The sequence below is a fragment of the Glutamicibacter sp. 363 genome (assembly GCF_052379505.1).
GTDB lineage: Bacteria > Actinomycetota > Actinomycetes > Actinomycetales > Micrococcaceae > Glutamicibacter.
Genome location: NZ_JBQSYR010000001.1, coordinates 1 through 56,508 on the forward strand (window position 1 = coordinate 1; position 56,508 = coordinate 56,508).

At 59.3% G+C, this 56,508-nt stretch carries 52 protein-coding genes, 2 tRNA genes and 1 pseudogene (1 of these 55 only partly in view); 21 read left to right on the top strand and 34 right to left on the bottom strand.

From position 1 onward, the window contains the following. The 4 genes from ACT3UA_RS00005 to ACT3UA_RS00020 form a co-directional block, all read right to left on the bottom strand. Positions 1–265, bottom strand: a 265-nt coding sequence (locus ACT3UA_RS00005) for a hypothetical protein (RefSeq protein ID WP_444615303.1), incomplete at its 3' end; no start/stop codon positions are given. A 52-nt stretch (positions 266–317) separates the two neighbouring features. Further along, positions 318–1,286, bottom strand: a complete 969-nt coding sequence (locus ACT3UA_RS00010) for an epimerase (protein WP_096284939.1) — start codon at positions 1,284–1,286, stop codon at positions 318–320. A 124-nt stretch (positions 1,287–1,410) separates the two neighbouring features. After that, the gene (locus ACT3UA_RS00015) at positions 1,411–2,310 is read right to left on the bottom strand and encodes a VOC family protein (protein ID WP_096284941.1); all 900 of its coding nucleotides are present in this window, start codon (positions 2,308–2,310) and stop codon (positions 1,411–1,413) included. A 159-nt stretch (positions 2,311–2,469) separates the two neighbouring features. After that, positions 2,470–3,342 carry an SDR family NAD(P)-dependent oxidoreductase gene (locus ACT3UA_RS00020; protein WP_217990356.1) on the bottom strand — a complete coding sequence of 291 codons (873 nt, stop codon included), beginning with the start codon at positions 3,340–3,342 and terminating at the stop codon, positions 2,470–2,472. Positions 3,343–3,581: 239 nt separating this feature from the next. Between ACT3UA_RS00020 and ACT3UA_RS00025 the strand changes: the two genes are divergently transcribed. The 3 genes from ACT3UA_RS00025 (at position 3,582) to ACT3UA_RS00035 (ending at position 6,770) form a co-directional block, all read left to right on the top strand. After that, positions 3,582–4,091, top strand: a complete 510-nt coding sequence (locus ACT3UA_RS00025; RefSeq protein ID WP_176484123.1) for an Lrp/AsnC family transcriptional regulator — start codon at positions 3,582–3,584, stop codon at positions 4,089–4,091. A 226-nt stretch (positions 4,092–4,317) separates the two neighbouring features. Next, positions 4,318–5,385: a histidinol-phosphate transaminase gene (gene hisC, locus ACT3UA_RS00030; RefSeq protein ID WP_096284945.1), complete on the top strand. Its 1,068-nt coding sequence runs from the start codon at positions 4,318–4,320 to the stop codon at positions 5,383–5,385. Then, the gene (locus tag ACT3UA_RS00035; protein WP_105568996.1) at positions 5,382–6,770 is read left to right on the top strand and encodes an amino acid permease; all 1,389 of its coding nucleotides are present in this window, start codon (positions 5,382–5,384) and stop codon (positions 6,768–6,770) included. Before hisC ends, ACT3UA_RS00035 begins: the two co-directional genes overlap by 4 nt. Positions 6,771–6,845: 75 nt before the next feature. On the opposite strand, the gene ACT3UA_RS00040 is transcribed toward ACT3UA_RS00035, so the two are convergent. From ACT3UA_RS00040 to ACT3UA_RS00055, 4 genes are all read right to left on the bottom strand, one after another. Beyond that, on the bottom strand, positions 6,846–7,535 hold the full coding sequence (locus tag ACT3UA_RS00040; protein WP_096284949.1) for a DNA alkylation repair protein: 690 nt from the start codon (positions 7,533–7,535) through the stop codon (positions 6,846–6,848). Between the two features lie 76 nt (positions 7,536–7,611). After that, positions 7,612–8,076 (bottom strand): protein-tyrosine phosphatase family protein, encoded by a 465-nt coding sequence (locus ACT3UA_RS00045; RefSeq protein WP_096284951.1) that lies wholly within the window; start codon positions 8,074–8,076, stop codon positions 7,612–7,614. A gap of 12 nt (positions 8,077–8,088) precedes the next feature. Then, positions 8,089–8,715 (bottom strand): GyrI-like domain-containing protein, encoded by a 627-nt coding sequence (locus ACT3UA_RS00050; protein ID WP_096284953.1) that lies wholly within the window; start codon positions 8,713–8,715, stop codon positions 8,089–8,091. A 16-nt stretch (positions 8,716–8,731) separates the two neighbouring features. Continuing rightward, positions 8,732–9,826: a magnesium and cobalt transport protein CorA gene (locus ACT3UA_RS00055; protein WP_255248387.1), complete on the bottom strand. Its 1,095-nt coding sequence runs from the start codon at positions 9,824–9,826 to the stop codon at positions 8,732–8,734. A gap of 327 nt (positions 9,827–10,153) precedes the next feature. On the opposite strand from ACT3UA_RS00055, the gene ACT3UA_RS00060 reads away from it, so the two are divergent. After that, positions 10,154–11,512, top strand: coding sequence for a DUF4232 domain-containing protein (locus ACT3UA_RS00060; protein ID WP_176484124.1), 1,359 nt, complete (start codon positions 10,154–10,156; stop codon positions 11,510–11,512). A gap of 166 nt (positions 11,513–11,678) precedes the next feature. Next, positions 11,679–11,864 (top strand): helix-turn-helix domain-containing protein, encoded by a 186-nt coding sequence (locus tag ACT3UA_RS00065; RefSeq protein WP_444615338.1) that lies wholly within the window; start codon positions 11,679–11,681, stop codon positions 11,862–11,864. 102 nt (positions 11,865–11,966) lie between these two features. Here the strand turns inward: ACT3UA_RS00065 and ACT3UA_RS00070 are convergent, their stop codons facing one another. After that, positions 11,967–12,524: a TetR/AcrR family transcriptional regulator gene (locus ACT3UA_RS00070; protein WP_255248388.1), complete on the bottom strand. Its 558-nt coding sequence runs from the start codon at positions 12,522–12,524 to the stop codon at positions 11,967–11,969. A gap of 119 nt (positions 12,525–12,643) precedes the next feature. On the opposite strand from ACT3UA_RS00070, the gene ACT3UA_RS00075 reads away from it, so the two are divergent. Beyond that, a complete protein-coding gene (locus ACT3UA_RS00075) occupies positions 12,644–13,396 on the top strand; it encodes a hypothetical protein (protein WP_096284963.1) in 753 nt (250 codons plus the stop codon). 549 nt (positions 13,397–13,945) lie between these two features. Continuing rightward, positions 13,946–14,593 carry a DDE-type integrase/transposase/recombinase gene (locus ACT3UA_RS00080; protein ID WP_096284965.1) on the top strand — a complete coding sequence of 216 codons (648 nt, stop codon included), beginning with the start codon at positions 13,946–13,948 and terminating at the stop codon, positions 14,591–14,593. A gap of 97 nt (positions 14,594–14,690) precedes the next feature. Here ACT3UA_RS00080 and ACT3UA_RS00085 read toward each other — a convergent pair. From ACT3UA_RS00085 to ACT3UA_RS00145, 13 genes are all read right to left on the bottom strand, one after another. Beyond that, positions 14,691–14,763: transfer RNA gene (locus ACT3UA_RS00085), tRNA-Ala, on the bottom strand. Positions 14,764–15,138: 375 nt separating this feature from the next. Next, positions 15,139–15,597 carry a GatB/YqeY domain-containing protein gene (locus tag ACT3UA_RS00090; RefSeq protein ID WP_096284967.1) on the bottom strand — a complete coding sequence of 153 codons (459 nt, stop codon included), beginning with the start codon at positions 15,595–15,597 and terminating at the stop codon, positions 15,139–15,141. Between the two features lie 324 nt (positions 15,598–15,921). Then, positions 15,922–15,994: transfer RNA gene (locus tag ACT3UA_RS00095), tRNA-Ala, on the bottom strand. A gap of 82 nt (positions 15,995–16,076) precedes the next feature. Then, on the bottom strand, positions 16,077–16,445 hold the full coding sequence (gene rsfS, locus ACT3UA_RS00100) for a ribosome silencing factor (RefSeq protein WP_096284969.1): 369 nt from the start codon (positions 16,443–16,445) through the stop codon (positions 16,077–16,079). Between the two features lie 48 nt (positions 16,446–16,493). Then, positions 16,494–18,107: a hypothetical protein gene (locus ACT3UA_RS00105; RefSeq protein ID WP_096284971.1), complete on the bottom strand. Its 1,614-nt coding sequence runs from the start codon at positions 18,105–18,107 to the stop codon at positions 16,494–16,496. Positions 18,108–18,188: 81 nt separating this feature from the next. Further along, positions 18,189–18,794: a nicotinate-nucleotide adenylyltransferase gene (gene nadD / locus ACT3UA_RS00110; RefSeq protein ID WP_096284973.1), complete on the bottom strand. Its 606-nt coding sequence runs from the start codon at positions 18,792–18,794 to the stop codon at positions 18,189–18,191. Between the two features lie 2 nt (positions 18,795–18,796). Further along, a complete protein-coding gene (locus tag ACT3UA_RS00115) occupies positions 18,797–18,991 on the bottom strand; it encodes a hypothetical protein (protein ID WP_258133845.1) in 195 nt (64 codons plus the stop codon). A gap of 121 nt (positions 18,992–19,112) precedes the next feature. Beyond that, positions 19,113–20,408, bottom strand: coding sequence for a glutamate-5-semialdehyde dehydrogenase (locus ACT3UA_RS00120; protein WP_255248389.1), 1,296 nt, complete (start codon positions 20,406–20,408; stop codon positions 19,113–19,115). Between the two features lie 22 nt (positions 20,409–20,430). Beyond that, positions 20,431–21,576, bottom strand: a complete 1,146-nt coding sequence (gene proB, locus ACT3UA_RS00125; RefSeq protein ID WP_096284979.1) for a glutamate 5-kinase — start codon at positions 21,574–21,576, stop codon at positions 20,431–20,433. A 2-nt stretch (positions 21,577–21,578) separates the two neighbouring features. Further along, the gene (gene obgE, locus ACT3UA_RS00130; protein WP_096284981.1) at positions 21,579–23,162 is read right to left on the bottom strand and encodes a GTPase ObgE; all 1,584 of its coding nucleotides are present in this window, start codon (positions 23,160–23,162) and stop codon (positions 21,579–21,581) included. A 126-nt stretch (positions 23,163–23,288) separates the two neighbouring features. Beyond that, on the bottom strand, positions 23,289–23,543 hold the full coding sequence (gene rpmA / locus ACT3UA_RS00135) for a 50S ribosomal protein L27 (protein ID WP_096254657.1): 255 nt from the start codon (positions 23,541–23,543) through the stop codon (positions 23,289–23,291). Between the two features lie 49 nt (positions 23,544–23,592). Further along, the gene (gene rplU, locus ACT3UA_RS00140; RefSeq protein WP_096284983.1) at positions 23,593–23,901 is read right to left on the bottom strand and encodes a 50S ribosomal protein L21; all 309 of its coding nucleotides are present in this window, start codon (positions 23,899–23,901) and stop codon (positions 23,593–23,595) included. A gap of 230 nt (positions 23,902–24,131) precedes the next feature. After that, positions 24,132–27,173, bottom strand: a complete 3,042-nt coding sequence (locus ACT3UA_RS00145; RefSeq protein WP_096284987.1) for an Rne/Rng family ribonuclease — start codon at positions 27,171–27,173, stop codon at positions 24,132–24,134. A gap of 494 nt (positions 27,174–27,667) precedes the next feature. Between ACT3UA_RS00145 and ACT3UA_RS00150 the strand changes: the two genes are divergently transcribed. From ACT3UA_RS00150 to ACT3UA_RS00175, 6 genes are all read left to right on the top strand, one after another. Further along, positions 27,668–28,288: a vitamin K epoxide reductase family protein gene (locus ACT3UA_RS00150; RefSeq protein ID WP_096284989.1), complete on the top strand. Its 621-nt coding sequence runs from the start codon at positions 27,668–27,670 to the stop codon at positions 28,286–28,288. Continuing rightward, positions 28,281–28,661, top strand: coding sequence for a ribosomal maturation YjgA family protein (locus ACT3UA_RS00155; RefSeq protein ID WP_176484125.1), 381 nt, complete (start codon positions 28,281–28,283; stop codon positions 28,659–28,661). Before ACT3UA_RS00150 ends, ACT3UA_RS00155 begins: the two co-directional genes overlap by 8 nt. A 159-nt stretch (positions 28,662–28,820) precedes the next feature. Further along, entirely contained in the window at positions 28,821–29,405 is a 585-nt protein-coding gene (locus tag ACT3UA_RS00160; protein WP_096284993.1) for a GNAT family N-acetyltransferase, read from the top strand. 186 nt (positions 29,406–29,591) lie between these two features. Further along, a complete protein-coding gene (locus ACT3UA_RS00165; RefSeq protein ID WP_096284995.1) occupies positions 29,592–30,887 on the top strand; it encodes an AI-2E family transporter in 1,296 nt (431 codons plus the stop codon). A gap of 79 nt (positions 30,888–30,966) precedes the next feature. Next, positions 30,967–31,497, top strand: a complete 531-nt coding sequence (locus tag ACT3UA_RS00170) for a GNAT family N-acetyltransferase (RefSeq protein ID WP_217990357.1) — start codon at positions 30,967–30,969, stop codon at positions 31,495–31,497. Between the two features lie 223 nt (positions 31,498–31,720). Beyond that, positions 31,721–31,972, top strand: a complete 252-nt coding sequence (locus tag ACT3UA_RS00175; RefSeq protein ID WP_096285000.1) for a type II toxin-antitoxin system Phd/YefM family antitoxin — start codon at positions 31,721–31,723, stop codon at positions 31,970–31,972. A gap of 246 nt (positions 31,973–32,218) precedes the next feature. On the opposite strand, the gene ndk is transcribed toward ACT3UA_RS00175, so the two are convergent. The 5 genes from ndk to ACT3UA_RS00200 all read right to left on the bottom strand — a co-directional run bounded on the left by ndk (position 32,219) and on the right by ACT3UA_RS00200 (position 38,355). After that, on the bottom strand, positions 32,219–32,635 hold the full coding sequence (ndk, locus tag ACT3UA_RS00180; protein WP_096285002.1) for a nucleoside-diphosphate kinase: 417 nt from the start codon (positions 32,633–32,635) through the stop codon (positions 32,219–32,221). A gap of 37 nt (positions 32,636–32,672) precedes the next feature. Further along, complete coding sequence (locus ACT3UA_RS00185; RefSeq protein WP_096285004.1) at positions 32,673–33,107, bottom strand: DUF4233 domain-containing protein; 435 nt, start codon at positions 33,105–33,107, stop codon at positions 32,673–32,675. Next, the gene (locus ACT3UA_RS00190; RefSeq protein ID WP_096285006.1) at positions 33,107–34,462 is read right to left on the bottom strand and encodes a bifunctional folylpolyglutamate synthase/dihydrofolate synthase; all 1,356 of its coding nucleotides are present in this window, start codon (positions 34,460–34,462) and stop codon (positions 33,107–33,109) included. The genes ACT3UA_RS00185 and ACT3UA_RS00190 overlap by 1 nt, the downstream gene beginning before the upstream one ends. Beyond that, complete coding sequence (gene ileS, locus ACT3UA_RS00195) at positions 34,459–37,698, bottom strand: isoleucine--tRNA ligase (protein ID WP_096285301.1); 3,240 nt, start codon at positions 37,696–37,698, stop codon at positions 34,459–34,461. The genes ACT3UA_RS00190 and ileS overlap by 4 nt, the downstream gene beginning before the upstream one ends. A gap of 270 nt (positions 37,699–37,968) precedes the next feature. Further along, positions 37,969–38,355, bottom strand: coding sequence for a hypothetical protein (locus tag ACT3UA_RS00200; protein ID WP_096285008.1), 387 nt, complete (start codon positions 38,353–38,355; stop codon positions 37,969–37,971). A 335-nt stretch (positions 38,356–38,690) separates the two neighbouring features. On the opposite strand from ACT3UA_RS00200, the gene helR reads away from it, so the two are divergent. Next, the gene (helR, locus tag ACT3UA_RS00205; RefSeq protein WP_096285010.1) at positions 38,691–40,850 is read left to right on the top strand and encodes an RNA polymerase recycling motor ATPase HelR; all 2,160 of its coding nucleotides are present in this window, start codon (positions 38,691–38,693) and stop codon (positions 40,848–40,850) included. Positions 40,851–40,942: 92 nt separating this feature from the next. Further along, on the top strand, positions 40,943–42,187 hold the full coding sequence (locus tag ACT3UA_RS00210) for an exonuclease domain-containing protein (RefSeq protein WP_096285012.1): 1,245 nt from the start codon (positions 40,943–40,945) through the stop codon (positions 42,185–42,187). Positions 42,188–42,250: 63 nt separating this feature from the next. Here the strand turns inward: ACT3UA_RS00210 and ACT3UA_RS00215 are convergent, their stop codons facing one another. Beyond that, the gene (locus ACT3UA_RS00215) at positions 42,251–43,453 is read right to left on the bottom strand and encodes a glycerophosphodiester phosphodiesterase family protein (protein WP_096285014.1); all 1,203 of its coding nucleotides are present in this window, start codon (positions 43,451–43,453) and stop codon (positions 42,251–42,253) included. Between the two features lie 232 nt (positions 43,454–43,685). Between ACT3UA_RS00215 and ACT3UA_RS00220 the strand changes: the two genes are divergently transcribed. From ACT3UA_RS00220 to ACT3UA_RS00235, 4 genes are all read left to right on the top strand, one after another. Continuing rightward, entirely contained in the window at positions 43,686–44,966 is a 1,281-nt protein-coding gene (locus ACT3UA_RS00220) for a sensor histidine kinase (protein WP_096285016.1), read from the top strand. Next, positions 44,963–45,580, top strand: a complete 618-nt coding sequence (locus tag ACT3UA_RS00225; RefSeq protein WP_255248390.1) for a response regulator — start codon at positions 44,963–44,965, stop codon at positions 45,578–45,580. Before ACT3UA_RS00220 ends, ACT3UA_RS00225 begins: the two co-directional genes overlap by 4 nt. Positions 45,581–45,676: 96 nt before the next feature. Beyond that, positions 45,677–47,782 (top strand): MMPL family transporter, encoded by a 2,106-nt coding sequence (locus tag ACT3UA_RS00230; protein WP_096285020.1) that lies wholly within the window; start codon positions 45,677–45,679, stop codon positions 47,780–47,782. After that, positions 47,775–48,221 (top strand): DUF2871 domain-containing protein, encoded by a 447-nt coding sequence (locus ACT3UA_RS00235; RefSeq protein WP_096285022.1) that lies wholly within the window; start codon positions 47,775–47,777, stop codon positions 48,219–48,221. Before ACT3UA_RS00230 ends, ACT3UA_RS00235 begins: the two co-directional genes overlap by 8 nt. Before the next feature lie 70 nt (positions 48,222–48,291). On the opposite strand, the pseudogene ACT3UA_RS00240 reads toward ACT3UA_RS00235, so the two are convergent. The 3 genes and pseudogenes from ACT3UA_RS00240 to ACT3UA_RS00250 all read right to left on the bottom strand — a co-directional run bounded on the left by ACT3UA_RS00240 (position 48,292) and on the right by ACT3UA_RS00250 (position 52,084). Beyond that, a pseudogene (locus ACT3UA_RS00240) lies at positions 48,292–49,849 on the bottom strand (IS1634 family transposase). Between the two features lie 974 nt (positions 49,850–50,823). Then, complete coding sequence (locus ACT3UA_RS00245) at positions 50,824–51,498, bottom strand: hypothetical protein (protein WP_141393506.1); 675 nt, start codon at positions 51,496–51,498, stop codon at positions 50,824–50,826. 352 nt (positions 51,499–51,850) lie between these two features. After that, the gene (locus ACT3UA_RS00250; protein ID WP_096285032.1) at positions 51,851–52,084 is read right to left on the bottom strand and encodes a hypothetical protein; all 234 of its coding nucleotides are present in this window, start codon (positions 52,082–52,084) and stop codon (positions 51,851–51,853) included. 389 nt (positions 52,085–52,473) lie between these two features. On the opposite strand from ACT3UA_RS00250, the gene ACT3UA_RS00255 reads away from it, so the two are divergent. After that, complete coding sequence (locus tag ACT3UA_RS00255) at positions 52,474–53,538, top strand: PHP domain-containing protein (protein ID WP_176484128.1); 1,065 nt, start codon at positions 52,474–52,476, stop codon at positions 53,536–53,538. Next, entirely contained in the window at positions 53,451–53,810 is a 360-nt protein-coding gene (locus tag ACT3UA_RS00260) for a hypothetical protein (protein ID WP_176484129.1), read from the top strand. The genes ACT3UA_RS00255 and ACT3UA_RS00260 overlap by 88 nt, the downstream gene beginning before the upstream one ends. Before the next feature lie 134 nt (positions 53,811–53,944). Here ACT3UA_RS00260 and ACT3UA_RS00265 read toward each other — a convergent pair whose 3' ends face one another. The 3 genes in view from ACT3UA_RS00265 to ACT3UA_RS00275 are tightly spaced (at most 18 nt apart) and all read right to left on the bottom strand, a layout consistent with a single transcriptional unit that may run on beyond the window. Further along, on the bottom strand, positions 53,945–55,399 hold the full coding sequence (locus tag ACT3UA_RS00265; protein ID WP_096285038.1) for an FAD-dependent oxidoreductase: 1,455 nt from the start codon (positions 55,397–55,399) through the stop codon (positions 53,945–53,947). A gap of 18 nt (positions 55,400–55,417) precedes the next feature. Beyond that, entirely contained in the window at positions 55,418–56,197 is a 780-nt protein-coding gene (gene cobA / locus ACT3UA_RS00270) for a uroporphyrinogen-III C-methyltransferase (protein ID WP_096285040.1), read from the bottom strand. After that, a protein-coding gene (locus ACT3UA_RS00275) for an ABC transporter permease (protein ID WP_444615305.1) crosses the window boundary here: on the bottom strand, positions 56,190–56,508 show its 3' portion. 539 nt of this gene lie beyond the right edge of the window; the window shows 319 of its 858 coding nt (coding positions 540–858); the start codon falls outside the window, past its right edge — the gene reads right to left on this strand; the stop codon is at positions 56,190–56,192. Before ACT3UA_RS00275 ends, cobA begins: the two co-directional genes overlap by 8 nt.

The following is a 56,508-nucleotide window of genomic DNA, read 5'->3' on the forward strand; positions in this document are numbered from 1 at the left end:
CCACGATTGGCGCGCTGAGCTGCTTGAACTCGCATTGTATATAGCGCGCGTTGCGCATGGAGAGTTCACCGATATTCAGTTCAGAAAACAGGCAATCTTCCAGGCGAGCGTCGGTCAGGTCAAGCAGCTTCCGGTCATAGCCGGTGAAATGAAGCACCTCGACATACCCTCCGCCGAGCAGGTCCTCGACGGTTCCGGCTTCCAGTTCCGGAAGCCGGAATTCTCGTATGCGCGGAGCCATGCCGTTTGTTTTGAGACGAGCCATGCCTAGCTTCCTTTCAATTCTGCAAAAAACTTGCACCGGGGATCACCGGTGTTTATTTTGCGACGTCAGCCAGCGCGGGATGCAGTTCGGGCCACGTGAATTCGTAGCCGGAGCGTTCAAGCGTCTCGGGTAGTACCCACCGAGACTTCAACAGCATTTCCGGTTCAACCCGGAGCACGAACATCGCTGGTTCCAACATCCAACGATACGCCGGTAGTCCGAACCTGCGCCCGGCGACGCGTCGCAGGCTCGACATGAGTTCGGCGTTCGTCACCGGGTACGGAGCGCTTAAGTTCACCGGTCCGCGGATTTCTGGATGTTCAATCAGATGCCAGATCGCGCCCATGACATCATCAATGTGAATCCAACTGAACCGCTGTTGGCCCCGCGTCGGATGGAAACCGCTTTTCTCCGGCCCCGTGGGGTCCGGCCCGATCCCGCGGTACCTTCGGTGCACTGGCCACCACCCATCAATCTGCGGCCCGCCGACGCCCCATCTGGCAAGCCCAAGAAGTTTCTGGCTCGCCGGTCCATCGCCGAGCACAATCGCCATGCGCAGCGCCACCCGGCGGGTGGCTGAGAGCTCACCCGCGAAGAATTCACGTTCCCAGTTGCGTGCGACATCTACGGAGAACCCTTCACCGATTTCTCCGGTGCTTTCGGTGTTCGGCCGGTCCATCGCATGGCGGTAGATGGTCGCGGTCGAGGCATTCAGCCACAGCTTGGGCGGATGCTGGGCCGAAGCTACCGCCCTATGCAAAATCCGTGTCGTCGCAACCCGGGACCTGAGAATTTCGCTGCGCGCCGCATCGCTGTATCGGCAGCCCACGTTCTTTCCCGCCAGGTTGACCAGTAGCTGCGCGCCATCGACGGACTCGTCGACCGCAGCCTGGTCCGCCCAGCTGATGGGCCCACCGCGTCCGATGATGCTCAGCTCGTACCCGTGAGCCGAGAGCTCATGTAGCAGTCGCTCCCCGATGAATCCGGAGGCTCCGGCGATTACCGCCCGACGTTTTGCCACCCGTGTTCTCCATCCATCAAGTTTGGCTTGGACCGAAGCCCAGTGTCAGGATATCGCTGGTGTTGGCACCGTCCGCAATTCGTGTTCGGCAGCAACCAGCATGGGCTCGGCCCGAACCCAGTGCCTAGAAGTCCTCGATCACCAGTTTCTTCATATTCAGCATCTTTTCGAAGGCCCCGGGTCGAGCCATCAGATCGCCCATGTTCTTCGGAACCACCTGCCAGCTCACGCCGAACTTGTCCTGCAGCCAGCCGCACTGCTCGGCCTCCGGAACTGCGGATAGCGCCTCCCACAATCTGTCGATCTCAGCCTGATCTTCGCACTGGACTTCAATGGAGATTCCCGGACTGAAACTGAATGGTTGCGCGACGGCGGAATCCATGGCCGCGAAGCATTGCCCGTTCAGTGTGAAATCGCTGAACATCACCGCTCCGGGGACGGTCACCTCGGTTGGTTCCGGGTAGGGGAATCGACTGCCTACCTGCGAGTTCTCAAACAGTTCAACGTAGAAATCCACCGCAGGCACCGCCAGGTTCTGCGCGGCCCCGCCGAACATCAGCGAGGGGACAACAAATGATTCGCTTTGCCCGGCGTCTGACTGCATGAGCTGCCAGCTGATGCCATAGCGGTCCTGTACCCAGCCGTAGCGGGCGCTGAAGGGGTAGGTATCCAATCCCATCAGGACGCTGCCGCCGTCGACAAGCTGATCCCAGGTTTGATCGAGCGCCGCGCGCGCCGCATCGGCATCTCCAGAATAATTAGCCGGGTCAAAGCTGACTATGAATGAGATCGAAGGGTTTGGGGTGAAGTCATTTCCCGCGTTGATCAGGGTCAGGTGCGTTCCATTCAGCTCCACGGTGATCGTCAGCGGAGCACCAGCTAGTGGTTCTTGAAAGTCGAGCAGCCCTTCGGTGGGGTACCGGGATTCTACAAATGTGGAGGTGTTTGGGAATACACCTGCGTAGTACTGTCCTGCTTCTTCGGCGTTACCAGCGAACCAGAGATTCGGGATGAACTTTTGCATGGCGAGTCGCTCCTGGTGATCGGAAATCCCGTAGCAGTGACCACCAAGAAATCCTTGAGCCGCCTGAGGTCACATTCCGGGTTACCACGCTTACGCTACTCCGGGTAGGCGAAGAGGTAAACATTCAGATGGTGAATTCTGTGCCAACGGCAAACCGGACTAGGAAACCGGCTCATTGACAGGCGTTTGCTTCTCCCGTCCGGTGAAATCATCCATGGAGCCATAGATCTTCAGCACCCTATCGGCCACCAGGTCCCATGCACTGCGCGGAAGGACTCCGCGCAGCAGTTGGCCGAACTTGCTCGTCCAGGGCAGAAGCACCAGTGGCGTTCCGCGCAGCATCGCGGCCCATGCTTTGCCCGTCACGTACTCGGGATCCATGACTGGGGTGAACAGCATGCTTTTCGCCCCGGCGAACATTCCGGTTGAAACGTAGGTGGGACAGAATGTGGTGACCTTGATATCGGAATCGGTTTCCCGTTCCAGTTCCAGACGCAGCGAATCGCTCCAGCTCATGGCAGCTGCCTTGGAAGCGGCATACACGCTCATATTCGGATTTGAAACCAAGGCGGCTGCTGAGGCGATCGTGAGAATGCGTGCAGGACTGCCGCCTAGACCCATTTGCCCCAGGAGCGCATGGGTGAGATACATTGGCGCCAGTGCATTGACCGCCATGATGTCATTGATCTGTTCCGCACGATGACTGGCAAACGAAGTGCCGGTGACGACCCCGGCGTTGTTCACCAGCACGTCCACCGCGCCCGCGGCCAGCGACTGATCTGCCGCAGCAACGATCGCCGCTTGACTGCGCAAATCGACTACCTGGGTATCAATGATGCTTCCGGATTCCAGTTGCTCCAACTCCTGGGAGACGGCAGAAAGCATCTGGCTGGAGATATCCCATAGAATCACTCGCCGCGCACCTTCAAGGCAGGCCGTTCGTGCGAAGATCGCTCCCATGCCTTGCGCCGCCCCGGTAATCAAGACGGTCAGTCCCGCAACGGATTTCAGTGGCGTGCTTGTACTCATCATTTTCCCTCTCCCAGATAGGCCGATAAAGGCCAAGTCACCCTTAGCCTACAACGTGAGCCGCATTACATCGGGCTAGCTGGCCCCACTCCGACACCCCTTGCCCCAAGGGCAGCTGCCCGCCGGGAATATTCGGCCACGGATCTTCGCGCTACCCTTGAAGGGTGATCAGAAATATCGCCCTTAGACGCAACTTTTCTGGCAGCCATTCCGATGTTTGCACCCAGCAGAGGACCTAAGCAGTGCGTATTGACCGTCTCGACGCCGACCTCATCGAGCTTCTCACCGAGTTCCCCATGCTTCCGGTCATGGAATGCGCCCGTCGCCTCGGCGTGGCCAGGGGCACGGTAACCAGCCGCCTTGCCCGCCTGCACGAAGGCGGAGTAATCCGGGCCATCATCCCGCAAGTTCAGCCAGCTGGCTTCGACTACCAGCTGGTCGCGTTTTGCTCGGTGGAGATTATTCAGAAATACGGCCACGAGCCGGTGGCTACGGCCCTGGCCAATTCGATCCCGGAGATCGTAGACATGTATACGGTGACCGGAACCTCGGACTTGCAGTTGCGCATAGTCGCCCGCAACGCGGTGGACCTCCAAGCGATCTTCGATCGGATCAACCAAGTCCCCGGAGTCGCGCGCACCTCCTCCTCCTTGGCCTTGCGCGAACACTTCCAGGGCAGGACCTTGCCGCTCGTTAAGTCCTACGCAAAAAATTCTCCGCCAGAGGAAAAGACTATACAGATCGACCAGTGATCTTCGCCGCCGCAGTCCAAACGGTATGCAGCGTGCCTAGCCGTTTGCGCATCGATTGCGCCCTGTGATTGCCACCACCTACAGTTTTTTGTTGTGACTCGCTTCACCTCCCTTTGGGCCATAGTTGCCCAGGGAATGTCGACATCTTGAGTGCGACTCAAATTTTTGGGCAAACCGTACACCACCGGAATGTTCCAAGCGGTTCATGACTTTTAGAGAGGAATCAATGAACATCAATCAACGCCCCTCCCTTGCCGCAGTGCCGGCTTACCGCCAGGGAAAATCGGCGGCTCCGGGCGCTTCGAAGCTCTCGTCGAATGAATCGCCGCACGCTCCCCTGCCTTCGGTGGTGCAGAGCATCGCCGAGGGTCTGGAAAGCATTCACCGCTACCCGAATATGGCGGCACCGGAGCTGATCACGGCGTTGGCTGAGCAGTACGACTTGGACCCGGCAGAGATCAGCCTGGGCGCCGGTTCGGTTGAGGTCGCCTCCCAGCTCATTCATGCAGTCACCGGCGAAGACGACGAGGTCATGTTCGCCTGGCGCTCTTTTGAGGCGTACCCATCGCTGGTGCGCATTGCCGGCGCGGTTCCGGTCGAGATTCCGCTGGATGCCGAATTCAAGCATGACCTGCCAGCAATGCTGGACGCGATCACCGAGCGCACCCGGCTCATTTTCATCTGCAACCCGAACAATCCCACGGGTACCGTCGTTGCGGCGGACGCCTTGGAAGAGTTCGTCGCCTCCGTCCCCCGGAATATTCTGGTGGTCATCGACGAAGCCTACGTTCACTTTGACCGTTCCGATATCCGCGCCGACGGCCTTGCGCTATTTCGCAAGTACCCGCACGTCGCGGTCCTCCACACCTTTTCCAAGGCCTACGGCTTGGCCGGCCTGCGGATCGGCTATGCGGTCAGCCCCAAGCCCGTAGCGCAGAACCTGCGCAAGGTTGCGGTGCCTTTTGGCGTCACCGATCTGGCTCAGCGTGCAGCGGTGGCCTCCCTCGAAGCCGCCGACGAACTTGGCGTGCGCATCGACGAGGTCGTCGAACAGCGCGAGCGGATGCTTGAAGGCCTGCTGGCTGCCGGATACCCGGCGGTACCTTCCGAGGCGAATTTCGTCTGGGTAGCGGCGGCGGATCGCACCGCCGAGCTCGAAGCCCTGTTGCGCGAAGGCAATGTAGTGGTCCGCGCCTTCCCGGGCGAAGGCCTGCGCATCTCTTCAGGCAGCGTTCAGGACGTTGACCGCGTCTTGGCTGCCGTCACCAGCAAGGTACAGGTAGCTAGCGTATGAGCATGCAAACCAAGGTCCGCGCGGCGGATAACTCACCAAAACTCCATGCAGGGCTAAGCCAGCGCCAGATCTCGATGATGGGTCTGGGCGGAGCGATTGGCGCGGGGCTGTTCATAGGTTCCGGCCAGGCCATCTCCATTGCCGGCCCGGCCGTACTGCTCTCCTACCTCATCGCCGGCACCGTGGTCATCGTGATCATGTCGATGCTCGCCGAAATGGTCGCGGCCGATCCGTCCTCTGGCGCCTTCAGCACCTTCGCGCACAAGGCGATGGGCAGCAGCGCCGGAAGCACCGTCGGCTGGCTGTACTGGATCCAGCTGGTCGTGGTGATTGCCGCAGAAGCCACCGGCGCGGCGGCCATTGTCGCCGCCTGGTTCCCTGGCTTCCCGCAATGGACCTGGGTCTTGGGCTTCGTGGTGCTCTTCACCGGCGCGAATCTCTTGGGCGTGGGCAATTACGGCAAGTTCGAATTCTGGTTTGCCTTCATCAAGGTCGCGGCGATTATCGCCTTCCTGGCCGTCGGCGCGCTGGTCTTGTTCGGCCTCATCCCGACCGATGCGCCGGTTGGCCTGGCCAACCTCGCCTCGCATGGTGGTTTCGCGCCGGCCGGGCTCACCGGCATTGCAGCGGCCCTGCTGATCGTGATCTTCTCCTTCGGCGGCACCGAGGTTGTATCCATCGCCGCAGCCGAATCCGATGACCCGCAGGGCAACATCAAACGCACCATCAAATCGGTGATGATGCGAATCATGTTCTTCTACCTCGGTTCCATCATCGTGATCGTGGCGATCCTGCCATGGAATACCCCGTCCATCGTCGACGGTCCGTTCTCCGCGGTCTTGGGCGTGCTGAACGTCCCTGGCGTGGAATTGCTGATGAGCGCCGTCGTGGTGATCGCACTGCTCTCAGCCATGAACGCGAACATCTACGGTGCTTCGCGCATGCTGTACTCGCTCGGTACCCGCAAGATGGCCCCTCGTTCGGTGACTCACGTGACCGGAAAGGGAGTACCGGCCAAGGCGGTGCTCAGCTCGGTTGCTTTCTCATTCATTGCCGTCGGGTTGAACTGGATCTGGCCCGATGCAGTTATGCCGATCCTGTTGAATGTCGTTGGCTCGACAATCATCGTGATTTGGTGCTTCATCGCGGTGACGCAGTACATCCTGCGCCGCCGCGCCGAGCGCGAAGGCACGGAACTTCCGCTGAAGCTCTGGGGCTTCCCGTACCTGTCCTTGGCGACCATCGCCATGATGGTGCTTATCGTGTGCATCGCGATGACCGACGCGGTGGCCCGGACCCAGCTGCTGCTCACGCTCGGACTGACCGGTGCGCTGTGGCTGGTATCCAAGGTGCTGCGTCTGGGTGCCACCACGCACCAGCGCTAGAGCACAGCGCATAACGCGCAGAGGCCGGCGGAACCCAACAGGTTCCGCCGGCCTCTGCGCCATTAACGGCGGCAGCTAGTCTTTCTGGCGCTTGACCATCTCATTGATCCAGATGGGAGCGAAAGGCGAGGTGCAACCCGGCGACGTTGGATAATCCGCCAAGACCTGCAGCGTCTCCCCGATTTCCAAAGCCCGGGCACGCAGTCCTGCGTTTGAGATACCAATCTGCGCCAGCGTGTTATTCATGGCCCACTGGAGCCGTTCCGGGGCCTGCTTCATCTCGGCTTCGATCACATCGAGTAATTTGTCCAGGTCGAGGTTGTCCGGTGCCTTGATGACCTGATGCGCGGTGAGCTCCCAACCGGCACTGGCGATCACCGGGTCCGGATCCTGCATTAATCGCTGGCGCAGTTCTTCGAGGTGCTTGCTTTTCTTCACTACGTAGCTCAGGAACCAGCCCTGAACCTTCGGACGATCGCCTTCACGGATCCAATGTTCAAGGTCATCCAGCGAGAATGCACGCGGTTTGCAGATGAGAATGGCCACCAGTCGCGGCGTCGTTTGCCCGGTCTTCCATAGTTCGACGGCAAGCTCCTGGTTGCTCTTCAGCGCTTTGGCCAACGCTCGCAATTTGCCCAGGTTTACGCCGAAATCATCACCGCGCTTTTCGTTAACTGCACGCATCTTCGGGTTCTCCAAGGCAGCTAAGGCCTCTTGCACCTCTGCAACGGTGCTCGACGGGTTCAGTCCAATATCGGTGCTCATACCTTCATCTTCTCTCAAATTCTCTCGCGGTGCCCCTGCACCAGGCCAAGTCCTTCTGGCTTGGGGATCAGTGATGCTAGTCCATTTGCAGATCAGGCAAGACCGTGAGCAGCCAGCGTCGCTGCCCTGGCGTCTCGACTGCCTTTGGATGATAGTTATGCCTGACCCATTCCACCGCGTCGGAGGCCTGAACCCCACCGAGCACAGCCACTACGGCCAGTGCGGTTCCGGTTCTTCCCGCTCCCCCGCGACAAGCAATTTCCACGCGCTCCTTGGACGCTCTCCCATACGCTTGGCGTAACGCCTCCAAGGTGCCTGCAGTGGATGAAGGAATCGAGAAATCACGCCATTTCACCCACCGGTATTCACGGTCGGTGAATCGTGGATCTTTTCCCAGCAGATACACGCCAAAATCAGGTGGCGGCAGGACCTTGCTTTGTTGCAGGCTCGAACCGCGGATCAGGACCCCATCGGGAAGCCGCACCAGATGTTCTTGCTCGGTCCATATCTTTGGTTCGTCAGGTGAGCGTCCGCTCGTCATCGGCTGTACCCGCTATTCGATGATGGATCGTACCGGCTGGCGAAGGATTGTGCGCAGCTTGGCCGGTGCAACGCGGCGCGGGTCACTGAGGTAAATTTCGTGATGCTTGCCGGTCAGCTCCAGTCCCTGATCGGGGATGAATTGCCGATGCATCCGGTGCAGCGTTTGGGCTTCATCGTCATAGGCACCTATATGCAGGGTTTGCGCACACAGCCCCTCTGCGAATGCTTCAAGCCTCACCTTGTCCAGTGCAGCTGGAGGTTCCTTCTCGGCCAGTTGCTCACGGATGGTTTCAAACATGGTGCTGTCGATCCATTCGGGCTGCAGGATCATCATGGTCCAGTCCCATTGGGATTTGTCTCTGTGCTCGGTAAATGCCGACATGTCTTGCGCCCACCAGAGCCCTTCTAAGGGCATGACAACGTAGTCCCTGCCATGTTCACGTTTGCTCATGAACTTCAGCTTGTAGGCCACCGGATACAGCGCCTGCAGGGCTTGAGCATATTCGACCGAGGTGTTCGGGTCCCCGTGCCCGTCGATCATGAGATATTGCAGTTCGGGCACCTCGACTATGCCGAACACCTCATGTTTGGCCTTATAGCTTGGAAGAGTTTTCTTGAGATCTACTTTCGCGTCCATGAGAGTATCCGTTTCCTTAGAACCACCGGCGACGCCGGAACGTGATGTAGAGGAATGCCGCGAATCCAATCATCAAGACGACTGCCGCTGGGTAGCCAAACGCCCAGTGCAGTTCGGGCATTACGTCAAAGTTCATTCCGTAAATCGCTGCAATCAGGGTCGGCGCGAAAAGGATCGCTGCCCAGCCTGATATTTTTTTCATGTCCTCGTTTTGGCGTTGGGCCACAAGTGTCGAATTAACATTCAAAATCTGTGACAGCGCGTCCCGGTATTCCACCGTCTGGGCGTGTGCGCGGGTCAGGTGATCTGTCACGTCCTGCAGGTAGGTCTGCAGCTCATTCGGAACATCGTATTTGGTGAATCCGTCCGATAGCGAGCGAACGACTTCGAGCAATGATGCCGTTGAATGCTGCATGTCGATGACTTCTTGGCTCAATCGGTAAATACGTTCGGTGACCGCGGCGTCACCGCTGAACACCTGACGTTCGATCTGTTCCTTATCGATTCCCAAGCCTTGCAGAACCGGGACATAGCCGTCGACGATCTCGTCTAGTAGCCGATACAGCACCGCTTCGGCGCCCATGCTCAGTAGTTTATGGTCGGTCAGCAAGGTGCGGTCGCGAGCGACAAATTCATCGGCGACGGTAGTTTCAAGTTCCAGACCAGGTGTGCCGTCGATCCACCGATGGTCTTGGCACAGGACCGCGATAGATCCCTGCCGAAGCAGGATATGGAACTCTGAGAGCTCAACTTCCTCATGTTCATCCAGATACTGCGCCGAGCGGACAACCAGCAGGAGGATCTCGCCATAGCGTTCCAGCTTTGGCCGCTGCTGCGCGTGCATCAAGTCGTCAACCAAGACCGGGTGCAACTGCCATGCTTCGGCAAGCTCATGGATATCCTGCTCATCTGGCGTGGGGTACAGGCTGAGCGAAGCCCTCCCGGCGGCACTCGCAGCGTACTCCACGGCGCTTGCCGCGGTGGTTCCGGCAGGGGCAGCGTGCACCGTTCCATGCTCGATGAATCTGACCATGACCGGGGCATGCTCGTACTTCTGCAGATCATTTTCGCGGCTCGTACGGCCTATGACCCTGCGTGTAGGTTCCCTCACCTAGGCTCCTATCCCAATACCAACGAAACTTTGGTCGTCGGCAGATTCCGCGACGATCCGTTTTATCGACCCGGATTCAAAGTAGCGTATCTCTAAGCTATATGGCCGCCGGGGTTTTCTGTGGCTCCACGCGCGTTTTACCGAATCGAATGCTGGACAGGCATGGACTCGAACGGCGATTCCCAGCGTTGGGCAAAGGATTTCCCAGACGAACCCGTGCAACGCCGACGGACCCAATCGAATGATGGTCAGTTATCCCGCCCCAGCCCGGAAGGAGTCAAAGCCTCCGAATCGATCGCCTTGCTTTGGCTTTGGTACGGTGAGCACGTGAAGAGATCTCCAGTGATCGCGTTGGTCACCGCCCTGGTTTTAATCGCAACGTGGCTTGTCCTTTGGAATCCTTGGGATCCATGCGATGCGCCGGCGTCCGTCTGCGAGAAATTTGATGAGATCCAGGAACTGAACGGCGTGGCATCGGTGGAGCTGGAGTACGAGGTTACGTCCGCAGATCCCAAAGACGGTGATCAAGCCACGGCAACGTGGACGATACGGCTTTCGGAAGATCCGGTGGCCTCCGAAGCTGCTGCCGCGGCACTTCGGGCGGAGCGGATCACTCAGGGGATTTCGCTTCCAGGTGTAACGCTGAATCACTACTCGCAATTCACTATAGGTAAACCGCAAGTCATTAATACGGGCGCGACGACCGGCAAATATTATCCGCTGAGCATTCTCCCGCGGGAAGACCTTGGTGCGGAGCTCAAGCAGGCCTACGAATTCAGAGATGCCGGGGCCTTGCGAGTGACTAACTCTTCTGTGGTTGCCGCTGATTCGCAAAGCCTGAAGACGCTAGCCGAACTCGCTGTGCAACAGAACTACTTGGTGAGCTTCGAAGCCGAAGACCGCTCCGTGCGCTATACCCCCGATGCAACGATCGACCTGGAAAAACTTGAGCTCGTTATCGATGCCGGAGCCTTGCAGGACGTAGGGAGCGCCATTTACGGCAGTCAGTCGCTGTCCATTCACACCACGTCACCTGATAGCTCGGTCGAGACACGAGCCATCCAAGGCTGGCTTGAGCAACGCACCCCGCCAAACAACGAACCGTTGAAATACTCCATCTCGTCTCCCGGATTTGCGAAGATTGTCGACGGTTGGATCGGCGAGGTACTTCCCGCGGCACTTATCCCGTCACCAGCGCCGCTGCCCGAGGGCGTCGAACCCTGGACACGAGATCCCGATGCTTCTTATTGCACCACCGAGGCAGTCCGTTTCACCCTGAGCGCCCCGGACGCTGCATTGGGTTCGCGGTATCTTTCGGTCTTTGCCACGAACGTTTCCAATCAGCCTTGTGCAGTTCAGGGGCTGGCGGCTATCGAATTTTTCAATGGCCTTGGTGAATCTCAAGAAGACGTCACCATTATCGCCACCCCTACTATTTCGCCCGAACTGGTGCTCATACCGGCCGGGGAAACCGCAATGTCCACGATGAAATGGGCCGCCATGTCTACGGCCAACGATCCCGACGAAACCGAAAGCCTGGAGGTCAGCCTCTTTCCCGGACTCGAACCGGTGAAATTGATTCCACGAATAGACGGCCAGGACACCACGCTGGATGTGCTCGACGGCGCTGAGGTAGAAGTCAGTCCTTGGGTGCAAGCGCTCGAAGGATGGAATAAGCCAACCTAGATATGCCTAGCCGATCCGAGGGCTGGCCGAGGACGCACGGACAACATGCTTAGGGATTTTTGTGGACATCCTAGGAAACTACTTCCATCCCAGGCTGTCTGCTGACTAGGCATTTCGTCTCATCGATCTGGCGAGGAAGAGCCAGAGAAGAAACGGGAGCACAACCCTGAAGCGAGAATCTACTCAAACCCCGGGACGGCGCCCGAAGCTCAGCGACGAGCAGATCCCACAGATCGTGCAGTGCTACCAGGACGGCGACTCGATGCGAACGCTCGCGCGGCGGTTCGGTGTCCACCGCGAGACCATCGGCAGGAAGCTGCGACAGTCGGGCGTCGCAATCCGCACGGCATAGGCGGCTCATCGCACTTGAGGTCGAGTCCTCGGATGCGTCGATGCTGAGGGTGATTCCAAGACACAGCTCTCGGCATGTCCGCGTTCATACGTGGCGGACCATTCATAGATCGTTGGCCTGACCTGGCGGAGAGGTGATCGGTTCACTGCCGGTGAGGTAGTGCTGAATGGTCGGTCCGAGCCATGCAACGATCTGAGTTCGAGACATACTTGCGACGGGTGGGAAGGCGAGCACAAAGCGACACAACGCCATCCCCAGGATCTGCGTGGCCGCCAGCGCGGCCCGGGTCACCCCTTGGGTGGGGTCAGGACTCGCCATGGCAGCCACTGGCACGAGCTGAGCGGTGAAGATCGACCGCATGCGTTCTGCTGCCGCGTCATCGGTGACTCCTGACCGCAAGAGGATCAGGAGGGAATCGTCGCGTTCCCACCGTTCGAGGAAGTGGGTGACGATGGCCGCGCCGATCTGGTCGGAGGAGACCTCGGCCAGATCCGGTAGTTCGAGATCGATCTCGGCGGCCGCGGCGAACAGACTTGCCTTGTTGCCGAAATAGCGCATCACCATCGCGGGGTCAATGCTGGCATCCGCGGCGATCGCCCGGATCGTGGCCCGATCGTATCCGTCGGCAGCGAACCTCAACTTTGCTGCATCCAGGATCATGGCTTTAGTTTCCGTCGACGACCTACGCATGACCCCAAGTGTACGCCAACACTTGTTGACATCATCACCGGCCAGTCATAGCATTTATGCCAACAAGCGTTGACATGCAAGGAGTGGAAATGGAAAAAGAAATCACGTTCATCAATGATCACCGGGCAGACCCAGCGCGACTTCAAGCTCCCACGGACAACGGCTTCGCTCTCATTGCCATTGAGGTCGGCCACTGGGCAGGACCATTCCCACTCCCGACGCGGGCACGGAGTGAAGCGCTCGACCAGGTCGAACCGTTGCTGCAGAGCCTCAACAACCGAGACAACGTCATAGAAGCAACAGCATTCCGTGCGGCGTTGCGGCCACCAGGAGAAGGCGGACGACTGCTGCGGGCCGCCGGAGTCGCACCAGCACGCTACGATATTGTCTTGCTCGTCCGCACGCGTACCGTGACAGATCTGGACGCGATCCGCACAGATCAGGCTTGGCAAAAGCTGGTGACATTGCTCGATACGCGTGCCCGGCGCATGCATCAGCTCACCGCAAGCAGCCCTGCGCGAATCGCCGACGTCGATCACGACCCTGGAAATGTGTTCCTGTTCAACTACTTTCACAGCGCAGATCCCAAGACAGTCCGCGCCGTGTGGGAATACACTGCAGGCTGGTTCCAACGCACGACGGCACTCGCGGACTCAGTCCCCATGCAACCGTTGCCCGAAGCCTCCCACGACTACGCCCTTATCAACCACTGCAGCTGGCCGAACTTCAGATCGTTCCTGCCACACCTACTGCTGCGGCCGAGCTTCCGCAGGTTCGTCCTGGCGAACTTTGCCGCCAACACCATTGCCGCCCAGCCCATCATATACAGGCGACACATGTGATCGGCCGGCTCCCGCAGAACGCGCGGCGATCGTGCCCTCCGTCACGGACGCAGCAGGAATCGGGAATCAGGCTATGCGCGGGAGAGGACGTTCAAAACTGCGGACGCTGAACCCGGCCACAGCAGGTCTTCCCGCAGCCGCCCTCAGAGCAGTTGCCACAGCGGTCGTGGGTCTCATCAACAACTGGCGTTTTGCCCTACCACCGGCAGCGATCGGCGTGGCCGAATGTGCAACCCTCGTCGCCGGCCTCTACCCGGCAGCCCGTGCGGCACGGACGCCACCGACCGCCACGCTCAACTCCTGACGACACGTGATCGAATAACGGCGCATGACGTAACGCACGAACTCATCTAGTGTGGCCGGCACCGGACCACTGCACGACAGGGAGCGTCACAAACCCTACCCGCAAACAAACGGGCAACGGTTCGAGGATGAAACGTTTGGTGGAGCTAACGGTGTCTGGGTTCACGACATATTTGACTCATGAGTCGGGACATCATTGACACTCGCACCTTGACCTATGAATCGCGTCATCCTTGACACTATTACATGTCTAGAAACCATGTCATCGTCCACCAGATCCGCGACGCCGGCATGAGCGTCACCGCAGCCTCCCGGGCCTACAAGATTTCCCGGCAACGCATCTACCAACTACTACGCGCCTACGACGACTGCGGCGACTGCAGCGACTGCGGCGACACCGCCCTGGAACCTGCCAGCAAAAAACCACACACCAATCCCCGCTCCACCACACCCGAGCTCACAGCACGCATCCTCGAACTACGCCACACCCTCAGCGCCAATGGCCTGGACGCAGGCCCGATGACCATCCAGTACCACCTGGACAAAGAACACCTGCACGTCCCGTCCACATCCACCATCCGCCGCATCCTGCACGCCCACGGCCTGGTCACCCCACAACCTAAGAAACGTCCCAAGAGCAGCCTGCACCGCCTCCAATCTGATCAGCCGAACGAGACCTGGCAATCAGACTTCACCGAAGCGACACTCGCCAACGGGCACACCGTCGAAATCCCTCATTGGCTCGATGACCACTCCCGATACCTGCTGCACTACTCAGTCCACGAAAAAATCACCACACAAATCGTCATCGACAGCTTTACCTGGTGCCTCAACCACTACGGACCACCGCAAAGCACCTTGACCGACAACGGACTGGTTATACTGGTCCGATAAACAGAAATCCCCCGGCCGATGGCCGGGGGAATCCGATGATAATTTGTAAAGCATGTCGCGACTCATCTGTAAACGATGTCTCGACTCTTCACAATTGTGGAGCTAAGGGGAATCGAACCCCTGACCTCTTCGTTGCGAACGAAGCGCTCTACCAACTGAGCTATAGCCCCTCAACACCAATGATCCTACTCCCCTGCATCTTCGAGGAGCAGAATAATGCATTCTCGGGTCTGTAAAATTTGAGGATTACCATCAAGGATTGACCACGCAGGTAGAGCTCCGGGCGATCGCTTAAGTCGGCGTCGAGGAACAACCGTTCTCATTGCCAATATTCTGTCGCTGATTAATGCAAATCCTGACGTCAAGCAATGCTTGACGTGTGTTTTCACGAACGAGCATTGCAATACGTGCGTAAATGGAAAATTCGGGGTACCAAGCCACGTTCACGGCTTGGTACCCCGAATTTCAATTGCCATTGCGGTCTGCAGGCAGTGTTTCTACCGTAATCTCCCTGGATTGACCCCAAGGTAGACCATGGGGGCCAATTAGCTAAGTTTGGCGCGCACCATTTGCGATACAGCCTTACCATCAAAACGTCCAGCGATTTCAGCGCCTACCGCCTTCATCGCAGAGCCCATATCTTTCATGGTGAGTGCATGATCGGCGGAAAGTTCCGCCATAATCCGATCCACGATGCCCTGAGCCTCATCCTCGGTCAGTACCTTCGGCAAGTACGTCGAGATGAATGCAGCTTCGGCCAATTCTCGCTTGGCCATCTCCTCGCGGTTATCCGCGGACGCAACTTTTGCAGTTTCTTCTCGATTGGCGACCTCTTTACGGAGAAGGTTCTCGACATCCTGGTCGGTCATCTCCGTTGGATTCTTACCAGATTTCTCTCTGGTGCCGATGGCACTCAAGATATTTCGCAAGGTGGTCTTTTCCAGCTCATTCCCTGCTTTCAGGTGAATAATGCTGTCATCGCGAAGGCGTTCTTTTAAGCTCATGGCTTTTCTCCTCTAGTAACTTCTGAGACCGACTCTACTCGCTAGTTCAATCAACGCTTAAAACGGCATAGGCTGAGTTATTTCGGAATCTCACCCTGTCAGGCAGCAATCTATCCACTACTTCCAGATACGGCCCGTTGGCGTGAAACTGCCTAGCGTTCCAACAATCCCTGAAGGCACAATGGAGCAGGTCATTTCGCGGCCGATTCTTGGCAACGGGATCGAAAACAGAAAACCCCCGACCGCTGGCCGAGGGATTCCGATGAAGATTTGTAAAGCATGTCGCAACTCATCTGTAAACGATGTCGCGACTCTTCAGATTTGTGGAGATAAGGGGATTCGAACCCCTGACCTTCTGCATGCCATGCAGACGCGCTACCAACTGCGCCATACCCCCAAAAGGATTGCTACCGGATAAGGCAACTCACTAATCATAGATGAATGCCGAATCAGGAAGCAAATCCCATGCTACTAGGGCTTTATTTGGCTTCCGTAGCAAGTTCAATGACTGGGCAGTCCGACCATAGACGCTCTAGAGCGTAAAAAACGCGGTCTTCCTGGTGCTGTACGTGGACAACAACGTCGCCGTAATCCAGGAGAACCCAACGTCCCCTGCCGAATCCTTCGCGACGTACCGGGCGCATCTCAAACTTTTCGAGTACTTTGGCCTGGATCTCATCAACAATTGCGTTTACCTGTGGCTCAGAGCCACCGGAGACGATAAGGAACGCGTCGGTTACGCCCAGTCGTTCGGCGACATCAAGTGCCACAATGTCTTCTGCCAACTTGTCCGATGCGGCCAATGCTGCAACGTTAACGAGGGCGATAGAGTCTGCGTGTGCTCCCATGAAGTGGGGTGTCTCCTTTTAGAGGTATAGATCAAGAACTTAATTGTCCTACGAAGTAAGCGAACTGATCAACATGACGATGCCCGCAACAAGCGCTGCACCGCCGACGCTGAGCGCCGCGATCATAGCAATCAGCCTGTTATTTGCTCGTCGCACACCGTGGGTCTGAGCGTCCAGAGGCTGCAGGCCTTGGGCATTCACCGCATCGATGCGCGGCATTTCCACATTCCCTTGTGTGGCCCCAGCTTCAGCTGGAGCGGGAACCGATGAGGCCGGTGCCTTGGGCTTTGAACCCGATGCTGGCTTGCTTGCGGATTTTGCTGCAGGTTTCGGCGCTGGCATCGCCTGAGGCTTGGGCGCTGCCGGCGAAGTTTTGCCAGTTCCAGCCTTCAACTCGGACTTGACTACAGGCTTTACAGTTTTTGGCGCTGGTTTTAGCGGAGCTTTCGCATTGCTTGGCTTCTTGGCAGCCTGCGAATTGTGCTTTAGTTTGTCAGATAATTTGCCCCTGGAATCAAGATCTAGCGAAACACTTTCGGTCTGCGGGCCCCGCACGCCGGTCTTGGCGATGCGGTCTTCGACTTCGCGAATATTTCCCAGAGCCCCGGTGAACGGATCAGACAGGGCCTGTTCCTTGCCACTCTTGGCGTTCTCAATCCGGAGCCGTTCGCGTTCTGCGGCCCGGCGAGAAATGATGGCTGCACGTGCCGCCATCTCGCGCTGATGGGCAAGAACTTCGAGATCAATCTCACCGTCATCATCATTCAAAAGATTCGGATCAACAAGTGTTTCGGGCGCATGTGAACGCCGTGCGGCCAGCGCTTCCTCCACACTCATCACGGTGGTTTCCGGCGAGTCGTCTGTAGGCTTTGGCTTGGCCACCGGCTTAGCGGCGCCCTGCTTCTGATCTGCAGCGTCCGGATTCTGATCCGCTAGCGACTGAAGTCGTAGCTGACGGCGAGTCAGTGGCTTCGGATCTTCGGCTGGCTCGACCGTTGGAATGTTTGTGGTGAGTGCGCCGACTTCTTCTTCAAGGCGTCGACGCTCACGTAGCGCTTCTCGGTCGCGAGCGCGGCGCAAGGAAGCGCGCTCCCCCATTGGCTTATCCGCTGCATCGTGCGACGTGTCGGCAGCCGGTACTGAACCAGCCGCGGGCTTGGCCTTCGGAGCGCTGGAAGTCGGCCTTGCCGGAGTTGGCGTCCCCTTAGCCTGTCCAGGCTTGGCCGGCGACGGTGCGGCCTTGGCTTGTGCGGTCTTTTTAGCCGGCGCTACGGTCTTCGCCTGTTCGGCGGGTTTCTCGGCGGCCTGCTTCGGCTCGGCAGCCTTGCCGGCCGCGGTCGGAGCATTCGCCGGCGTCGCGGTCGGAGCATTCGCCGGCGTCGCGGACGGGGTCTTCGCCGCTGCCGGCTTATTCGAACCTTGGCCTTGCTGCGCGCCAGCTACCGGCTTTGCAGGGGCTTTTGGGGCAGGGGAGGAAGTTTTCGGGTCAGCTGGGCTGGCACCTGCCGAAGGCTTTGCATCCTTCTTTTCAGTTGCCTTCTGATCAGCGAGCTGCTTGGCGTCCTGCTCGGCTTTACTGCTCGCCAGCATGGCTTCCATTTCAGCGCGCCGCTTTTCACGCAAAGCTCGCCGGCTTGAAGCCGGCTGCGTGTTATCGCTCATCCTGTTCTTCTCCCGACCGCTTAGACAAATACCGTCACCCTTACCTAGAGATTATGCCGTGTTGGACGCATCAATGTGAGGTTACGACTCGGTATAAAGCCCATATTTTGCAATGTACTGCACCACACCGTCCGGCACCAGATACCAAACGGGCTTGCCTTGGGCTATGCGCCCACGACAATCCGTGGAGGAAATCGCCAATGCTGGGATTTCTAATAGTGAAACGTTCTCTTGCTCTAGTTCTGGCAGAACGTGGCCTGGACGGCTGACGCCAACAAAATGCGCCAGATCCCAGACCTGATCGACATCCTTCCAACTGGCGATTTTGCTCAATGCGTCCGCACCAGTGATGAAGAAGAGCTCCGCCTCCGGCCGTTCGGCCCGAAGATCAAGCAACGTGTCGTGCGTATAGGTTGCACCCTCACGGTCGATGTCGACGCGGCTCACGGTGAAACGCGGGTTCGACGCGGTAGCGACCACCGTCATCAGGTAACGGTGCTCTGCGGCAGTCACATCTCGGGCAACCTTCTGCCAGGGCTTGCCGGTAGGCACGAAGACCACTTCATCTAAGTCGTACTCGGCCGCAACTTCACTGGCAGCGACCAAGTGACCATGGTGGATGGGATCAAAAGTACCGCCCATCACGCCGAGGCGCAATGGGCGGTTCTTGTTCAGTGGATCCGCCAAGACTAGTGCTTGTCTCCGTGGACCTTAAACTGACGGTGAATGTCATCCACTTCGTCGTGGTCTGCGTGACGCAGGCCCACGTTGGTGTAGGAAACCGTGACCAGCAGCAGAACCATCAGTGCGACGAAGATGCCACCACCGACGATGATTGCCATGGTATGTGGGTCAATACCGGTGGATGCAGCTTCAGAAGCCATAATCAGCGCGTTCAACTTATTTCTCCAGACGTTTTATCGAGACCAAATCTGCGACGCAAATACAGGTCCGAAAAGTAACGGTACGATTCTTCTACATCCTACCGAAGACAGGGGGCAGAAACTATTTACGGATATGCCCGTCGCCCTGAACGATCCATTTGGTGGTCGTCAGTTCCGACAAGCCCATCGGTCCACGCGCATGCATCTTCTGCGTAGAGATGCCTACCTCGGCACCCAGCCCCAGCTCGCCACCATCGGTAAAGCGGGTCGAAGCATTGACAATCACTGCCGCAGACTCGATTTCCGCGATGAACCGTTCGGACTCGGCCAAAGACGAGGTAATGATTGCTTCGGTGTGTCCGGTGGAGTATTCGCGGATATGCTCCAGCGCTTCGTCCATCGTGTCCACCAGCTTCACCGCGATGTCCAGGTCCAGATACTCGTTGCGCCAGTCATCTTCACCGGCGGCTATCGTTTCCAGCTCTGGGACCAGTGCCGCCGCGCGGGCGTCGGTGTGCAGCGTAACCCCGGCCTTGGCCAAGGCCTTGAGCACACCCTGTGCGGCCGGAGCATCCTTGGAGACAAGCAGCGTCTCTACCGTATTGCATACGCTTGGACGGTGGGTCTTGGCGTTGAGCAGGATATCGGTTGCCATTTTCTCATCGGCGCTGGCGCCCATGAAGATGTGGACGTTGCCTTCTCCGGTCTCGATGACCGGAACCTTCGCGGTGGTGACCACCCGCTGGATCAACTCGCGGCCACCTCGTGGAATCAGCACGTCGATGCGTCCACGTGCTGCCATCATCGCGTCTGCGCCTTCGCGTCCGTATTCGTCCACGGAGATTACCAGGTCACGAGGCAAGGAAACGGATTCGAGGGCATTGCGGATGTATCCCACCAGAGCGACATTCGAGTTCAGCGCCGCCGAGCCGCCGCGCAGCAATACTGCGTTGCCACTTTTCAACGAGAGACCGGCGATATCGACTGTTACGTTGGGGCGGGCTTCGTAGATGGTGCCGATCACGCCCATCGGGACGTTGATCTGCCGCATCCGCAAGCCGTTGGGAAGCGTTTCGCCGCGTACCACGCGGCCGACTGGATCGGGCAGTCCGATGAGCTCTTCAAGGGCTGAGATCAAACCGTCGATACGCTGGTCATCAAGTTTCAAGCGGTCAAGCAGCGCGGCGCTGGTGCCGCGTTCCCGGCCATTTTCAAGGTCTTTGGCGTTGGCCGCCTTAATTTCCCGGCGATGGCTATCGATGGTCTCTGCGATGGCACGCAAAGCCTTGTCTTTCCAATCACGGTTTGCCCGCGACAGAGTGCGCGAGGCCCGGCGGGCACGATCTGCCAGCTGGTTGACCGACGCGAATACGTCGGTGGTGGATTCGGTCTTTGTTTCGGCTGAATCTAGACTCATATCTCCCATTCTATTGGCCTCCTTAGATCAAGGCCAGATCATCGACATGTACTACGGCTTTGTCGTAACCCTCGCCGAGCAACTCGGCCAGTTCGACGGTAGTGCGTCCAAGCATTTCCGGAAGTTCTTCGGCCGAGTAGTTCACTAGCCCACGAGCAATGATGTTGCCCTCTGAATCGCAGATTTCCACTGCGTCCCCGGCTTCGAACTCTCCGCGAATCGACGTGATGCCCGCGGCAAGCAAGGAATTTGTTCCGTCCGCCACGGCACGCACCGCACCGGCGTCCAGGACCAGGCGGCCTTCGGAGGAGGCTAGGTGCGCCAACCACACGTCACGGGCCGAGCGGCGCGTGTTGCGCGCGGCGAACCAGGTTCCCACGTCTTCGCCCGCCAGCGCCCTGGCGGCATTGTCGGTGCTGGTCACCAGCGTCGGAATACCCGCCGAGGCGCTCATGGTGGCCGCGTCGACCTTGGTGATCATGCCACCGGTGCCGACGCCGGCCGCTCCCGGAGTGCCCAAGTCAACAGCGTCGAGCTCGTCGGGATGGCCCACATGCGAGATGCGGCTTCCGCCGTCCTCCGGGTGCGCGTCATAAACCGAGTCAACATCGGAGAAGAGCAACAGCGCATCGGCCTTGATCAGGTGGGCGACCAGCGAGGCGAGTCGGTCATTGTCGCCGAAACGAATCTCGCGGGTAGCTACCGCATCATTTTCATTCACGATTGGCAGCACGCCCAGGTTCAGCAAGCGCGTGAGCGAGCGCAGCGCATTGGTGTACGTGTTGCGGTGCATCAGATCATCTGCCGTCAGCAGCACCTGACCGACATTGATGTCGTGTCTTGCGAATTCTTGGGTGTACTGCGCCAGCAGCAATCCCTGGCCTACGGCCGCTGCCGCCTGCTGGGTGGCAAGGTCTTTCGGACGCTTTTCCAGTCCTAGCGGCGACAGTCCGGCGGCGATAGCGCCAGAGGAAACCAAAATAACTTCGGTATCATCATGCAGCGTGTGTGCGAGCGTATCTGCCAAGAACTTCAACCGCTCGTGGGAGATCCCGCCGCTGACAGTTGTCAACGAGCTGGATCCCACCTTTACGACGACGCGTCTTGCTTGGGGTAGATCTCGAAGTGAGGAAATTGAAGATAATGTCTTAGTTGCTCGCACATTCATACTTAGTCTTCCTTATCTGCTGCCCGATTCTGAGCAGCGCGTTCAGCGTTCTTCGCATGTACCGATTCGGTCCAAATGCCCGCCCGACGCTCGGCTTCAAGCTCTTCGCGTGCGGCGGCTTTCGCCGCGCGACGCTCATCATGCTCGGCGCGCTTCTCTTCACGCGTCTTTCGGTTTCGGTCTTCCAGACGGATGTCCTCGCCACGGCGCGAGCCGAGCAATTCGGCCCCGGCGGCCATGGTTGGCTCCCAGTCGAAGACTACCGAGTTATCTTCGGCGCCGATAACAACCGCGTCGCCTGGCTTGGCGCCGGCCTTGAACAACTGGTTTTCAACACCCAGCTTAGCCAGGCGGTCTGCCAGGTAGCCGACTGCCTCGTCGTTACGGAAGTCGGTCTGCACGATCCAGCGCTCAGGCTTTTCACCGATCACTCGCCAGAGTGGTTCGAAGTTCACCTCTTCGCGGCGGATGGTGAATTCCGTCTTCTTGCCGGTGCGCTGACGCAGCATCGGAACTTCCACGATCGGGGCTTCTTCGACACGCTCGGAGCGTGCCTGCTCTACCAATTCAGCCATGGCGAAGGTCAATTCGCGTAATCCGTTACGTGCCAGTGCGGAGATTTCAAAGACGCGGTAGCCGCGCTTTTCGAGCTCTGGGCGCACGAATTCAGCCATGTCGGAGCCGTCGGGCATATCTACTTTATTGAGCGCGATAAGCTTCGGGCGCTCGGTCAAAGCAACGCTAGTGCCGTCGGTTCCAGCGAAGCTGGAGTCGGCTTCATAGGCCGCCAGTTCCGCTTCGATGGTTTCCAAATCGTGGATCGGGTCGCGGTCCGTCTCCAGCGAGCCGCAGTCCAGCACGTGCACGATCGCGGCACAACGCTCGACGTGGCGCAGGAACTCATGGCCCAACCCCTTGCCTTCGGAGGCACCTGGGATAAGCCCGGGCACGTCGGCGACGGTGAAGCGCACTTCGCCGGCCTGCACGACGCCCAGGTTGGGTACCAGCGTGGTGAATGGGTAGTCGGCAATCTTTGGACGTGCCGCGGAGATCGAGCCGATCAGCGAGGATTTACCGGCCGAGGGGTAACCCACCAGCGCGATATCTGCGACGGACTTAAGTTCCAGGACTACTTCCTGGCCGGTGCCCGGGGTACCGAGCAGGGCGAACCCTGGGGCCTTGCGCTTATCGGAAGCGATGGCCGCGTTGCCCAGTCCGCCCATGCCGCCTTGTGCGGCGAGGAACTCATCGCCGGTCTTGACCAGGTCCGCAAGGATGTCGCCATCCTTGGATTTGACCACGGTGCCCGCAGGCACGCCGAGGACCAGGTCTTCGCCCTGCTTGCCGGGGCGCAGTCCGCCCTGGCCGGGCTCGCCGTTGTTGGCCTTGCGGTGTGGCAGGTGGTGGAATTCAAGCAGCGTGGTGACCTGCGGGTCAACGCGCAAGATGACATTTCCGCCGTCTCCGCCCTTTGCCCCGTCCGGTCCGCCTAGGGGCTTGAACTTCTCGCGCTTGATGGACACACAACCGTGGCCACCATTACCTGCGGTGACATTTAGAGTTACGCGATCAACGAATGCAGCCACGGGGCCATCTTCTCCTATAACGGGGGTGCGAGTTACTACTCGCTTAAAGTCTATCTATACGCACACAAGGGGCGGACCGAAATCGGCCCACCCCTTGTGCACTCAAAAAATTGTCTGTCGCCTAAATTAGGCAGCAGTTACAATGTTCACCACGCGGCGACCACGACGGGTGCCGAACTCGACTGCGCCAGCAGCCAAAGCGAACAGAGTGTCATCCTTGCCACGGCCTACGCCGGCGCCTGGGTGGAAGTGGGTGCCGCGCTGGCGAACGATGATTTCGCCTGCCTTGACATCCTGACCGCCAAAGCGCTTTACGCCTAGGTACTGTGCGTTGGAATCGCGACCGTTGCGAGTGGAACTCGCACCTTTCTTATGTGCCATGCCTTTTAGCCTCTTTCGCTACAAAAATGGTTAGTACGATCAGCCCAAATTAGGCGATCGAGGTGACCTTGACCTTGGTCAGAGCGGCACGGAAGCCCTGGCGCTTCTTGTAACCGGTCTTGTTCTTGTACTTCTGGATAACAATCTTCTGGCCGCGAAGGTTTTCTACAACCTCAGCGGTGACCTTGACCTTAGCCAGGTCGGCAGCGGCGGAAGTTACCTTCTCGCCATCTACCAACAGCAAGGCTGGAAGGTCAATAGAGCTACCTAGGGCAGCCTGAAGACGGTCTACGGTGATGAGGTCTCCAACGGAAACCTTCTCCTGGTGGCCGCCTGCGCGGACAATTGCGTACACCACGTGGGTACTCGCTTCTACTCGACGTTTATTGTCTTACCGGCGCAGAAATCAACCCGGACGCCTGATAAATCAGGCACCTTATTCAGGGATCTCATGCGCTTGTGCCTTGACGCCGAGCGGATCAGAAATCCGTGATCTTGGCGTTTAGCACCGATGAACCAGATTACGCTAGTCCACACCACTGGGGCAAATACAAACTGCCCCAGCGGGTGAAGCGTGATCAAGTTCATCTATTTCAGTTCACGAACCGGAACCCCAACTCCGAGCATAACCGGTTGCCCGGCAGCCTCGGCTGGCTTTTCGTTTCGTGCACTGTTGGTATCCATCTGGACCACCGAACCGGTGGCAGCGGATACCTCCGCCACGCGAACCTCTGCATGCGCATCGCCCTGGACCGAGGTGGCCCGACGACTGCGACGCTTTGGCTGCGTGGAACTCTGTGGGGCCGCAGCAGCTGCTGCGGCCGGCTTGCCCTCCGTGATGGCCGCAGCAGCGGCAACCTCGGCCTGCGAGGCGGGCATCGCCAGTCCGGTCAGCGTTGGCTGGTCCGAACCGCTTGACGGCGCAACCGACTCGCTCTGAGCACGTGTGGCTCGACGGGAGCCGCGCTTGCGTGCGCTTGGTGCAGGCTGCTCTTCCGCAACCGGGGCCTGCGCCGGTGAAGGCTCGACCTCCGGCGTGGAGGATTCATCCGCGCTCTGCTCGCTGGCTTGCGCCTGCTCGCCCTGGCCGCGGCCACGGGAACGCGAACGTGAACGACGGCGTGACTTGCGCCCGCCCTCGTGCTGCTCGGCGCCTTCGGCTTCCTCTCCCCCGGGCAAAGCTGCTTCCAGAGCTTCCAGGGTCACCGAGGCATCCTCGGCAGCGGCATCCGAAGGTGCTGCTGCGGCCTTGGCGACCGGCACGGTAGCCCCATCGAACTTCAATCCCGATTCGGCTGGCTGATCGAGGTGCGAAGCGGCAGCAATATTTGCCAGCGCGTTGCGGGTCGCCTCGTGCTGCTCCCCGCCCTCTGCCTCGGCGTTCTCGGTTCCATGCTCGTTGGCTTTCGGCTCTTCACGTTCGTTGCCGCGACGGCGACGACGCTCGGAGCGAGGAGCCGCAGACTTCTCCGCGAACTTCTTAGCGTGCACTTCGCCCGAAGCGTTGAAGGACTTGCGGTGCTCGACCGGCTCTTCGTGCGTGACGAAGCCGCTGCCGGCACATGCCTCGCAAGACTCGCCGAAGACCTCAAGCAGGCCGGTGCCCATGCGCTTGCGGGTCATCTGCACCAGACCAAGGCTGGTGACCTCGGCGACCTGGTGCTTGGTCCGATCCCGGCCCAGGCACTCGACCAGACGGCGCAACACGAGGTCGCGGTTGGCTTCCAGGACCATGTCGATGAAGTCGATGACGATGATGCCGCCGATATCGCGCAGGCGCAGCTGGCGGACAACTTCCTCGGCCGCTTCCAAGTTGTTCTTGGTCACGGTCTCTTCGAGGTTGCCGCCGGAACCGGTGAACTTTCCGGTGTTCACATCGATCACGGTCATCGCTTCGGTGCGGTCGATAACCAGCGAACCACCCGATGGCAGGAAAACCTTGCGATCCAGTGCCTTGTTGATCTGCTCGTCGAGGCGGAAGTTGCTGAAGATATCTTCGGACTGCTCCCACTTCTCCAGGCGGCTCATCAAATCCGGGGCCACGTACATGACATAGGCCTCGATGGTGTCCCAAGCTTGTTCGCCGGAGACGATCAGCTTGGTGAAGTCTTCGTTGAAGACGTCTCGCACCACCTTGATGGTCAGATCCGGCTCCGAGTACAGCAGCTCCGGGGCCAGGGTCTTGGTCGAGGAAGATTGCGCCTCGATACCTTCCCACTGGGCGCGCAGCCGGTTGATGTCATTGGTCAGCTCTTCTTCGGAGGCGCCTTCGGCGGCGGTGCGGACGATGACGCCCGCGTTCTCCGGCAAGTGGTCCTTCAAGATCTTCTTCAGGCGCTGGCGTTCCACGTCTGGAAGCTTGCGGGAAATGCCGGTCATCGAACCGCCCGGCACGTAGACCAGGTAACGACCAGGCAGGGAAACCTGGCTGGTGAGCCGTGCGCCCTTGTGGCCCACCGGATCCTTGGTGACCTGCACGAGAACCGAGTCCCCGGCCTTCAACGCGTTTTCGATACGACGCGGCTGGCCTTCCAGCCCTGCGACATCCCAATTGACTTCGCCGGCGTACAGCACAGCGTTGCGGCCGCGCCCAATATCGACGAAGGCGGCTTCCATGGATGGCAGCACGTTCTGCACCTTGCCCAGGTACACGTTGCCGATCAGCGAATCCTGCTGGGTTTTGGAGACGAAGTGCTCGGCGAGCACGCCATCTTCCAATACGCCGATCTGGATGCGGTCCTCGCGCTGACGCACGATCATCTTGCGTTCCACCGATTCGCGGCGAGCCAAGAACTCGGCCTCGGTGATCACCGGACGGCGGCGGCCGGTCTCGCGGGATTCGCGGCGGCGCTGGCGCTTGGCTTCCAAACGGGTGGAGCCGCGCACCGAGGTGACCCGGTCCGATGCGGGGATATGCGCATCGGCGCTGGCACGCGGAGCGCGCACACGGGTGACGGTGTTTGGCGGATCGTCCTGCGAACCACCATCGACCTCCAGATCGACATCGCCGCGACGGCGCCGACGGCGGCGGCGCGAGGACACATCGTCTGCTTCCAGATCCTCGTCCTTCTGGCGCGAGGCGGGTGCAGTTTCCGGCTTGGCGGTGTTCGCCACCACATGCTGCACCACCGTGTGCGCTGCTTCCGGGATCGCAAACGGGTTCATGATCATGGAGCTGCCGTGTTCGGCTAGCAGTGCACCGGTATGATCCTCGGCCGAAGACTCGAAGACCTCGGCACCCTTTGCCGGTTCGGTCACCGCGGGCGCCAGCTTGATGCCGGTTTCTTCCGGTGCCTGGGCTGCGGTGGTCACCGGAGCCTCGGTGGAAGCCACTTCCTCGGAGGCCGCGGCTGCCTGTTCGACTGTGTCGCGGGCGACCTGCTGACGGCGTTCGGCCTGGCGGCTCATGCGCTTGACCGAGTCAGGAGTGGATACCTGGGTACGACGCGTTGCGCGCCAACGGTATGGGCTTTCTTCGACTCCGGCTGCGGCATTTAGCTCTGCCAGGGTCAACGCACGCCGCAATGGACGTGATGGGGTGGTGGCTACAGTGGTACGGCGGGCTCGTGTTGAACGATTGCCTCGCTTACTTCCCTGTGCCCCTCCTTTTCGCTGATTTGATGCGCTCATTTAAATTCGCGTGCTCCTAGTTTAAATCCCGCTTCGGCGACCTCCACAGACGGTGCCTAGGCTGAAACAACATTCGTCACGTGTCTTTCGGCCGTCTTCGTGAGTCGGCCAGACACAAAAGTCCTTGTGTGTTCCGCATCTGGGTTCTGTCCTGAATCAATTTTCCGATTCAAGAGAACTAGCTGCGGTTCAACGTGGCCATTGAAAACCGGCTGCTTTCCTTTGCAGCCCTACGATCCGCGGTATTCCTACGGGAGGCGCACGTAATGGGCACTCAACCGAAGCGATGCATCGCTTGACGATCTGTCGTTTCAAAAGTCTGTCGTCGGGTTGAAAGCAGACTGTGGATCCGCGAACAACCTCTTCCATTCTCTCATAGTTCGTTCATCGCTAGTTCACCAGCTCATATATATTGCACAGAAAAGCTTCATAGTATGTGAAAAGCAAGGTGCGCAATGACCCGCATTCGTCTGAACATATGGAATAGTCAAGACATGGTTTCATCACTTGAGAGTCCTCAGAACTCGGGCGTGTTGCCCTGGTGGGCAAAAGAACGCGGCTTCGGAATATTCGCCGTGCTCACCGGCACGATTGCTTGGGTCGCCTCGGGGATCCTAGTCCTTGAACGCCTCGAGCTTTACAAAGACCCCGACTACATCACCGGTTGCGATATCAACCCCTGGGTTTCCTGCGGCACCGTCATGAAATCCGACCAAGCACAATTGCTCGGTTTCCCGAACCCGCTCTTGGGCATCGTCCTCTTTGGCGTGCTGATTACCATCGGAATGGCGCTGCTGGCCGGCGCAAAGTTCCACCGCTGGTTCTGGATTGGAGTGCAGTCCGGAGTGACGCTGGCCATGGCGTTCATCGCCTGGCTATGGTCCCAGGCTTTGTATGAGATCAACGCCTTGTGCCCCTACTGCATGGTCGTGTGGGCGATGATGATTCCGCTCTTCGTCTTCACCACGTCGCGCAATATCGTCAACGGAGTCATCCCCGCATCCGAAGGCGTGAAGAAGTTCGCCAAGGAATGGAGCTGGATCGTCGTTGCGATCCTTTGGGTTTTGGTTATCGCATCCATCGTCCTCCGCTTCCCGAACGCATTCTTTGGATAGCCTCACCCGGCGCCGAATCATTTTGGGGATCAGCGCTTGTGCGCTGGTCCCCCTTGGCTTGTTCCTGCGTTTTCTGCCTTGGGGGCTCGTCGCCGACCTGGCCGGCGGGGTCCTATACGCGGCGCTGATCTACGTAGTAGTCGCCTTCATTGTCCCAACGCGCTCTTGGCTCACCGTCGGGGCCTGGGCGCTAGGGTGGTGCGTGGCGGTAGAGCTGCTTCAGCTCACCTCGTTGCCGCGAGAGGCTGCGGCCCTCTTTCCTCCCTCGCGGTTGGTACTGGGCACTGGCTTCGCAGCGATGGATCTTCTGGCCTATATTGTTGGGGCGCTGACGGCTGCGCTGGCGGATCGAGCGGCACGCCGCCGGACCTAATTCCCGCTATCAGCGAAAGGCCGCGGCGGAGCTGTACCGCTAGAAACCTGATGAACACGCAATTTATCGATGACTTTACGCCGCATCCCACGCCTAGGCACGAGACTTTAAAATGAGGCAGGTCACCCGGCTCCAAGCTAAAGCGACTAGATTAGGGTCATGGGAAGCCACAAATGGAATACAGAAAACGCCCAAGATTACGGCATCAATCTACTGACTTCGGACACGATCCGGCTACGCGAACTACAGGATGAAGATCTCTCGATCCTGGCCCAATGGTGGAATAGCCCGGAATTCATGGCGCTGCAGGGAAATATCGTACTTCCGCATCCCGGCGTCGAAGCCGCAAACCTATTCAAGAGCTGGAGCCTGAACCGAGGCACCAAGGATGGTGTAGGCCTTTCAATTACGTTGCCCGACGACACGTTAATCGGCCACACCGCACTCTACAATTTCAACGCCCCGGCCCGTTCGGCGGACCTCATGCTGATGATCGGCGGTTCCAATGTTGGGCAGGGATACGGCACGGTCGCAACCAAGATGATCGTGGACTTCGGCTTCCGCGAAATGGGGCTGAACCGGGTCGGGCTAGGGATCTGGGCCTATAACGAGCGGGCTTTGCGCACGTTCTCCCGCGCCGGGTTCCGCGAGGAAGGGCGAAACCGCCAGGCTGGTTTTCACGATGGGGCGTTCCACGACCGCATTCTGATGAGCCTGCTGGCTGACGAGTATTTCGGCCGCTAATCCGGGAATTTGGAAATGGGGGTGTTTCTTCAACCTTAGGTGGAGAAACACCCCTTTTTCATGTGCTTTGTGAGCGTAAAAGCGAAAGCCAGCGCCGAAATGACGTTTCCTCGGCGTTGTGGCAATTCCTAATCAACTCGTTAGCCTATTGTTGGAGCTAGTTAGTATCAGCCTCAAGGAGCACCAATGGATTTTCTCCGCAAACTAAAGCTACCCAAGCGCAAGCCACCGGCTGCTCCGGCACCGACCCCGGAACCTCCGGTAGGTGAATTGCTCAGCGAGTCAGAGGTTACCAAGCCAAACTTCACCGTGCATTCCCTGTGGACGGACATGCTCGGGCGCCTCGGTATCCGCAGCGCCCAGGTCTTGATCGTTGGCACCTTAACCACCTTCTTCATCATCGGACTCTTACGTCTGACGATGATCGTCATTCCAACGTTGCTTGCAGTGATTATCTCGTGCGCGCTGTGGCCCTTGGTGCTGAAGCTTCGCAAGGTCTTTTCTCCCTTGATCTCCGCCTGGATCGTCTTCCTCAGCTCCCTGTTGGTGCTCGGCGGCATCGGCACCGGGTTGGTCTTCTCGGTCATCAAGGAATGGCCAAAGCTGGTCGACCAAGCGGTCGAAGGCTTCAATCAGCTCAACGACATGGCGCAGGGAATCATCGGCAATATGCCATTGTCCATCGATCAGAGCCAGATCGACGGCGTCGTGGACACGGTGACCTCGTTCCTGACCAGTTCCCAATTCGGCACCGGCGCTCTGAACACGCTCAGTGCCGCAGGTAGCTTCGTGACGGGCTTGATCTTGCTCCTGGTGATCTTGTTCTTCTTCCTGAAAGATGGCGACCGGATCTGGGCCTTTGCAGTGTCTTGGACGCCCAAGCACTACCGCAATAAGTGGATCCTTTCCGGTGACCGGGCGCTGCGCACCTTCGGCGGCTATATTCGAGGAACCGCTACTGTGGCCGCGGTGGACACCTTGGGCATTACCGCAACCTTGCTGATCCTGCAGGTTCCGCTAGCGCTTCCCCTGGGCGTCATCGTGTTCCTCGGTTCGTTCATTCCGATGGTTGGTGCCACCGTGGCAGGCATTTTGGCTACCCTGATCGCCTTGGTCACCAACGGTCCTGTGGTAGCCCTGATCGTGCTGGCCGCAGTCATCCTGGTCAATCAGCTGGAGGGCAACTTCCTGCAGCCGGTGGTGATGGCAAACGCACTGAACTTGCACGCGCTGGTGGTCTTGATGGCCTTGACCGCTGGTACCGTACTTGCAGGTATTATCGGCGCCGTGCTGTCCGTGCCGCTGACCGCCGCAGCGTGGGCAGTGATCAAGGTGTGGACCGATCGCGATAATTCGGATGCGGTGGATGACGCGAAAAAAGACATCCGAGAGAAGGTCAAACCCGAGGAGAAGCCAAGCCTCGTAGAAAAAGCCAAAGAAACCGCTAACCCAGAGCCTGCGCCTAGCGCAGACAATAGCTAGCGTTTCCTTGCCTCCGGTCTTGGCCTCATCCCTTGGATGAGGCCAAGACCTTTTTCTTCCCCTCCAGAAAGGAATTTCGGTGACTTTACCCGATCGAGAAGTGATCGCCACACGCGAGGGGGTGTCGTTGGGGCGATACCGGGCTTCGGATTTCGCAGCGGTCCACGAGTACGCCACGGACCCCATGGTCTACCGATATGCCGAGTGGGGTCCGAATTCCGCAGAGCAGACCCGGCAGTATCTCTTAGAAGCCAGCCTGCCCAACAGCCAAGCGCTGACGTTGGCGGTCCTCGTCGATGAACAGGTGATCGGAGGCGCGGCGGTGTGGAGCACCGATGCGGACCACCGCCGCGGTGAACTGGGCTATAGCCTGAATCGCAAATTCTGGGGTCGCGGCTACGCCACGCTGGCAACGAAGATGCTGCTCGATCTTGGATTTTCTTCCCTGGATCTGCACCGCATCACAGCCACTTGCGCCCCCGAGAATTTGGCCTCCCGACGCGTGCTGGAAAAGGCCGGGTTCGCCTACGAAGGGCATTTGCGCGAGCATAAACTCGTTCGCGATCGACGCCGCGATTCCTTGCTCTTTGCACGGCTTGCTACCGACTGAAGCCGCCACATGATGACGCGCAACATTGCGCTTTCATAGACGGATGTGTTTAATGTGACTCAAGTGAAAGATGTGTATTGAAGTGGCAAGAGCAACTCCTTGAGAATTCTTGCCACTGCCCCGTCGCTCGATCAGCAGGGAGCACGAAGCGCTAGTTCGGGACACACTTCTACTCAAACTCGAAGTGCCGTCAGGCGCTCACCGCGATATTTGGGAGGTACTCATGCTGAATTTCAGCTATGAGGAAGCACTAAAGAATTTCTCGAGTCTTGTCGACAACGTAGTCTCCGAGCATGCTGTCGTCTCCGTTTCCAGGTCCCCGAGAGAATCTGTCGTCATGATCTCCAAAGATGATTATGATTCGATCCGCCAGTCTTCGCTGCGTCCTTCAACGGAAACCTTATGGGGCTCTTCGCCGGCCACCGGTGCGGCCCTGCTGCCGCATGCGCACAACTCCCTCGACGACTGGTTCTAGGGCCCTGCCACGCACTCGGGCCAGCTGCCCAGAGATGCGGCTTATTGATCAGCTACACATAGTGTCCCGCCGGATCCATCGGATAGACTCCACGTCCGCCATGCTCCGCGCCGCCAAGCCCCCTCAGGCTGCTCCACCGATTTGCTGTCCAGCGTTTCCGGAACCGAAAAATCCCCGTAGGGATCCACGTCACTAGTGGATCCCCACGGGGATTTCCTCCTCTCGTGCGAGAGGGACTTGAGCGGTCTACTTACCGAACCAGATGCCGATCTCACGTTCCGCGGACTCGACGGAGTCCGAACCGTGAACCAGGTTCTGCTGAACCTTCAGGCCCCAATCGCGGCCGAAGTCACCGCGGATGGTGCCCGGTGCGGCGGTGGTTGGATCGGTGGTTCCCGCCAGCGAACGGAAACCTGGGATCACGCCGTGGCCTTCGGCAACGATGGCGACGATCGGTCCCGAGAGCATGAACTCAACCAGTGGCTCGTAGAATGGCTTGCCTTCGTGCTCGGCATAGTGTTCGGCGAGCACCTCGCGCGAAGCGTTCAGCTGCTTCAGCTCGGCGATGCTGTAGCCCTTCGCTTCGACGCGGGCAAGGATCTGGCCGGTCAGGCCGCGCTTCACACCGTCTGGCTTGACGAGAATGAGAGTACGTTCGGTCATGTTTCTACCTCTTTGTTCTTTGATACTTTTGGTCTGTTTAAGATTCTACGTTCGGATGAGCGCGGTCCCACTCCTGCTGAGCGGCCGCGCGACGCTTATTCTCCACGTCGATTTCCCCGCCCTTCTTCAGCGCGTACCACCAGCAAAGTCCGAAGAAGACCGACAGGTAGAACATGTCCACCAAGATGAACCCGCACAGGAAGAAGACCACCTGCAGGATCCAGCCGATCAGGTATCCTGCCGGTTTGCGGAGCAACGCACAGGTGATGATGCACAGTACCGCCACTGCGGCGCCGAGGCTGAGCACCAGTGCTGGTTCGGCACGCTTGAGCCCGAAGGCGGCCAAGGTGACGAAGATTGCCAGGAACGCCTCGCAGGTCAATACGGTCGAAGCAAACATCACCTTGGTGGAGCGTTGCTTTTTCTTCATCCCCGGGTGCCATTCGCGTTGCGCCCTAGTTAGCTTGGCCATTAGGAGTTCTGCCCTCCCTTGAGCAGTAGTGAGATTTCGCCCACCAGTGTAATCGAACCGGTCACCAGGACGCCGCCGGCCAGGTCATCCCCGGCCTCTGCACGGCCAACGCACCATTCCACGGCGTCTTCAAGATTCTCGGTGACATGCAGGTCTTCTTCGGGCCACCCGGCATCGACTGCCAGGGTGGCCAGCTCCCCCGCGGGAATGGCCCGCGGCGAGGAAGACTGGGTCAGGCACAGGTCATCAACCAGATCGCCGTACTCTTCACGCATGGTGTAGAGCATCGCTTCGGCGTCCTTCTCGCGCAGGATCCCCACCATGAGCACCAGGCGGGAGAACCCGAAGGATTCCTTGATGGCTTCGGCGCTGGCTTTGAGGCCGTCCGTGTTGTGCCCCGCATCGACCAGGACGCTGGGCGCGCTGCGCACCAGTTCCAGGCGGCCCGGGCTGGTCGTTGCGGCGAATCCGTTGCGGACCAGGTCGATATTCAGTTCACGTTCTCCGCCGCCGAGGAAGGCCTCGACCGCTGCCAGCGCCACGACGGCGTTCTGTGCCTGGTGCGCGCCGTAGAGCGGAAGATAAATCTCCTCGTAGCGAGCCGCCTGCCCCTCGATGGCCAATACCTGGCCGCCAACGCCCATGGTGCGCTCGATGAGCTTGAAATCCAGCGATTCGAAAGCCACGGGAACTTCAAGCTCGCGCACCTTGGCGAGCAGCACATCCGCCGCGTCCACCGGCTGGACCGCGGAGACCAGGTAACCGCCGGGCTTGAGGATCCCGATCTTTTCTTCGGCAATCAGTCCCGGGGTATCCCCCAGCAGGTCGGTGTGGTCCAAGGAAATCGGGGTGATCACCGAAACTTCGGCATCGGCCACGTTGGTCGCGTCCGTGATTCCGCCGAGGCCTACCTCCAGCACCACCACCTCCACCGGAACCTCGGCGAAGATCGCGAAGGCCAGGATGGTCACCGCTTCGAAGTAGGTCAACCGGTTTTCGCCCTGCTCGGTCAATTCGGCATCCACCAGGTCCAGGAACGGTGAAATCTCATCCCAAACGCGGACGAAAGTCTCATCGTCAACGGGTTCCCCATCGATGCTGATCCGTTCGGTGACCTTCACCAGGTGCGGCGAGGAGTAGCGGCCGGTGCGGATATCGTGTGCCTGCAGCAGGGACTCGATCATCCGCGCGGTGGAGGTCTTCCCGTTGGTCCCGGTGATGTGGATGACCGGGGAGGACTTCTGCGGTTCGCCGAGGATCTCCATGGCACGGAACATCGGTTCCATGCGCGGTTCAATCTTATTTTCCGGCGCGCGCGCCAGCAGTTGCGCGTAAACGCGTTCTAGATCGCTCATACGGTGGGCTCCACTTCGATCTTCGCTTCGGTTAGCGCCCCGTTGGCAACTAGGTCCAGCTGGGCGGTTAAGGTTTCGCTGCTCAGCAGTTCGCGGTTCAATTCCAGCGCCGCCACCACCTCGGCGGAGGCGGTGATGACCGTGCGGATACGGTCCGAGACCTGCAGATCCGCTTCCTTGCGGGCGGACTGGATCGCACGGATCATATCGCGGGCGGTGCCCTCGGCGGCCAGCTCGGTGGTGACCTCGGTATCGAGCACCAGGAAGCCTCCGTCGATGACCGCGGCGGCGATTTCGGCTGCCTCATCCACCACGGTGTCCAAGGCGTATTCGCCCTCGGCCAGTTCCAGGCCGCCGGCGGTAACCACACCGTCGGTCACCGACCAGTCACCGGACTTCGCCCCCTTGATGGCCTGCTGCACGGACTTGCCCAGGCGCGGGCCGGCGGCGCGGGCGTTGACCACCAGCTGCTGGCTGATGCCGTAGCTGGCGGTGTCCACGCCTTCGGCGTCGATCAGCGTGACGCTCTTCAGGTTCAGCTCATCCTTGATGATCGAAGCGTAGGTGCCTTCCAGGCGGGCAGCGTCGGTGAGCACCACCTTCAACTCCGCCAGCGGCAGGCGCACGCGCAGGTTCTTCGCCTTGCGCAGCGAGGAGCCCACCGAGCAGATTCTGCGGGTGGTTTCCATGGTTTCGAGCAATTGGGCATCTGCCGGGAAATCCGCGGCCTCTGGCCAATCGGTCAGGTGCACCGAGCGTTTCCCGGTCAGCCCGCGGTAGATCTCCTCGCTGGCCAGCGGCAGCAGCGAGGCGGCGACCTTCACCAGGGTTTCGAGCGCCGTGTACAGGGTGTCGAAGGCCTGGGTGTCTTCTTCGAAGAAGCGCTGGCGGGACCGGCGCACATACCAGTTGGTCAGCGTGTCCATGTAGTGGCGCACCGCTTCGGTGGCTTCCGAGACCTCGTAGCCGTCCAGCGCCTCGGTGACCTCGCGGACCAGTGCCCCGGTGGCGGCCAGCATGTACTGGTCCAGCGGATCGGTGGAGCTGTGCGAGCGCTTCGCCTCGTAGCCGGCCCCGTTGTTCGCGGAGTTGGTGTACAGGTTGAAGAAGTGCCACACGTTCCACAAGGGCAGCAGCACCTGGCGCACGCCGTCACGGATTCCCTGTTCGGTGACAACCAGGTTGCCGCCGCGCAGGATCGGGGAGGACATCAGGAACCAGCGCATGGCGTCGGCGCCGTCGCGGTCCAGGACCTCGGTGACGTTCGGGTAGTTCTGCAGCGACTTGGACATCTTCTGCCCGTCTGAGCCGAGCACGATGCCGTGGGAGATCACGTTCGTGTAGGCGGGGCGGTCGAAGAGCGCGGTGGACAGCACGTGCATGGTGTAGAACCAGCCGCGGGTCTGCCCGATGTACTCCACGATGAAGTCCGCCGGGTGGTGCCCGGAATCAAACCATTCGCTGTTTTCGAAGGGGTAGTGCGCCTGGGCGTAGGGCATCGACCCGGAGTCGAACCAGACATCCAGCACGTCTTCGACGCGGGTGAGGGTGCCGGACTCGGCGCAGCCTTCGTGGGCGCGGGTCAGCTCGTCGATGAATGGGCGGTGCAGATCCGGCTGGCCCTCGTGGTTCAGCGGCAGGCGGCCGAAGAAGTTCTTGATTTCTTCCAGCGAACCGAAGACCTCGCGGTGCGTGCATTCGGCTCCCGAGCATTCCCAGACCGGGATCGGCGAACCCCAGTAGCGGTTGCGCGAGATGGACCAGTCGCGGGCGTTTTCCAGCCACTTGCCGAACTGACCGTGCTTGACATTGCCCGGGATCCAGTTGATCTGCTCGTTGAGCTCGACCATGCGGTCCTTGATCTTGGTGACTTCCACGTACCACGAGGAGACGGCACGGTAGATCAGCGGAGTGCGGCAACGCCAGCAGTGCGGGTAGGAGTGCTCGTAGGAGGCCTGCTTGACTAGCTTGCCGTCTTCCTTGAGCACATTGGTGATGGTCTTGTTGGCCTCGAAGACCTGCACGCCCGCGATGTCGTTCAGCGGTCCGCCGGCGAACAGCGGCAGGAACTTCGCTCCCTCATCCACCGAGAGGATCACCGGGATGCCGTGCTCTTCGCAGACCTTCTGGTCATCTTCACCGTAGGCCGGGGCCTGGTGCACGATGCCGGTACCGTCGGCGACGGTGACGTAGTCCGCGGTGACGATCTGCCAGGCGTTCTGCGTTTCGTACTTCTCCACGTCGGCGAAGGTGTCCCACAGTGGCGCGTAGCGCACGCCTGCAAGCTCGGAGCCCTGGTAGCTGGCGGTGATGGCGGCGGCCGCTTCCTTCACATCCTTGTAGCCAAGCTCCTTGGCGTAGGAGCCGAGCAGGTCGCGGGCCAGCAGGAACGGCCCGGCTGCCGCGGAGGCTTTCACTCCGGCCTCGCCTGCCGGAACCACCACGTACTCGATGCTTGGGTGGACCGCCAGTGCCGCGTTGGTTGGCAGGGTCCACGGGGTAGTCGTCCAGGCCAGGGCCTGCACACCGGCCAGCGCCTGGGATGCCGCGGTTTCACCGGCAAGAACGGTGAAGCCCACGGTGACGGTCTGGTCCTGGCGGTTCTTGTAGACGTCGTCATCCATGCGCAGCTCATGGTTGGACAGCGGGGTCTCGTCCTTCCAGCAGTACGGCAGGACGCGGAAGCCCTGGTAGGTCAGCCCCTTGTCGCTGAGCTGCTTGAAGGCCCAGATGACCGATTCCATGTACTCGACGTTCAGCGTCTTGTAGTCGTTTTCGAAGTCGACCCAGCGTGCCTGGCGGGTGACGTAGTTCTGCCATTCGTCGGCATACTTCATCACCGAGGTGCGGCAGGCGTCATTGAACTTGTCGATGCCCATGGATTCGATCTGCTGCTTGTCGGTCATGCCCAGCTGCTTCATGGCTTCCAGCTCGGCCGGCAGGCCGTGGGTATCCCAGCCGAAGCGGCGTTCGACGCGCTTGCCGCGCTGGGTCTGGTAGCGGGCTACCAGGTCCTTGACGTAGCCGGTGAGCAGGTGTCCGTAGTGCGGCAGGCCATTGGCGAAGGGCGGACCGTCGTAGAAGACGAATTCTTCGCCCTCGCGCTGGTCGATGGAGGCCTGGAAGGTATCATCGTTCTTCCAGTATTCGAGGACGCGCTTCTCAATTTCTGGGAAACGCGGTGAAGCCGGGGTTGAACCGGTCGGGTCGGTGGTGACCTTTGGGTAGAAGCTCATCGAAATGGCCATCCTTCAAGCGTAGGGTCGAAAATCTTGCCTACGAGGACGGCACTTGGCCGCGGTACCACCCCGCTTATCCGCCACCGTGATGCTTGCGCACAATGGTGGCGAACCGCTTCTCATCAGCTATGACGGGCTGGTCCCGCTTGGTTCTACTAATTCGGAAGCAACAGAGCCGTCCCGAGGGTTCTTCCAAGGACTCCCCGGCGATATCCGGATCAACGTCGTATGCCTTCCAGTCTAGCGCGTCTGGCAGGCGCTGAAAACTCAATTCACCGCGATGAAAGCTGGATCACTCTCAACGTCTTCAACGTACCGCTGGATCTGCTTTTCGCCATCGCGCAGCGCGATGCGGTAGAGCAATACGGCCGCGCCGGCACCAAGCAGCAATCGCACCACGGGGTCCAGCTCGGAAAGCAATCCCGAAGCGAGCATCATGAGCACCAGGCAAAGGAGCAGACCCGGTTTCATCGTGATACGCCGCAAGTTCGGCCCTGCCTTGCGCTCGATCGCCAGACGCAGAACTCCAATGACCGCCAAAGAGCCGGCCAGGCCAAACGCCCAAGGCCAACTCAGAGTTCCGGACTGCCCGGCAACGAACATGATCAGGGCAATACCCGCCGCGCTTCGTCGAATGTTCAGCTCTTGAGTCATCGGCCGCTTCCGCCCTTGGCATCTGGAAAGGACTCCCAGCTAATCAAATTTTACGATAAACATCAAGAATTAGAGAAACAACCAATAGGTCAATTACGAAAATATGCGTTTCCCGAACTTTTTGAACAAGGCGAGCTAGACGTTCGGAGAAACAAGAGGCGGAGCATCGAAAGCAGGTTGAGCCAGGGCCGCAATGCCCAGTGAAAGTGGAACATCAATTGTCCCTACATTTTCAGAATATAGCCTGCAGGGGGCCTTGCCACAAGACCCCCTGCAAGGCTCACAATAGGTACTTGTCCCCCACCGCTTTCGCAGCAAAAGACCGGAGCAAGACTATGCGCACCGATCCGATTCACGGCTATTTCCACCTATCCGAGCCTATGGAGAACCAGCAAATAATCGAGCAAATTTTTGAAGATCAGCATCAGCTTCGCCGCATCGCTCAGCGCCTGGATGCGCAGCGTCAGGAAGCAGCTCAGCGCATCGCCTCGCGCGGTCAAGACAGCGCCGGAAACCTGCAGCAGTCCCTGGAACGCGATGTTGACTTGCACCAGCTAGCCCGCAGGCTGCACACGCTCGAACGCTTAGGCCCAGAGGCATGCTTGGGGTTCATGGTTGAGGCAACTACCGGACGGCGCACTTACGTAGGAAGAGTCGGACTCTCCGATGAAAACTCCGCGCAATTGCTGGTGGACTGGCGTGCGCCGGCCGCGGAACCATTCTTCGCTGCCACGCACGCTCATCCGATGAATCTCTCCAGCAGGCGGCGCTATCGTTGGCGCCAAGGGGCCATAATCGACTTCTGGGATGAGGTCTTCGACTTGGCGCAGCTCACCGCGAGCCCCTCCTTGGACGAACATTCCGCATTCCTGGCCTCTCTCGGTGCCAACCGGATTGGAAAAATGCAGGATGTGCTCTCAACCATCCAGGCGGATCAGGACGCCATCATCCGTTCCTCTGCCAAGGGAGCACTAGTGGTGGACGGCGGACCCGGAACCGGCAAGACCGTCGTTGCGCTGCACCGCGCCGCCTACCTATTGCATGCCGACGCGCAGCTGCAAGGCCGTGGCGGTCGCGTGCTGGTGCTCGGCCCGCACAATGCCTACACCGCCTATGTCTCGGATATCCTGCCAAACCTGGGCGAGGAAGACGTGCTCATTTCCACCTTGCAGGCAATGGTCCCCGAAATTCGCGCGGCGCAACCCGAGGCCTCCAGCGAGGTAGCGACGCTGAAGACCTCGGGAGCCATGCTGGCTGCCCTGCGCCGGGCGGTGAGCGTATTCGAGCAACCGCCAGCCCAAGACCTGCTCGTCGAGACCCGGTGGGCCGATCTGCGGTTGACGGTGCGGCACTGGGAGCATGCCTTCGCGGCGGTCGAGCCGGGTACCAACCACAACGAGTCCCGGCTGCAGATTCGAGAGGCGCTCGAAGAAATCCTGCTCGAACAGCTTCCCGAAGGCTGCGCAGCCGAGGAGCAAGTCCGCAGGGAACTGGCCCAGAACGTCCAGTTGGCACAAGCCTTCGAAGCGCACTGGCCGCTATTGGATCCGGCAAAACTGCTGAGCGCGCTGTACTCCATCCCGGCGCTGCTGCGCTACAGCGCACCGTGGCTCACCAATGAGCAATCCGAACTCTTGTTCCGCAAGGACCCGAGCGCATTCACCGTCGAAGACGGGCCGCTGCTGGATGCCGCGCGTTTTCTGGTGGGCGATCCGGAGCTTGAGGCGGCGGCGCGTCGACGCGAGGCCCGGCTGGCCGCCGAACGGGACCTGATGAGCCAGGTTATCGATGATCTGATTTCTGCCGCAGACGATATGGAAGATCTGTCCTCTCAGTTGCGCCATGCGGACCTTCAAGACACCTTGATTCGCCAGCGCACCGAAGCCGACCCGTCCCCCGACGCCTTGGCCGGGCCTTTCGCGCATATCATCATCGATGAGGCGCAGGATCTCACCGAAGCGCAGTGGGCCATGGTGCTGCGGCGCTGCCCTTCCGGGAGCCTGACGATCGTCGGCGACCGAGCCCAAGCCGCTGGCGGATTCACCGAATCGTGGGAACAGCGTCTGGCGCACGCGGGCATTTCCCGTTGCCGTGTTGCCTCGCTAAGCGTGAACTACCGCACCACCGAACAGATCATGGACGCAGCCGAATCGGCGATTCGTGAGCAGCTGCCAGATGCAAACGTGCCCTCCTCGATCCGGACCGATGGTGCGGCGGTCATTTACGCCAGGCCTGAACGGCAACAGGACCTTGTGCGCCAGTGGCAAGACGAACACCCGCTCGGGGTCGGCGTGGTCATTGGCGACCCGAGCTTCAACGGCACGGACCGGATCCGCGCGTTGAGCCCGGAACAAGCGAAGGGACTTGAATTCGACCTGGTGGTCCTGAACCGTCCGGAAAATTTCGGCCCGGGAATTTCCGGAGCAGTGCACAGGTACATTGCGATGACCCGTGCCACCGCTCAATTGGTCATCCTCACCGACCAGCCGGGCTAGCGAGCCCGTGGTTGGCCGGGGCAGCCTGCACTAGCATTCCCTCCATGTCTCCGGCTAGTTTGAAAGCAGGACACAAAATTTAGGGGCGGGAAATGGATCGCGGGCTTTTCGCGGTTATAGACACGGAAACCACCGGGCTTTTTCCCGGTGCGCACGACCGAATCGCCGAGATTGCGGTGCTGAGAATGGATCGCCAAGGACAGATCGTTGACCGTTGGGAAACACTGGTCAATCCCGGACGTGACCTTGGCAAGCAAAGCATCCATGGAATTCAGGCCCGCGACGTGCTGCAGGCTCCCAGCTTTGAGCAGATTGCCGACGAGTTGGAGTGGCGGCTTTCGGGCACCGTGGCGGTCGCCCACAATTTGTCCTTCGACGCGCGATTCCTCGAAGCAGAGTTTGCCCGAGCAGGGCGCTCGCTTCCAGACTTCTACTTGCCCCGGGGACTGTGCACCATGCGCATGTCCCACCAGTTCCTGCAAGGCGCCGGACGATCCCTGCAAGACTGCTGCGACTCCTTTGGCATTACCTTGCAGCAGGCGCACAGCGCCGCGGGTGATGCCGAAGCAACGGCGGTATTGCTCTCACGGTACCTGGAGCTAGAGCCAACGCTGCCCGACTGGGACCAGTGCTTGGAGCAAGCCGCCGGCGCAAGATGGCGGACGCAGGCTCCGGAAGTCCTGCTCGCCCCGGCGAAGCGAAGCGTCGGCGATAGCGCTTCGGCGGAGCACTTTTTAGAGCGCTTGGTCCAGCGCCTGCCCGAAATGACCGGTGCGGAGCAATTCGACGACTATTTTGCCGTGCTGGATCAAGCGCTGATTGACCGCTACCTCTCGGCCCATGAGCAGGCGCAACTTATTGAGCTGGCAGGCTCCTTGGGAATCGATCGGGCTCGGGCGGTGGAACTACACCTGGATTACTTCGCTTCATTGGCGACTGCGGCCTGGCATGACGGGGTGCTCACCGGTGCCGAACGCTCGGATCTGCAACAGGTAGCCAAACTGCTGGGCATCGGCCAAGCCACGCTAGAGCAGGCGTTGCTCCCTCCGGCCCGCGGTGATTCGGTGGCCACCGTGCAAGGTCCCGGTGCGATTCACAAGCGATTGGAACCCGGGAGCCTCATTGTGTTGACCGGCGAGATGAGCCGTCCGCGCGTGGAGCTGGAATCCCTATTAACCCAAGCTGGTTACAAGCTGCACCCAGCGGTGACGAAGAAAGTCGGCATGCTGGTGGCAGCCGACCCGGATTCGCTATCCGGCAAGGCGCGCAAGGCACGCCACTATGGACTTCCGGTAGTCGGCGAACAGTATCTCTGGGACCACGTGCTCAATTGCTAAACGGCGCTGTTCCCCGGGCGGAGCATGCCTCCTGCGCAGCCCGGGGAACAGCCACTCCCGGAATTAGTTGGAGAAGGTATCGGCCAGCTTGCCGTCCGCGGTCCACAGGGCCAGCGAATCGCCACCGTTGTTCAGCACGCTAGCGGTGCCACCGTTATAGTAGGCGTCCTCAGCGTTGGTGCCCGGACCGGTGTACACGCGCAGCTCCTCGCCTGGTTCCAGCAAGTATCCCTGACCAACCGGCAACAGGTTGTTTCCAGCATCTCGAACGAGGTAGCCGGAGACGTCGATGGTGCGCTTGCCGGTGTTGCTCAGTACCACATGCTCGCCGGTCTCGGCCTGGAGATCATTGCCCGGAACGTCGTTGACCGAATCGCCGATGACCACGCCGTTATTCGATGGGAAAATCTTCTGCCCCTTCAAATGACGCTGAATCTGCCGGGGGAAATCACCGGTCAGGCGTTCCACGCCCAGATCCAACGAAGCCTGCGCGGCTTCGGCAGAGTTCACCGTATACACGCCCAAGCCCAGACCCGCAGCCTTCACACGCTGCGCGCCGGCTTCATCCAGGGTGCGGTAGTTGGTTCCGAAGGAATCGGCGAAAGCGGAAATTTCTGCCAATTCGGATTCGCTTGGAACGGTTCCGACCAGCTGCTGCAAGGGAACCTCCGGAGCGATTTCTGCGAACTTCTTGTTCGACGTCGCATCGAAGCTGAGCACCTCGATCTTTCCGGCGTCTTCCAATGCGCTCCACTGCGGATCGGTGGCCAGGTAATCGGCGACCACTTGCTCGACCCCGGGAGAATTAGCTGGCGACTTGATCTCGATAAACACACCGGTTTCGCCGTTCAGCGCATCTGCAACCGCGTCGAAGTGCGGGATTCCTTCGCCGGTGAACTCCGCGGAGAAGTATGAACCCGCGTCCAGCTGCTGCAGCTCAGCCCAGGTGAAGGAGGTGATTGGGTCAGCTTCGCGGCCGGGGAAGACCTCGGCCACATTGGTGGTGCGGGCGGGGGTATTGTCGTGGAAGATGAACGGAACCCCGTCGGCGGAGAGCTGGATATCGATCTCAACGAATTGGGCACCTGAACGGCTGCCGGCGTCGATCGCTGCAAGGGTGTTTTCCGGGGCCACCCCGGCGGCGCCACGGTGGCCGATCAAGATAGTCTCGTCCTGATCACCCTTGGGCGCTGCCATGGCCGGGCTGAGTGCAGTTGTGGCTAAGCAGGCGGCCAACGCGCCTACTGCGAGGGAACGTAGTTTCATCTCAGATATCTCCTTAGTTTTCTCAACGGGACTTCTGCCACGATCCCTGATGGAAACCACGCGCTGCCAAACGCGGTATGAATCGGAACTAAAGAACTGATCGAGCCCGAATCGAGCGCTGGCGTCCGCGGAATCAACATCGCGCCTTAAGCCCGCGTGGCCCTGCGTTTAGATAGAGTCAAAGACATGAATTCTTGTGCAAGGCAGATGTTGTCGAGACGGTGGGCCAACTATGGACACCGCTGAAGGCACCGCAACTTCGGCATTGGGCAGGGGGAAATCTTCGGAAAGGATCTCCAAGCAACGCGTCCTCTCGGTGCGCGCGCTGCGTTGGGGCCAGCACCTGATCACCGCGGTGCTCCTGCTCGTCGCACTGCTGCGAGCCATCTCCAGTCCAACCTCCGGCACCTGGCTGTCCATCGCAGCGAGCACGCTCTTCGGCCTGTGGTATCTTTTCGGGTTTGTCGTATTGCGGTCCAAGGGAAGCACGAGGCTCCCCGGATACTGGTTGGCGGTCCTGTTGGCCATCTGGGCTTTAGGCATGGTGGCCTCACCGGAATTCATGTGGCTGGCGTTCAGCCTCTGGCTGCTCATCGGGCACCAGCTGGCCCTGGGGCTCTCTGTGCTGTGGTCGGCTGCGGTTTACGTGGTGACGGTCGTAGCCCCGTTCCTCCATCAGGGGCAAACCACGGCTTCTGGAATTGTCGGCCCGCTAGTCGGCGGAACCTTCGCCTGGGGCATCTCGCGCGGTTACCTGCAGCTGGAAAACGACATCGCCGAGCGCAACGAACTGGTCTCCTCACTGCTGCGCGCCCATCAGGAAATGGCGGACCTCCAAGAAGAGCTGGCCCGCTCCCAGCATGAAGCCGGCGCCCTAGCCGAACGCACCCGCGTAGCCCGCGAAATCCACGACACCATAGCCCAGCAGCTCTCCTCCATCGGCCTCCACGCGAAGGCCGCCCTGGATTCCCAACAAGCCCCGCAGGCTTTCCAGGCCCTGGACCGGATCGAGGCGCTCTCCGGGCAAGGGCTCACCGACCTGCGTAGAATCATTACCGCGATGTCGCCCAGCGAACTCGATGCGCATGCCCTGGCCGGGGCCTTGCGGCGCATGCTGGTAGATTTCGAAAAGGACAGCTCGGTATCCAGCGAACTGCGCGTAGATGCCGAACTCCCCGTACTGGATCCGGGCATACAGGTGGCGCTGCTGCGCACCGCTCAGTCCGCGCTCGCCAACGTACGCCGGCATGCGAAAGCCGCTAAAACCGTCGTTTCGTTAGTCGACACGGGAGACGCCATCAGACTCGATATCGTTGATGATGGCATTGGATTCAACCTGAGCAACTGGCAATCCACCCTCGGCAAGAACCTCGAATCCGGAGGATTCGGACTGCCCGCCATGCGCCAACGGCTACGCGAACTAGGTGGCGGGCTGGACATTGAAAGCACCTTGGGCGAAGGCACGGCACTGTCGGCCTACGTCCCATTGAAGAACCCGGAGGCGGGCAATTGATTAATCTGATGCTGGTTGACGACCATCCGATCGTGCGCACCGGGCTGCGCGCGCTATTCGCGAACTACGACGAAATTACCGTACGTTGCGAGGCAGGCAGTGGAGAAGAAGCGGTCGGCTTGGCCACCAAAAATCCGGTGGACGTCGTGTTGTGCGACCTCCGTCTGGGTGAGGGAATGAACGGCGTCGCGACCACCGCTGCCTTGCGTGCACTGCCCAATCCGCCACAGGTGATCATCTTGACCACCTTCGACAAAGATGCCGAGATCCTGCAGTGCATCGAAGCCGGAGCCGCGGGGTATCTGCTCAAGGACGTCGCCGCGCAAACCATCATCGACTCGGTACGCCAAGCGGCAGCCGGATACACGGTACTGGCTCCCGAGATGGCTCAACGCGTCGTTGCCGGTCTGCGTAAACCAAAAATTACCTTGACCAGCAGGGAAACAGAAGTGCTCAAGCATCTGGCCACCGGTTCGAGCAACCGCGAAATTGCGCGTACGCTCTTCGTTTCCGAAGCGACGGTGAAGACCCATTTGGTGCATATTTTCGACAAGCTCCAGGCCCCTACGCGCACCGCGGCGGTGCAGGCCGCACGCAATCACGGACTAATTTAGCAACCCGCAACCTCCTGCGGTATCAACCGAACGGTTGACAAGCAGTTCGAACGCTTCCACGATTCGCCAGACCCATATTTGGCATTGACTAGAAGTATGAAACATCCAGTCCTCAGTTCGCTAGCGAACTCGCTCAGCTCACGGCGCGGTGCGCGCCTGTGGTTGCTCGGAGCGCTCGCAGCCATCCTCGCAGTTTTCGGTTTGCTCAGCTCCGCGCCGGCAGCCGAACGCAGCACCAGCACGCTGGTCACCGGCTCCGATTCGGCCCAGGTAGAAAAGCTTCTGGAAGAGATTCCCGACTCCGGAAAGGAATCCGCGTTGCTCGTCGCCGGCCACGGCGATCAGCACAAGCTCAGCAGCAACGACCTCAAGGGCCTCGAGACAATCTCGGGCCAACTGACCACCGCGCTTCCCGTGGAGATCTCCCAGCCGCTGCCCAGCGAAGACGGCCGGCTCTCCTTGCTCACAGCTTCCTGGGAGAGCGCGGGAACCGACGCCGATCGGCAGCTCGTTGCCGAGCTGCGCGAACAGATCAGCGCACACAATCATTCGGGATTCTTGATCGAGGTCTCCGGCGCTCCAGCATTCGGGCTCGACCTGTCGGCCACCTTCGCCGGAGCCGACTTCACGCTACTTGCGGTGACCATCGGCATCGTTGCGGTGCTGCTGATCCTGACCTACCGCTCCCCGGTTCTCTGGCTGATTCCACTGATCGTGGTGGCCATGGCCGACCGCAGCGCGAGTCTCATTGCCAACGCACTGAGCCAGCCATTGAATCTGCACTTCGACTCTGGTGTACTGAGCGTCTTGGTCTTTGGCGCCGGCACCAACTATGCCCTGCTGCTGATTTCGCGCTACCGCGATGAACTGCATCAGCATGCCGATCACCGTGCGGCGCTTGCGAGCGCCTGGCGCAATAGCTTCGAAGCGATTGCCTCCTCGAACCTGACCGTGGTTTTCGCCCTGGCGTCGTTGGCACTGGCGGTTATGGATGACACGCGCGGATTGGGAATTGCCTGCGCCGCCGGGCTGCTGGTGGCCGCCGCGTTCAACCTGTTCGTACTCACCCCGCTGCTGGCGCTCTGTGGCCGGAAGGTGTTCTGGCCGTTGATCCCTCGACCGGATCAGGCTGCGGCAAAGCGCTCCCTATGGGGCAAGGCCGCCGCCGCGGTCATCAAGCGTCCGGTAGTGAACCTGTCGGCACTGGTCTTGATCTTGGTGGTCCTCGCTTCGGCGCTCGGGGCAACCAACGTGGGATTGCGCCAGACCGAGCAGTTCCGGAGCGCCACCGAATCCTCTTCCGCCACCGAACGGCTCGCCGAGCACTTCCCGATCGGTGAAACCGCCCCGATCACGGTACTGGCAGAACCTGGTACCGGAGAAGCGGTCACCGCGGTAGCCGGAAATTTGCCAGGCGTGGAGCGCGCCACCCTGCTGCCCGCGCTACCGGATTCCGGGCTCGAACGCTTGATGGTTGTCGGCAACAGCGAATCCGGCTCTCCCCAGAGCTTTGAACTGATCGAGTCGCTGCGCAACGAATTGAATCAGGTTTCCGGCGCCGAGGCGTTGGTCGGCGGATCCATTGCCGAAGCCTATGACGCGCACCAAAGCCACCTTCGTGACTTCGCGGTCATCGCTCCGCTGATCGTGCTTGTGTGCCTGGCGATGCTCTGGGTAGTTACCGGCAAATTCCGCACAGCGCTGGTGTTGTCGCTGACTAACTTGCTCAGCGCTGCGGCCGCGGTTGGCTTGGGTTCCTTGCTCGGTTCCATGGTCTTCGACACGGCCGCCTTGGATGTCCAGGTGCCGCTGCTGGCCTTCGTCTTCCTGGTCGCGCTGGGTGTTGACTACACGATCTTCTTGACCCAACGCGTCAAGCAAGATGCGGCCCGGCTGCCACTGGATGAAGCGATCGTCAACGCAACGAGCCGGACCGGCGCCGTGATCACCAGTGCTGGCGTGGTCTTGGCCGGCGTTTTCGCCGCCCTGTCCAGTCTGCCCCTGATGGTTCTTGGCCAGCTTGGCCTCATCGTTGGCCTCGGGGTTCTGTTGGACACCTTCGTGGTGCGAACCTTGCTCCTGCCGGCGCTGTTCATCTTGCTGGGCCGCGCCAAGTCGCCGGTCTTCGGATACCGCGGCACCAGCATTACCCCCGAAAATTCTTCGAATGCCGAACTCATTGAAAGTGAAACCCATGCGTAAGCTCATCAACATCGCCTTTGCCTACATGCTCGTAGGCGTTGCTTCCGGACTCTTCTACCGCGAATTCACCAAGATCAATGAATTCCCCGAAGGCGGCTGGACGCAGCTGTCGGTGGTTCACACCCACTTGCTGGTCCTTGGATTCATCGTCACCTTGCTGGTCCTGCTGCTGGAGAAGGCCTTCAACCTCAGTGCCCACCGCAAGCTGTATGCCTGGTTCCTTGGCATCTACAACGCCGGAGTAATCCTGACCGCAGGAATGCAGGTCACCCACGGCATGCTCACCGTGCTGGGCCTTGAATCATCCAAGATGATCTCCGGCATCGCCGGGCTTGGACACATGGCCCTGACCGCAGGAATGATCTTGCTGTTCGTCATGCTTCGCCGCAGCGTTCCGGCAGGCGCCGGGGCTGAGCCGGTCGAAAAGATCACCGCCTAAAGGTAGTCTGTGCAAGGACTGGAGCTCATGGGAGGGGCAATTTTCCCTTCCCTGAGTCGTGCCAAATTCCTTAGTAACCACCACGAAGTCTGGAAAGTACTTCTCCCACCCCTTCCGTAATCTGCGCAACGAAGGTCACCACTTGCCCATTGATCAGCACCTTCGCTGATCGGACAGCCTTCAGATCGGTGATCAGCCGCTTTAACGGCAATCCGGTCAGTTTCTGCAGATGCCGACCGATAGCCAGTGCAGCGAATACCACGGTCAAATGCGCGTCAAGGGAATCCACTTCACGGTGGAAGATCGGCCTGGCACGCAGGTCTGATTTCGTCATCCTGAAAGACGCTTTAACCTGCCACAGGTCGTGATAAGCACTAATCACTTTGGTGGCAGGCACAGCTTCGATTGGCAGATTCGTGACGTAGCCTTTGAGTCCGGCCAGCATCCTGGCTCGTTCGATGATCTTCTCGTTCAGCTCTTTCTCGGCTCCAGTCACTTTCAGGAACCGCATCTTCTTCAACAGGGACTTCCCCTCGGCCACCGCTAGAGCCTTGCGTTCCATGAGGTTAATATTGCGGTTGTCCCTGGCCAAGCGTTTGGCCGACCGCTGGTACACCACCCTGAGTTCCCAGGCATTTTTCCCGGTACCCATCAGGCGGGTGGATTCGAGTACCTCCCCATTGGTGAACCTGTTGCCTTTGGCATCAAAATATTCTTGAAAGTCGTAAGGTGCCTTGGTAAGCCGGGAGCCGACAATGAACGTGAACCCGGCATCCTCGATCACGTTCAGGTTGTTGGCCGAGAGCATCCCGGCGTCGGCCACGACCACCAGGTCGGTGATGCCGTGGCGTTCCTGGAACGCTTCGAGCACGAGGATGATCGCGGTGGTTTCGGCCTTGTTCCCTTCGAACATAAGCAGTTCCAGCGGGAACCCTGCCGGGTCGACGAGCAGTCCGACCTGGATTTGCGGGTCGACGCGGCGTTCCTTGCTCATGCCGACCTTTGCGCAGTTTTTCTTCGGCTTTCGCTTCAAAAATGAAGTGTGGCTACGTCGTACATGACTAAAGAAGCCAGTCCGGCGGTTGCCGGTCGGCAGGCGCCAGGGCTTTGGCCAGCAGGTCGCGGTAGTCCTTGTCGATGCAGGTGCCCAAGCTGCGGAACAACGTGCGCAAGGAAAGATGGGGTGCATCAACCTGCTTGAGGACACGAATGCTCTGTGCCTTCGAGGTCGGCTCGATCAGCCGCGCCAGCACCATGGCTTTGAACGCCGGAGCGTCTAGGATGCTGAACCCGAGCCGGTCGCAAGCTGCTTCAAAAATCTCCCAGAGGACAGTGGCTGGGGCGCTGCGTGGTCGGCCTACGGAGCGTGTTTCTTCAGGAAGCTATTGCACGGTCCAGTTCGGGATATCGCCTATGGTCACGGGCTCTTGCTCTACGCTGAAATCGAGGGTGTCCGGGCCGGGAAGCAGCCGATCTTTCGCTGTTGCCAGTAGGGCCGCAAGGTCTTGGTCGGTGTTCGCAGAGCCCAGGTGTTCAACGCCGGTCATGGTCCGGCCATTTTTCACCACGGTTTGCACTGCAACCACGCCGGACGCGGTGCGAACTTTGCGAATGAATCGTGATTCCATGCTCTTTAGCGTACCGAAACACGGATTTTTAGTAACCACATCAGCACCACTTGGATGCTAAATCCTCAAGTCAGAACCTATTTCGATTTTCAGATCCCGAATCATGGCACGAAACACGTCCGAAGCATGCGGACGCCAAGGGGTTACCGCGCGCGTACCTTGCATCGATTCTGTTCTGGACAGCGAACGTGGACACAATGTCATTGGCCGGTACCGGTTGTCTCTGGTTGACTGGCCTGACAACCCAGATGATCGACTGCCCTCGTCGGGGCAGAAGATCCGCCCTCTGGAAAGATGTCGTCAAAGAGTTTCATGAAGTTTTCACCGCGGCTCCTGATGCACGGCAAGAAGTGGGCCATGCAGCCCTGCTGGCCTTAGGCGAAAGATATCGCCTCGGTTAGCTCTCTACGGAGGTTGCAAACGGAGGGCTGATGAGTCGAAGGAAATGGGGATCGTAGACCCGACCGGGCTTCCCCAGGGCATCTTGTCGGATAAGGCTTTCGATTTCGCTTGATGAACTATGAGTCATGCCAGCAATACGGTCAGCCGAAGGACTTGCTTGAACGGCATTGTTTGGAAGGCCTCGCAGTCCCGGCGGTTTCCGAGCCGGATGTCGCACGTCCTTTAGTGCGGCGTGCTCCCATCACCACCGATCCAAATGACGTCGATATTCAGGAATCTTCTAACAAAAGATCGGCCTCGAACCCTACTTTGGTTCGAGGCCGATCTTTTGTTCTCCAAGACAGTGAGAGAGCGGGCGTGATCAAGCCTTACTTTCTCGGTGAGCCTTTACGCGTCTGGCCCATTCGAGGCCACCTACGACAATTCCAACAACTGTGCCCAGTACGGGAATTATTGCTGATGCAAGTAAGACAACAAGGTTTTTGAAAGATCTTTCCATCCATAGATTCCAAGCAGTCATCACAATCACAGCAAGCCACACGAAGAGGAATATGGCTTCAAATAGATTTATCTCAAGCATCGTAGTCCCAATACCCAATGCGAACTCCTTTCCCGCTTACACGCAATCCTTGAACAGCTTTACCTTCTTGTATACCGCCGCTCTTGGTCACATGCCAAGTGATTTCGCAAACTGCTTTTGTCTTCTTGCTCTCGAAGTACTGCGAAGGTATCGATTGAATGGTTCTGAGTGGAATCAGGTTCGTATAGAAACCTCCGCAGCTGTTGATGCTGGTAACAGTCTTACCGTTGTACTGGTAAGTCATTCGTGCTTCAACTGAGGCGTAGGTGATTCCAAACATTTTCCACGATTTTTTGTGCGAATCCGTTTTACGCTTAGTAGCCGCCATCTGCCCAAAATTTAGATCAGCAGGCTGAGCTACGGCTGCTACCGCACCGCTGGAATCTGTTTCCTTTACATTTTTCCACTTCCCGGTCCCAGCATTGAACGTGGATTCCGGGTCGAGAGCTGCTATTAAAAGTTCTTGCTGTTGCGCCCCGGATAGGCGGTCGAACTTGACACGGTCACCCTGTGGCATGTTGGACCGAAGAGTTTCGAACGTTTGATCACTTGTATCTATCTGGAGCTCCGGAGTAATGGGTGCGCCGAATGAAGGAGTCACCAATAGTGACGTGGCCAAAACTGCTGCTCCAGTTGAAGCCACAATACGCTTTAAGAGTTTAGCCACTACTTCACCTTAACTTTCGATTTACTAGTAGATACCCATTAGATGGGGAGGCAAAAATAAATCTACACAATCGTTTGATCATTTACGGCGACGAACTGCTGCGACACGCACAAAAAATCAATTGGACTGACGCTGGCGTACGACCCGATAGATTGCTGAAACAATAACCTAGAAGCACCCCGCTTCCACCACGGAAGCGGGGTGCTTTTCTGTTCGCGGGGTGCACCGTAGAACAAGACCTCATCGTTGCGCGAGTTGGTTCACCGAAGACCCTGCGATCGAGGAGTAGGGCAATCTGAGCTTAGACTGCCGCCTTTCTGTGCATGTTCCAACGCATATACCTCCAAGAACTTCAGCGTGCTGCCGCGCGCGGCTGCACCGACAATCCGGCTCCTTTGACCTCCCCTGCATCATGACCGGCGTAGCTGTTGCCGCCATCCTCACCACAGGCGTGCTTGCTGCCACTTTCGGCGCAATCCCCTGGAGCCAGGACAAGGCCACCCCGGAGGAAGCCGGCCAGGGTACCGCGGAAGATAACTAATTCGGCGATTCCGAGCACCTTGATGAAGCGGGGCTTCTCCCCCATGGAGACACCTATTGTGCCGCGTCTACCTGAGTCGGCGAAGGATTCGAAGCGTATTCTCGTTCGAAAACCGGCAAGGTTTATACCGCCAGCGAGAAGCAGCTGACTCCGACCTTTAGTGCGGCGTGCTCCCGACTTCAGCCGGGAGGTTCAGAGCACCGGAGCGCTGCAGCAGTGACCTAGAACGGCGTGAAGCCGGTAAAAACCGCACCGTGCTACCTCGGTGCGGTTTTGTGCGTCCGGGGAGCTGTCCGGAATCTCCCGCACAAATGGGTTCCAAGCCCTGTGGAGCTCTCCCTTGCATAGACAGGATTACGGGGATCGTTCCCCGAAATACCAATCGTCGAAAGGCAGCCACAATGGCGTTCACCCATCCGCATGTCCACTCGGAGATGAGATCCCTAGATGGCCTGCGTCGTGATGAAGCCGGTCCGAAGCGTGCCACGGCTCTAGGCCAGGAAGCTATGGCGATCACCGATCACGCAGATCTCACTGGCGCCTACGCGTTCCGTAAAGCAAGCCTGCACGAGGGCATCAGGCCAATCATCGGTGTGGAGTTCTATTTGGCGATCGGCTCGCGTTCCGAGAAGAACTCCGAGACGGTAGCCAACGATGACGACAACGCCACTGATGCTGATGACGGCAAAGAAAAATCCAAGAAGTACATGCACCTTACCGTGGTGGCGCGCAATGAAACTGGCTGGAAGAACCTGCTCGCCCTGCACAACAAAGCCGAAGATTACTTTCGGTATAAGCCGAGAATTGATTTTGACCTGATCAAAAAGCACCGGGAAGGACTGACCATCCTCACCGGCTGCTTGGGTGGGCCAGTCGCCGGGCCGCTGTCCCGCGCGGGGGCAACTGAGAAGCGAGGCGATGCGCAAACCGCAGAGCTATTTCGGACTGAAGCTCGCAAGAACCTCGATATCCTCATCGATGCGGTGGGACGCGAGCATGTATTCCTTGAAGTCATGTACCACGGCATTGGCGCCGAGGTGCATGCATTCCGTGAGATCCGCGCATTGTCTGAGGAAACCGGCATCCCACTGGTCGCTACCAACGACTGCCACTACGAACACCAAGAGGACGCCCACGCGTACGATGCATTCCTAGCCGTCGTGAAGAAAACGTTAGATGATCCCGAACGGTTCAGTTCCAACGGCACCCCGGACTACTACATCAAGTCCGAGGACGAGATGCTAGCCGTACTTGGCAACCCCAAAATGAAGCCGCAGCTTCCGCATGGGGAGAGGCATGTGCCAACACCCAGCTGGTCGCTGATCAGGTTGCTGATCGGACCATTCCTGACGACCGGCAGCGCCTCCCCGATTTCCCGATCCCGGAGGGTGAAGGCACTGCGGAAGAATTCTTGTATAAGCTGGTTAAAAATGGAGCAAAAGACCGCGGTGACGGGCGCGTCGCTAAAGAGGTCGGAGATCGTCTGCGCATCGGGCTGAACATCATCAACTCGATGAGGTTCGCCTCTTACTTCTTGATCACTTGGGACATGATCAAGTGGGCGGAATCTAATTACCTGTCTGCGGATTGGATTGCCAAGCAGGCTGGCGGGAATGTCGATGAGGAACGCCGCGAACGCAAAGAACCAATCCTTGTCGGGCCAGGCCGTGGTTCGGCCGGCAGCTCCTATGTTCCTCGGAGTTTAGGAGCTGTCAACGACATAACGGGCAACCGCCTCTCCCATTTCCGTTTTAGCCTGGGGCCCGGGTAGCCCCGGCAGACGCCTTGCTTCGGGCACGATCAAGATCCGCCGGATCGCTTTCTTGCTTTTGCTGGTTAAAGGAAAATGGCACTCGATGATCAAAAGATCATCGAGTGCCAGTTATTCCTGAACCTGTCTGCGTACTACAGGCTCTTAGCTAATTTTTTTGCTCGAGCAAACTCCAGCATGTCGTTGCGCTCGACGAGCTTGATGCGGTCGCGGGTGATTTCACCGAAGCGAGTTTCGAGGGTGCCTGCGGCAGCGCCCAGAGCCTTTTCCTGTTCGTCCAGGTTCATCCAGCCCTCCCAGTCTGCGTAGTCCACGCCACGGGATTCCAGGAGTTCGGCTGCACTCTGCTCGGAGGTTGGGACCGGAAGGCTGCCCAGGTCCGAAAGCAGGTGGTTGATGGTCTCCAGGGCATCGCCCTTGGTGTGGCCGATCAAGCCAATTGGACCGCGCTTGATCCATCCGGTCGCGTACAAGCCGTCGATGTGGGTGCCGCTAGCATCCAGCACACGGCCTTCGACGTTTGGCAGCACGCCGCGCTTGCCATCGTATTCGATGCCATCCACGGCAGAGCCGAAGTAGCCCACCGCACGGTAAACGGACTGGACCGGGTACTCGACGAATTCGCCGGTGCCCTTGACGTTACCGGTTCCGTCGAGTTCATTGCGTTCAAGCTTCAGGCCGGTGACCTTGCCATCTTCGCCGAGGATTTCAACCGGAGACTGCAAGAAGTGCAGGTGCAGGCGGCGAGAAGCGCTGCTGGCTTCCTCGCGTTCCTCCTGTTCAATCAACCAGTTGGTCAGGGTCGCAACCATGGTCTTGGTCTGGTTGCTGGTTCGGATTGCTTCCTCCGAACCTTCGTCAAAGTCGAAGTCTTCTTCGTACAGGACAATATCCACATCCTTGGAGTGCGACAGTTCGCGCAGTTCCAACGGGGTGAACTTCACCTGTGCCGGGCCACGGCGACCGAAGACGTGCACATCGGTGACTGCCGAGTCATTGAGCTGTTCGAAAATATGTGCCGGGATTTCGGTTTCCAGCAGCTGGTCTGCATGCTTGGAGAGGATACGGGCCACGTCCAACGCGACGTTGCCGTTGCCGATCACGGCAACTTCCTTGGCCGACAGGTCCCAGTCCTTATCCGCATCCGGGTGTGCGTCGTACCAGGAAACGAAGTCCGCGCCACCATGGGATCCAGCAAGTTCAACACCTGGGATGTTCAGGTCTGCGTCCTTCTGGGCGCCGGTTGAAATAATGACCGCGTCATAGCGTTCCTGGAGTTCTTCCAGGCTGATGTCGCGACCCAGACCAACATTTCCGTAGAAGTTGATCCAGTCATTATTCAGCACCTTGTGCAGGGCGGTGATGATGCCCTTAATGCGCGGGTGGTCCGGGGATACGCCATAGCGAATCAAGCCGAACGGGGTGGGAAGCTCATCGAAGAGGTCCACCTTGAGGGACAACTCGCCGGAGGAAACAGGCTGGCTCTTATTGAGCAGGTCTGCTGCGTAGATGCCTGCAGGACCGGCACCGACAATGGCAACGCGCAGGGCGCGGGAGGTCAAATGTCCAGGTACGTGAATTTCACTCATCAAACAACATCTACTTTCTTAGTCAGCGAATGAGGCCGACGCTGCGGCGTCGACGGTGTCCAGCGGCTGAAGTCCAACCAACTGGGTTGAAGCTTCAGGTGCCAGACGAACAACGTCACCGATCACGATGACGGCCGGATTCGCCACGGCGGCCTTGCGGGCGCGCACTACAATCTCTTCTAGCGTACCGATAGTTGTCCGCTGCGTCTGTGAGTAACCTCGCTCAACTATCCCAATTGGCGTACTTGACGCTAAGCCACGGGTAAGCAAAGTCTCAACGATTTGTGGCAGATTAGACACCCCCATCAGCACTACCAGCGTGTGATCGGCGCGCAGCGGGACGTCGGTGAGATCGTCATGGCCGCTGATCACCGTGAACCCGGCAGCCACGCCCCGATGCGTCACCGGAATTCCCGCCGCGGCAGGCACCGAAATGGAACTGGTAATTCCCGGAATGACACGAGTCGAAATTCCATGCTCCGCGGCGAATAGCATTTCTTCACCGCCGCGGCCCAGAACGAACGGGTCGCCGCCCTTCAAGCGAACCACATCAAGCCCTTCGGAAGCGTACTTGACTAGTAGTTCGTTGATTTCATTCTGGGTTTTGACGTGGCAACCGGGGGCTTTTCCGACATCAATAACTTTGACGCCCTCGGCAAGGTCCGCCAACAGCGCGGTGGGACCAAGCCGATCGGCGAGCACCACATCCGCTGCCAAAAGTGCCTTATATCCGGCCACGGTGATCAGCTCGGGATCCCCCGGGCCGCCACCAATCAGGGTTATTTTTCCCTTAGCCATTATTTCCTCCAGTTCGATTCATTCCCCGGTCGCGCAAGAGCTTGCGCTCCAAGGGGGCAAAGCATAAAAGTTCGATGAGTATGCCGACGAGCAAGATCACCAATATGACCAACATCACCAAGGGCAGGTCTGCCAGATCGCGGCCTCGTTGCAGCAACGAGCCCACCCCGAGTGCCAGCGATCCGCCCACTGCGATGAGTTCCGCGGCCATCAATGACCGCCAGGCGAAAGCCCACCCTTGCCGGAGCCCGGCAACATATCCTGGCAATGCGGCAGGCAGTTCAACGTGCCAGATATGCTGGCGTTTGTTT

What these genes read in the sequence shown, in the direction of transcription:
- ACT3UA_RS00015 (WP_096284941.1), bottom strand. Translation starts at nt 2,310, where the DNA reads ATGCAAAAGTTCATCCCGAATCTCTGGTTCGCTGGTAACGCCGAAGAA.
- ACT3UA_RS00020 (WP_217990356.1), bottom strand. Translation starts at nt 3,342, where the DNA reads ATGATGAGTACAAGCACGCCACTGAAATCCGTTGCGGGACTGACCGTC.
- hisC (WP_096284945.1), top strand. Translation starts at nt 4,318, where the DNA reads ATGAACATCAATCAACGCCCCTCCCTTGCCGCAGTGCCGGCTTACCGC.
- ACT3UA_RS00035 (WP_105568996.1), top strand. Translation starts at nt 5,382, where the DNA reads ATGAGCATGCAAACCAAGGTCCGCGCGGCGGATAACTCACCAAAACTC.
- ACT3UA_RS00040 (WP_096284949.1), bottom strand. Translation starts at nt 7,535, where the DNA reads ATGAGCACCGATATTGGACTGAACCCGTCGAGCACCGTTGCAGAGGTG.
- ACT3UA_RS00045 (WP_096284951.1), bottom strand. Translation starts at nt 8,076, where the DNA reads ATGACGAGCGGACGCTCACCTGACGAACCAAAGATATGGACCGAGCAA.
- ACT3UA_RS00050 (WP_096284953.1), bottom strand. Translation starts at nt 8,715, where the DNA reads ATGGACGCGAAAGTAGATCTCAAGAAAACTCTTCCAAGCTATAAGGCC.
- ACT3UA_RS00070 (WP_255248388.1), bottom strand. Translation starts at nt 12,524, where the DNA reads ATGATCCTGGATGCAGCAAAGTTGAGGTTCGCTGCCGACGGATACGAT.
- ACT3UA_RS00075 (WP_096284963.1), top strand. Translation starts at nt 12,644, where the DNA reads ATGGAAAAAGAAATCACGTTCATCAATGATCACCGGGCAGACCCAGCG.
- ACT3UA_RS00080 (WP_096284965.1), top strand. Translation starts at nt 13,946, where the DNA reads ATGTCTAGAAACCATGTCATCGTCCACCAGATCCGCGACGCCGGCATG.
- ACT3UA_RS00090 (WP_096284967.1), bottom strand. Translation starts at nt 15,597, where the DNA reads ATGAGCTTAAAAGAACGCCTTCGCGATGACAGCATTATTCACCTGAAA.
- rsfS (WP_096284969.1), bottom strand. Translation starts at nt 16,445, where the DNA reads ATGGGAGCACACGCAGACTCTATCGCCCTCGTTAACGTTGCAGCATTG.
- ACT3UA_RS00105 (WP_096284971.1), bottom strand. Translation starts at nt 18,107, where the DNA reads ATGAGCGATAACACGCAGCCGGCTTCAAGCCGGCGAGCTTTGCGTGAA.
- ACT3UA_RS00115 (WP_258133845.1), bottom strand. Translation starts at nt 18,991, where the DNA reads ATGGCTTCTGAAGCTGCATCCACCGGTATTGACCCACATACCATGGCA.
- ACT3UA_RS00120 (WP_255248389.1), bottom strand. Translation starts at nt 20,408, where the DNA reads ATGAGTCTAGATTCAGCCGAAACAAAGACCGAATCCACCACCGACGTA.
- proB (WP_096284979.1), bottom strand. Translation starts at nt 21,576, where the DNA reads ATGAATGTGCGAGCAACTAAGACATTATCTTCAATTTCCTCACTTCGA.
- rpmA (WP_096254657.1), bottom strand. Translation starts at nt 23,543, where the DNA reads ATGGCACATAAGAAAGGTGCGAGTTCCACTCGCAACGGTCGCGATTCC.
- ACT3UA_RS00145 (WP_096284987.1), bottom strand. Translation starts at nt 27,173, where the DNA reads ATGAGCGCATCAAATCAGCGAAAAGGAGGGGCACAGGGAAGTAAGCGA.
- ACT3UA_RS00150 (WP_096284989.1), top strand. Translation starts at nt 27,668, where the DNA reads ATGGTTTCATCACTTGAGAGTCCTCAGAACTCGGGCGTGTTGCCCTGG.
- ACT3UA_RS00160 (WP_096284993.1), top strand. Translation starts at nt 28,821, where the DNA reads ATGGGAAGCCACAAATGGAATACAGAAAACGCCCAAGATTACGGCATC.
- ACT3UA_RS00165 (WP_096284995.1), top strand. Translation starts at nt 29,592, where the DNA reads ATGGATTTTCTCCGCAAACTAAAGCTACCCAAGCGCAAGCCACCGGCT.
- ACT3UA_RS00175 (WP_096285000.1), top strand. Translation starts at nt 31,721, where the DNA reads ATGCTGAATTTCAGCTATGAGGAAGCACTAAAGAATTTCTCGAGTCTT.
- ndk (WP_096285002.1), bottom strand. Translation starts at nt 32,635, where the DNA reads ATGACCGAACGTACTCTCATTCTCGTCAAGCCAGACGGTGTGAAGCGC.
- ACT3UA_RS00185 (WP_096285004.1), bottom strand. Translation starts at nt 33,107, where the DNA reads ATGGCCAAGCTAACTAGGGCGCAACGCGAATGGCACCCGGGGATGAAG.
- ACT3UA_RS00190 (WP_096285006.1), bottom strand. Translation starts at nt 34,462, where the DNA reads ATGAGCGATCTAGAACGCGTTTACGCGCAACTGCTGGCGCGCGCGCCG.
- ileS (WP_096285301.1), bottom strand. Translation starts at nt 37,698, where the DNA reads ATGAGCTTCTACCCAAAGGTCACCACCGACCCGACCGGTTCAACCCCG.
- ACT3UA_RS00200 (WP_096285008.1), bottom strand. Translation starts at nt 38,355, where the DNA reads ATGACTCAAGAGCTGAACATTCGACGAAGCGCGGCGGGTATTGCCCTG.
- helR (WP_096285010.1), top strand. Translation starts at nt 38,691, where the DNA reads ATGCGCACCGATCCGATTCACGGCTATTTCCACCTATCCGAGCCTATG.
- ACT3UA_RS00210 (WP_096285012.1), top strand. Translation starts at nt 40,943, where the DNA reads ATGGATCGCGGGCTTTTCGCGGTTATAGACACGGAAACCACCGGGCTT.
- ACT3UA_RS00215 (WP_096285014.1), bottom strand. Translation starts at nt 43,453, where the DNA reads ATGAAACTACGTTCCCTCGCAGTAGGCGCGTTGGCCGCCTGCTTAGCC.
- ACT3UA_RS00220 (WP_096285016.1), top strand. Translation starts at nt 43,686, where the DNA reads ATGGACACCGCTGAAGGCACCGCAACTTCGGCATTGGGCAGGGGGAAA.
- ACT3UA_RS00230 (WP_096285020.1), top strand. Translation starts at nt 45,677, where the DNA reads ATGAAACATCCAGTCCTCAGTTCGCTAGCGAACTCGCTCAGCTCACGG.
- ACT3UA_RS00235 (WP_096285022.1), top strand. Translation starts at nt 47,775, where the DNA reads ATGCGTAAGCTCATCAACATCGCCTTTGCCTACATGCTCGTAGGCGTT.
- ACT3UA_RS00250 (WP_096285032.1), bottom strand. Translation starts at nt 52,084, where the DNA reads ATGGGGGAGAAGCCCCGCTTCATCAAGGTGCTCGGAATCGCCGAATTA.
- ACT3UA_RS00255 (WP_176484128.1), top strand. Translation starts at nt 52,474, where the DNA reads ATGAGATCCCTAGATGGCCTGCGTCGTGATGAAGCCGGTCCGAAGCGT.
- ACT3UA_RS00265 (WP_096285038.1), bottom strand. Translation starts at nt 55,399, where the DNA reads ATGAGTGAAATTCACGTACCTGGACATTTGACCTCCCGCGCCCTGCGC.
- cobA (WP_096285040.1), bottom strand. Translation starts at nt 56,197, where the DNA reads ATGGCTAAGGGAAAAATAACCCTGATTGGTGGCGGCCCGGGGGATCCC.